We start from the raw sequence: 57,671 nt of genomic DNA on the forward strand, positions 1-57,671 counted from the left end.
CCTGCACCCTGTTTCGCATGACCCCGGAAGAAGCCCTGGCCGGCGCCACCCAACATGCCGCCACCGCGCTGGGCATGGGCGATACCCATGGCTCGCTGGAAGTGGGCAAGGTCGCCGACTTTGTCGCCTGGCAGATCGATCGTCCCGCCGACCTGGCCTACTGGCTGGGCGGCGAGCTTGAAAAACGCGTCGTGCGCCACGGCGTCGATGTCACTGTTTAAGGAGTCGCACTGTGGATAACGTTCTGAACTTCAAACAAGGCCGCGTGCCGCTGCTGATCAGCATGCCCCACGCCGGCCTGCGCCTGACGCCTGCCGTGCAGGCCGGGCTGATCCCCGAGGCGCAAAGCCTGCCGGACACCGATTGGCATATCCCCACGCTGTATGACTTTGCCGAAGAACTCGGCGCCAGCACCCTGGCGGCGGAGTACTCGCGGTTTGTCATCGACCTGAACCGGCCCTCCGACGACACGCCGCTGTACGCCGGCGCCACCACTGGTTTGTACCCGTCGATCCTGTTCGATGGTGTGCCATTGTTCCGCGAAGGCCTGGCGCCATCCAGGGAAGAGCGCGCCACCTACCTCGAGCAGATCTGGATGCCGTATCACCGCACCCTGCAAGACGAACTGGCGCGGCTCAAGGCTGAATTCGGCTACGCACTGTTGTTCGACGCACATTCGATCCGCTCGGTGATCCCGCACCTGTTCGACGGCAAACTGCCGGACTTCAACCTCGGCACCTTCAACAACGCCGCCTGCGATCCTGGGCTGGCCAGCCAACTGGAAGCCATCTGCGCCGCGCATCCGCAGTACACCCATGTGCTCAACGGACGCTTCAAGGGCGGGCATATCACCCGGCATTACGGCAACCCGGCGCAGAACATTCATGCCGTGCAGTTGGAGTTGTGCCAGAGCACGTACATGGAAGAGTTCGAGCCGTTCCGTTATCGCGAGGATCTGGCGGGGCCGACGCGGGGGGTGTTGAAGCAGTTGTTGGACGGTTTCCTGGTGTGGGGGCAGAAGCGTTACTGCTGAAGCAGGTGGTCAGTTGGGCATTCGCCCACGATCTCCTGCAACCGTCATTGAGATGACTAAGGTGCGAGTGGTCATCAAATATGCAGAGTTCAACAATATGCCTATGTATATTTTGACGGCGTTTCCAATCCTTTGAGGCAGTCAATGACTTACGGGTATCTAGAGAGCTTCATGTATGGTGAGGTGGCAGAGGGCGTAGGCGCATGGCTTGTCGACGCCGAATCAAACGTCGCGCCTACGGCGCTTTCGGATATTGTGAAGGGGTATGTTGATAACCGATCACGCTTCGCATCTTTTATGCTCAAAAGAGATATCGGACGCTACCTGAAAGCAAACCTCACCGCTACGGGCCTGAAAAACGCCGCTCCTTTTGACTATGAGCTTTGTTTTTCCGAGCAATATTTTGGCTGTAGTAATCAGCAGTTTTTGCAGCAGGTCTCTCAGTTACTTGATGTAAATCTCAAGCGCACTAAGTGGCGAAACGTAAAACGTTTTTTGAAATGGCGCTGAGATGCCATGTTGATGATCTTGCTGCTTCTAAGGTCAGACTTCGCCCGCTGCGCGAAGACGGCTTTTTATATGACACACACCTGCAAGCGGCGGGCGTGAACGCTGTGCCGTACCCTGCAAAGGCCTGATCCATCGGCTGCCTGCCTGCGGGCACAGAGCGAGGTGGAGGAGGGCGACCGGCTCTACAACGGCCTATTGGCTTACCTGGGTAGCGAACTGCTGACATAGGTCTAAGTGCTCAAGGACATGCTCATTGCACAATTCGGGTTTATAGTGCCAGACGGCAGAATAAAAGACGTCCCCCCAGGGATGAACCCGACCCCCTACGGAGCGCGCAATGCAGACTTGGTACCCGCAGATCAAACCCTACGCCCGGCACGATCTGGCCGTCGATGACACCCACACCCTGTATGTCGATGAAAGTGGCTCCCCCGAAGGCTTGCCCGTCGTATTCATCCATGGTGGCCCTGGTTCCGGTTGCGACGCCAACAGCCGCTGCTATTTCGATCCGAACCTGTACCACATCGTCACCTTTGACCAGCGGGGCTGCGGGCGTTCCTCTCCCCGCGCCAGCCTGGAAAACAACACCACCTGGGACCTGGTCGCCGACCTCGAGCGCATTCGCGAGCACCTGGGCATCGACAAATGGGTGTTGTTCGGCGGCTCCTGGGGTTCGACCCTGGCGCTGGCCTACGCGCAAACCCATCCCGAGCGCGTGCATGGCCTGATCGTGCGTGGGATTTTCCTGGCCCGGCCCCAGGACATCCGCTGGTTTTACCAGGAAGGCGCCAGCCGCCTGTTCCCGGATTACTGGCAGGATTACCTCGCACCGATCCCCCAGGACGAGCGCCACGACCTGCTCACCGCATACCACAAGCGCCTGACCGGCAACGACCAGATTGCCCAGATGCACGCCGCCAAGGCCTGGTCCACCTGGGAAGGGCGCATGTTGGGCCTGTGCCCGAACCCGCAGTTGATCGAGCGTTTCGCCGAGCCCCAGCGCGCGCTGTCGATTGCCCGCATCGAGTGCCACTACTTCACCAATAATTCCTTCCTGGAACCCGACCAACTGATTCGCGACATGCACAAGATCGCCCATCTGCCTGGCGTAATCATCCACGGCCGCTACGATATGATCTGTCCGCTGGATAACGCTTGGGAGCTGCATCAGGCCTGGCCGAACAGTGAACTGCAGGTGATCCGCGAGGCGGGCCATGCGGCGTCCGAGCCGGGCATCACCGATGCCTTGGTGCGCGCGACCGGCGAGATGGCGCGTCGTCTGCTGGACTTGCCGCCTGAAGAAGCATGAAGGGCCTGTTGCAACGGGTGCGCGGCGCCCGGGTCGAGGTCGCGGGCGAAATCGTGGGGGCGGTCGACCAGGGTTTGCTGGTGCTGGTGGCCGTCGAACCGGGGGATACTGTCGAGAGCGCCGACAAACTGCTGCACAAGCTGCTTAACTATCGGGTGTTCAGCGACGACGATGGCAAGATGAACTTGTCGCTCAAGGATATCGACGGCGGTTTGCTGCTGGTGTCGCAGTTCACCCTGGCGGCGGATACCAAAAGCGGGCTGCGGCCAAGTTTCTCTACCGCCGCGCCGCCGGCCCTGGGGGCGGCACTTTTTGCGCACTTGCTGTTACAAGCGCAACAATTGCATGACAAGGTGGCGTCAGGGCGTTTTGGTGCGGATATGCAGGTTCATTTGGTCAATGATGGCCCTGTGACCTTCCTCCTACAGACATGAATGTATTAAAAACGACGTTAATGCCTAAAAACGCAGGGTTTCGCTACAAATACTTCGTTGTCCCTGATGCGTTGTCTCGCGGGCTACTAGATAATCGCGCGCTACGGGGATCAGCGTTGATTGGTCCATTTTTGACTTAGGTAGAGACTTGTCCGACAGCCTCAGGGGAATCATTTTGCCCCAGGGGAGTCGGAACAATGCTCGCCAACCTGGCATATAGATAGCTGGCCGTTGGTTTTTTGATCTGTTTTCGGCGAGGGTTGCTCGTGATTGTTAGTCCCTGTAATGCACCAAAATTGTCTGCCAAACGGTTACGAAACGCACTGGTGACGGGCTCCGCCCTGTTTTGCCTGTTCGGCGCGGGTCAACTGTGGGCATTCAGTCTGGATGATGTGTCGGCCAAGGCAAAAGAGCTGGCCGGGCAGAAATACGAAGCTCCGCGCAGCAATCTGCCGAACGAATTCCGCGAAATGAAGTTCGCTGACTACCAGAAGATTCGTTTCCGCAACGAAAAAGCCGAGTGGGCCGATCAGAACACCCCGTTCAAGCTGTCCTTCTATCACCAGGGTATGCACTTCGATACACCGGTGAAGATCAACGAAGTCACCGCCGACAGCGTCCAGGAAATCAAATACGACCCGACGCGCTTCGATTTCGGCGACGTCAAATTTGATCCCAAGGCCACTGAGCAACTCGGTTATGCCGGTTTCCGCGTGCTGTTCCCGATCAACAAGGGCGACAAGCAAGACGAAATCATGACCATGCTCGGCGCCAGCTATTTCCGCGTCGTGGGCAAGGACCAAGTGTATGGCCTGTCCGCCCGTGGCATGGCGATCGATACCGCGCTGCCGTCCGGCGAAGAATTCCCGCGTTTCACCGAGTTCTGGATCGAGCGTCCGAAGCCGGGTGACAAGCATCTGGTGATCTTCGCCCTGCTGGATTCGCCGCGCGCCACCGGCGCCTATCGCCTGATCCTGCGCCCTGGCACCGACACCGTGGTCGACGTCAAGTCCCAGATGTTCCTGCGCGACAAGGTCAGCAAGCTGGGCGTTGCCCCGTTGACCTCGATGTTCCTGTTCGGCGCGAACCAGCCGTCCAAGGTCCTCAACTACCGTCGCGAGTTGCATGATTCCAGCGGCCTGTCGATCCACGCCGGCAATGGCGAGTGGATCTGGCGCCCGCTGAACAACCCTAAACACCTGTCGGTCAGCAACTTCACCGTGGAAAACCCACGTGGTTTCGGCCTGCTGCAACGCGGTCGCAACTTCAGCCACTACGAAGACCTGGACGACAACTACGACAAGCGCCCGAGCGCCTGGATCGAGCCTGAAGGCGACTGGGGCAAGGGTTCCGTCGACCTGGTAGAGATCCCGACCGCCGACGAAACCAACGACAACATCGTTGCCTTCTGGAGCCCGGAAAAACTGCCGGAAGTCGGCCAGCCGCTGGATGTTGCCTACCGTCTGCACTGGACCCTGGACGACGCCGCCTTCCATTCGCCGGACAGCGCCTGGGTCAAGCAGACCCTGCGTTCCACCGGCGACGTGAAACAGTCCAACCTGATCCGTCAGCCGGATGGCAGCGTCGCGTACCTGGTGGACTTCGAAGGCCCGGCCCTGAAGAAACTGCTGCCGGACGCCCCGGTGCGCAGCCAGGTGAGCGTGGGTGATAACGCCGAGCTGGTGGAAAACAGCGTGCGTTACAACGAGCACACCAAAGGCTGGCGCCTGACCCTGCGCATGAAGATCAAGGACCCAAGCAAGCCGACCGAAATGCGTGCGGCCCTGGTCCAGGACATCGTGCAGCCTGAGCCCGAGAAGGTCTCGACCCAAGTGCTCAAGGCTGACAAGGTTTTGGCCAAGCAGCACGAGAAACAAGCCAAGAAAGACGCCAAAGACAAGGAAGCCAAGCAGCCAGAAGCTGTCCCAGCCACACCGGAGCCGATCAAGACCGAGCAAGTCCTGACCGAAACCTGGAGCTATCAGTTGCCTGCCGATGAGTAATTCTCAAGTCCAGCCAGAGACTCTGTCCGAGTACCTGGCGCATCTGCCGATGACCGCAGAGCAGCGCGCCGAACTGGCGGGCTGCGCATCCTTCAGCGAACTGCACGAACGTTTGTCGTCCAAGGCGTTCGATGCGCCGGTCGACGCCGCCCAGGCGTCGGTTGGCCGCCGGTTGACCCTCAGCACGGCCGAAGAGCTGGAGGACGCCGAAATGCTGGCGCTCGACGCCAGCGGCCGGGTGTGCCTCAAGGCGACGCCGCCGATTCGTCGGACCAAGGTGGTACCGGAGCCGTGGCGCACCAATATCCTGGTGCGCGGCTGGCGCCGGCTGACCGGCCGCACCAACCCGCCGAAGCCGCCGAAAGACGAGCGCGTGTTGCCGGCGGCGCGCTGGCGCACGGTCGGTTCGATCCGTCGCTACATCCTGCTGGTGTTGATGCTCGGCCAGACCATCGTGGCCGGCTGGTACATGAAAGGCATCATGCCGTACCAGGGCTGGTCGCTGGTCGACTTCGACGAGATCCGCAACCAGACCTTGCTGCAGACCGCGACCCAAGTGCTGCCATACGCCCTGCAAACCAGCATCCTGATCATGTTCGGGATCTTGTTCTGCTGGGTGTCGGCCGGTTTCTGGACCGCGTTGATGGGCTTCCTCGAGCTGCTGACCGGCCACGATAAGTACCGGATCTCCGGTAAAAGTGCCGGCCACGAGCCGATTCCGAAGAATGCGCGCACCGCGCTGGTGATGCCGATCTGCAACGAAGACGTGCCCCGCGTATTCGCTGGCCTGCGCGCGACGTTCGAGTCGGTCGCGGCGACCGGTGACCTGGACCGCTTCGACTTCTTCGTGCTCAGCGACAGTAACGACGCCGACATCTGCATCGCCGAACAGCAAGCCTGGCTCGACGTGTGCCGCGAAGCCGGTGGCTTCGGCAAGATCTTCTATCGCCGCCGTCGCCGTCGCGTCAAACGCAAGAGCGGCAACCTCGACGACTTCTGCCGTCGTTGGGGCGGTGACTACAAGTACATGGTCGTTCTCGACGCCGACAGCGTGATGAGCGGCGAATGCCTGACCAGCCTGGTGCGCCTGATGGAAGCCACGCCGGATGCCGGGATCATCCAGACCGCGCCACGGGCGTCGGGCATGGACACCCTGTATGCGCGCATGCAGCAGTTCGCCACCCGCGTGTACGGCCCGCTGTTCACCGCCGGCCTGCACTTCTGGCAGCTGGGTGAGTCCCACTATTGGGGTCACAACGCAATCATCCGCATGAAGCCGTTTATCGAGCACTGCGCCCTCGCGCCGTTGCCGGGTAAAGGCGCGTTCGCCGGTGCGATCCTCTCCCACGACTTCGTCGAAGCCGCGCTGATGCGCCGTGCCGGCTGGGGCGTGTGGATTGCCTACGACCTGCCGGGCAGCTACGAAGAACTGCCGCCGAACCTGCTGGATGAACTCAAGCGCGACCGTCGCTGGTGCCACGGCAACCTGATGAACTTCCGCCTGTTCCTGGTCAAGGGCATGCACCCGGTCCACCGTGCGGTGTTCCTCACCGGCGTGATGTCCTACCTGTCGGCCCCGTTGTGGTTCTTCTTCCTGGTGCTGTCGACGGCGTTGCTGGCGGTGAACACCTTGATGGAGCCGCAGTACTTCATGGCACCGCGCCAGTTGTACCCGCTGTGGCCGCAATGGCATCCGGACAAGGCCGTGGCGCTGTTCTCCACTACTATCGTGCTGCTGTTCCTGCCCAAGTTGCTGAGCGTCATCCTGATCTGGGCCAAGGGCGCGAAAGAGTTCGGTGGCAAGTTCAAGGTGACAATGTCGATGCTGCTGGAGATGCTGTTCTCCATGCTGCTGGCGCCGGTGCGGATGATCTTCCACACCCGCTTCGTCCTCGCCGCGTTCCTCGGCTGGGCCGCGACCTGGAATTCGCCGCAGCGTGACGACGACTCCACCCCCTGGGGTGAAGCGGTCAAGCGCCACGGCCCGCAAACCTTGCTCGGCTTCCTCTGGGCGCTGCTGGTGGTGTGGTTGAACCCGAGCTTCCTGTGGTGGCTGGTCCCGATCGTCGGTTCGTTGATGCTGTCGATCCCGGTGTCGGTGATTTCCAGCCGGGTCAAGCTGGGCCTCAAGTCCCGTGACGAGAGCCTGTTCCTGATCCCTGAGGAATACAATCCGCCGCAGGCGCTGCTGTCGACCGAGAAGTACACCCACGAAAACCGCTGGCACGCCCTCAATGACGGGTTCGTGCGTTCGGTGGTCGACCCGCAGCAGAACGCCCTGGCTTGCGCCCTGGCGACCTCGCGTCACCGTGAGGCGGAGCCGATCGAGTACCTGCGTGGCGAGCGCGTGCGCTATGCGTTGAAAGTCGGCCCGGCCGGCCTCAACAACGCCGAACGCCTGGCCCTGCTCAGTGACCCGGTGGCCCTGGCCCGCCTGCACGAGCAGGTCTGGAGCGAAGGGCATGCCGAGTGGCTGGGCGCCTGGCGTCAGTCCTTCAAGTCCGACCCGCACGCGCCATTGCTGCCGTTGCAACCGTTGTCGTCCCAGGCTCAACCGGCCTGATTCAGACGCCCCCGAGGGTTCTCCTCGGGGGCGCTTGAAGCGCTGGTCCTACAGCGTTTCCCGTCTCTTCCTTTGTGCTCTAACTCCTTGTTATTTCGAAACAAAAGTCCCTGGTTCAAGGCGTATTGCCGTGCCTGTGTCTGAGTTAGCATCGCCCCCCGAAATTTGACTCGAGCACAGGGGGATTCATGATCAAAAGGTATTGTTCGGCATTGCTGATGGGCGCTGTCGCATTGATTCACGGTGCTCTGGTGCAGGCCGGCGCGCTGGACGACGCCGTTCGGCGTGGCGTGCTGAAGGTCGGCACCACGCCCACTTACGTGCCGTTCGAGATGACCGATAAACAGGGGCGTATCGTCGGTTTTGAAGTCGACTTGCTGCATGCGATGAGCCGCGCCCTGGGGGTCGAGCTTGAACTGGTGGCGGTGCCGTACACCGAGTTGCTGTCGGGGCTGATGGCGAGGAAGTTCGATCTGATCGGCAGCGGCATGACCGTCACGCAGGAGCGCAACCTCAAGCTGAATTTCAGCGACTCGTTTATCGTGGTCGGCCAAACGGTGTTGCTGCACCCGCGCCTGGCCGGCAAGGTCGCCAGCATTGAAGACCTGGACGAGGCCGGCTACCGCATCGCCACCACCGAAGGCACTACCGCGCAGGCGGCGGCGCAGCGGTTTCTGGGGGCGGCTCGGCTCAGCAGTTTCGCCACGCCGGAGGAAGGGGTGCGCCAGGTGGTGAGCGGGGTGGCCGATGCGTTTATTCATGATGCGCCTTACAACCTGATCGCCATGACCCGGCCGGAAAACCAGGCATTGCTGGCGCTGGAGCAACCCTTCACCTACGAGCCCCTGGCGTTCGGCCTGAAAAAAGGCGATTACGACAGCCTGAACTGGATCAACCATTTCCTCAACCAAGTGGCCCAGGACGGCACCTACGATCGGCTGTACGACAAGTGGTTCAAGGACACCGACTGGATGGCCGAGGTCGACTGAAAGTCATACCTACTTACACATCAATCAATTGCCCTCGCCCGACAATGAAGTGTCTACGTCTGCGCTTTGCCGCAGTGCTGTAGGGCTATTCCGACATACCTCGACAACTATTACCGGTGAAACCTTTGTACCGGGCAGCGAGTGGGTTAGGATCGCACCCCGAAATGGTGCAGCCCTTTTTGCGCGCCGACTTCATAAGAATCGTTCAGGGGACTTGATGATGAAAAAGTATCTTTCGATGCTGCTGCTCGGCGTCACCGCGCTGGTCGCGGCCAATGTGGCTCAGGCCGGGGCCATCGATGATGCGGTCAAGCGCGGCACGCTGAAAGTCGGCATGGACCCGACCTACATGCCGTTCGAAATGACCGACAAGCGTGGTGAAATCATCGGCTTCGAAGTCGACCTCCTCAAGGCCATGGCCAAGTCCATGGGCGTCAAGCTGGAGTTGGTGTCCACCGGCTACGACGGCATCATCCCGGCCTTCCTCACCGGCAAGTTCGATATGATCGGCAGCGGCATGACCCTGACCCAGGAACGCAACCTGCGCCTGAACTTCAGCGAACCGTTCATCGTGGTTGGCCAGACCCTGCTGATTCGCAAGGACCTGGAAGGCACCATCAAGTCCTACAAAGACCTGAACGACGAGAAGTACCGCCTGACCTCCAAGCTCGGCACCACCGGCGAGATGGTCGCCAAGAAGCTGATCTCCAAGGCCAAGTACCACGGCTACGACAACGAACAGGAAGGCGTGCTGGACGTGGTCAACGGCAAAGCCGATGCCTTTGTGTATGACGCGCCGTACAACGTCGTCGCCGAGAAGAAAGTCGGTAATGGCAAGCTGGTGTTCCTCGAAGAACCCTTCACCTTTGAACCGCTGGCCTTCGGTCTGAAGAAAGGCGATTACGACAGCATCAACTTCATCAACAACTTCCTGCACCAGATCAAGAACGACGGCACCTACGATCGCATCCATGACAAGTGGTTCAAGAGCTCCGAGTGGCTCAAGGACATGGAATAACGCCGGCTCCTGTGGCTCCTGCTTTCTGTAGGAGCGAGCTTGCTCGCGAAGGCCGTCAACGATAACGCGGGCTTACTGAATAAACGCGGTGTCTTTGAGTTTTTCGCGAGCAAGCTCGCTCCTACAAAATGCCTTGACTGAATGGCATTAGGGCAAGCCCGCCCGCCACAAAGGCGGGGGCTTACCCGACCCTTTTGGATGTTGAGTAATGAAACAGAAAAAAGCCCAATGGCCCTGGCACCTGCTGACCGTGGTCGTGCTCGTCGGCCTGGCGGGCGCCTTGTACTACGCCACGTCGCTGATGTCCTACGAATGGCGCTGGAACCGCGTACCGCAATATTTCGCCTATCAGGCCGAAACATCGCAGCGCGCGGCGGATATCTCCACCGTTGTCGAGCTGGTGCGCAAAGGCGATGTGGCCGAAGTCACCCTGCGCAACGACGCGGGCACGGAGCAAAAGCTCAGCGTGGCCGACAACAGCCTGAAAGTGGCGCGCGGCGATGACGTGGCGGAAGGCGATGTAGTGGGCGTGACCCGGCAGTGGGCGCTAGGCCCGTTGATGTGGGGCTTGTGGACCACCTTGTGGCTGTCCTTCGTGTCCGGCGTGCTGGGCTTGGCGATTGGCCTGGCGACGGGCCTGTGCCGGCTGTCCAGCAACCCAACCTTGCGCGATCTGTCGACGATCTACGTCGAACTGGTGCGCGGCACGCCGCTGTTGGTGCAGATATTCATCTTCTATTTCTTTATCGGCACGGTGCTCAACCTGTCCCGGGAGTTTGCCGGGATCGCCGCGCTGTCGCTGTTCACCGGGGCCTATGTGGCGGAAATCGTCCGCGCCGGTGTGCAGTCGATCACCCGTGGCCAGAACGAAGCCGCGCGCTCGCTGGGCTTGAGTGCCAGCCAGTCGATGCGCCATGTGGTGCTGCCGCAGGCGTTCAAGCGCGTGCTGCCGCCCCTGGCCGGGCAATTTATCAGCCTGGTGAAAGACACTTCGCTGGTGTCGGTGATCGCGATCACCGAGCTGCTCAAGAGCGGCCGCGAAGTCATCACCACTTCGTTTTCGCCGTTTGAAATCCTGTTCTGCGTGGCAGGCCTGTACCTGTTGATCAACCTGCCGCTGTCGAAAATGGCCAGTCGGCTTGAGCGGAGGCTTGCGCAAAGTGATTGAAGTCCGCGATCTGGTAAAAGTCTTCGACACCCGTGGCCATGTGGTGCGCGCGGTGGACCACGTCACCACCCAGGTCGCCAAGGGCGAAGTGCTGGTGGTGATCGGCCCGTCCGGCTCCGGCAAGTCGACCTTCCTGCGCTGCCTCAACGGCCTGGAAGAGTTCGATTCGGGGTCGGTGAGCATCGACGGCCTGCAACTGGCCGATCCGAAAACCGACGTGAACGCCTACCGCCGCGAAGTCGGCATGGTGTTCCAGCACTTCAACCTGTTCCCCCACATGACCGTGCTGGAGAACCTGTGCCTGGCGCAGAAAGTCGTGCGCAAGCGCGGCAAAAAAGAGCGTGAAGCCAAGGCCCTGGCGTTGCTGGAAAAGGTCGGCATCGCGCAAAAGGCCAACGAGTTTCCCTCGCGCCTGTCCGGCGGCCAGCAGCAGCGGGTGGCGATAGCCCGCGCGCTGGCGATGGAACCCAAGGTGATGCTGTTCGACGAGCCCACCTCGGCCCTCGACCCGGAAATGGTCGGCGAAGTGCTCGACGTCATGAAAACCCTGGCCCTGGAAGGCATGACCATGGTCTGCGTCACTCACGAAATGGGCTTCGCCCGTGAAGTGGCGGACCGGGTGTTGTTCTTCGATCACGGCAAGCTGCTCGAAGACGCGTCCCCGGCCGAGTTCTTCGACGCGCCGAAAGACCCGCGAGCCCAGGCCTTCCTGCGCCAGGTGCTGTGAGCCTCAGAGCCTGAACTTGCCGACCAGTGTCTGCAAATCCAGGCTCAACTGGCTTAACTGAGCGCTCGCCGCCGCCGTTTCTTCACTGGCGGCGGCGGTTTGCTCGGACACATCGCGCACCTTCAACACACTGCGATTGATCTCCTCGGCCACCGCGCTTTGTTCCTCGGCGGCGGCGGCAATCTGCGGGTTCATTTCCTGGATGACCGACACCGTGCGCGCAATGGCCGCCAGGGCGTCGCCGGCGTCGCGGGTCAGGCTGACGCTGTTGTCCGTGAGGCTGCGACTGCTGTCCATGATGTCCGCCACCTGCTGGGTGCCGGTATGCAGACGCAAGATCAGTCCTTCAATTTCCTCGGCCGATTCCTGCGTGCGCAGGGCCAGGCTGCGCACTTCATCGGCGACCACCGCGAAACCTTCCCCGGCACTGCCCGCGCGCGCCGCTTCGATGGCGGCGTTCAAGGCCAGCAGGTTGGTCTGCTGGGAGACTGACTTGATCACGTCGAGCACGCTGCCGATCTGTTGGCTCTCCTGCTGCAACGCCAGCATCGCCCGGCTGGACAGTGCCATTTCACTGGCCAGGTGGCCGATCTGCTCCACCGCCTGCGCAACCACTTTGTCGCCGAGGTGGGTCTGTTGGTCGGCTTCGTTCGCCGCGATCGACGCTTGCTCGGCATGCCGGGCGACTTCCTGGGCGGTGGCGAGCATTTCATTCATGGCCGTGGCCACCTGGTCGGTTTCGTCCTTTTGGTTGTTGACCCCGGCGCGGGTTTGCTCAGTGACAGTGGATAGCTGCGTAGCCGCGCTGGCGATTTGCCGGGCGCTGTCGCCGATGCCGCTGATCAGGCCACGCAGGTTGCGGATCATCTGCGCCATGCTCTGCTGCAACTGGCCCAGTTCGTCGCGGCGCTCCACGGTGGGGTTTTCGCTTAAGTCGCCCGCGGCAATGCGGTTGGCGACGGCCAAGGCCTCGCGCAACGGCACGGCGATTTGCCGGGCGATCCACCAGGCCGCCAAGGCCCCCAGCAGCAGGGCGGCAAGGGTGACGCTGATCAGCAGGGTTCGGGTGTGCTGCGCTTCCCGGTCGCGTTTGAACGCCTGGCCCTGGCTGACCAGATCGCTTTGCGCCAGCAACTGATTGAGTTGTTGTTCAAAGCGGTTTTGCACGGTCTCGGTGTCGAGTTGTGCCTGCTTGAGCGTGGTCAGCAGCGCACGGTATTGCGCGAGGTCGGTTTTGAGCAGGGTGGCGTCCACGGGCAGGCTGGTGACGGCGACTTGAGCGACGTCCAGGGCGTCGAGGGCCTTGCCCACCGCTTCGGCATAGGCCTGCAACGACTCGGCGGCCCAGGCGGGGCTGCGCGCGCGATCTTCGGCCTGCTCCATGGCCTGGCGCAGATCTTCGATGGCGTCGAGCGCCTGCTGGTCTTGCTGGTCAGGCAGTTCGCTGGACAGTTGCGCGAGGGTGTCGCTGGCTTGCAGGGCGGCTTTTTGCAGCGGCGGCCGGGCGTTTTCCCGCTGTTCGATCAACGGCGGCAATTCCACCAGCACCGCTTTGAAGGCGGCTACCAGGCGTTCGGCTTCCTCGAGACGCTGCAGGTCGGTCGGGTCTTTCATGTGTTTTGACAGGTAGTCGAGGTGCTGGTCGATTTTTTCGATCTGCCGCGTCATTTTGCCCAGGCTGGCCGTGTCGGTGAGCGTTCGGTACACGATGCGGTCGGCGCGCATGGCCTCCGCGTCGGCGGCCAGTTGGCCCAGCACCGTCAGGTTGCTGGAGCGGAACAGTGCGGCATTCAAGGCCTGCCAGCCTGTCATGGCGATGATGAAACTGAGGACCAGCACCTGGCCAAAACCCAGGGCGAGTTTGAGTCGGACGCTGGCGTTGACCAGCAAGCGGGTCAGCCGAGGAAACATGATGAACCTCCAAATCTGAAAAAGCGCTGCGCAACAAGGCAAACGCTAAAACGATTTGGGGTGAGGGCGGGCTGATAAGCGTGTAGGAAATTTCACAAGTTGCTGAAGTGCGGCGACCCTGATGGGTCACCGCCCAGCCCGGTCAGATGCGGAAACGTCCGACCAGGGTTTGCAGGTAGATGCCCAGGCGCGCCAGTTCGGCGCTGGAGGCGGCGGTCTCTTCACTGGCCGAGGACGTCTGTTCCGACACATCGCGCACGTTCAGCACGCTGCGGTTGATCTCTTCGGCCACGGCGCTTTGTTGCTCGGCGGCAGTGGCGATCTGCGAGTTCATCGCCTGGATCGTCGATACGGTACGGGTGATGTTCGCCAGGGCGCTGCCGGCGCGGCGCGTCAATTCGACGCTGCTGTCGGTCAGCCCACGGCTGTTGTCCATGATGGTCGCCACTTGCTGGGTGCCCGTTTGCAAGCCGACGATCAGCTCTTCGATCTCTTCCGTGGATTTTTGCGTGCGCTGGGCCAGGCTGCGCACTTCATCGGCCACCACCGCGAAGCCGCGCCCGGCTTCACCGGCACGCGCTGCTTCAATCGCGGCGTTCAGCGCCAGCAGGTTGGTTTGTTGGGCCACCGACTTGATCACGTCGAGTACGCTGCCGATCTTGTCGCTTTCGCGCTTGAGATGGCCCATGGCCTCGGTGGAGTTGCCGACTTCGGTGGCCAGGCGTTCGATCTGGGCGATGGCTTCACCGACCACCTTGTCGCCTTCGCGGGCCTGCTGGTCCGCTGCAACTGCGGCTTCGGACGCTTCCTCGGCGTTGCGCGCAACTTCCTGCACGGTCGCGGCCATTTCATTCATGGCCGTGGCGACTTGGTCGGTCTCGATTTTCTGATTGTTGACCCCGGCGCTGGTCTGCTCGGTGACCGACGACAATTGCTCGGCGGCGCTGGCGATCTGGGTGACGCCGTCGCTGATGCCGCCGATCAATTCGCGCAGGCCTACGGTCATGCTTTGCATGGCGCGTTGCAGTTGGCCCAGTTCGTCCTGGCGCGTGGACGTCAGGTCGTGGCTCAGGTCGCCGGAGGCAACGCGCTCGGCCACCTTGAGGGTCTGATTCAGCGGGATGACGATCTGGCGCGTGATCGCCCAGGCGGCCACCAGGCCAAAGATCAATGCCAGCACGGTGGCCAGCAGGAGCAGGTACTTGGCCTGGGCGGCATCGGTGTCGCGCACCGCGGTCTGGGAAATTGTCAGTTTATCGCTGCGGTTCAGCAGGACATCGCCTTGCGCGCTCATGGTTTTGAGTGCGACGGCGGTGGCCACCTGGGAGTCGCGGAACTGGCTGACGGCGGCGCGATAGGCTTGCAGCGAGACACTGGCCTGCTGCAGGTTGGCCTGGTATTGCTCCTGCAATGAACCTTGCAGTTCAGTGATCTTCTTCAGCGCGTTGTCGATGGCGTCGAGCGCGGGTTGCTCAGCCTCGACCTTGCCGCTGTAGGTGTAACCGCGGACCTGGAAGCGCGCTTGCTGGATCAGCTTGCTCAGGTCGACCACGCTATTGAACTGGGTGACGCTGTCGCTTTGCAGCAGGGACTTCTCGACTTCAGTCACCTTGAGCACCGCATTGTCGGCGGTATTGCCCAGCTTGCTGCGCGCATCTTCGCGGCTTGCGCCGGCTTGCGCCATATCGCTGAATGCGCGCTTGTATTGCTCCACGGCGGCCAATTGCTCATCGATCAGGGCGATGTCGGCAGGTTGTTCGATCAGCGTGCGGGCGGTCTTCATGCCGCTGTCCAGGCGGTTCAGCAGCTCGCTGACGGCCGCCGTGCCTTGTTCGCCACGGCGCATTTCATAGTCCAGGCGGGCGATACGCAGGTCTTTGGTCAAGACATTGAGGCTGGAGATATACCCCAGTTTGTCGCCGCGGCTGGCCACATCGCCCAGGCCGGTCCAGCCGGTGAAGGTGATCAACAAGGTGAGGAGCAACACCAGGCCAAAGCCTACGCCCAGTTTGTGGTTGACGCTGACATTCCCCAGCTTTTCGGCTAACCAACGATACATGCTGCGAACTCCCGTGGAACAAGGCTTGGACTTATTCGACGGTTATCGGCAGCGCAGCAAGAATCTGTAGGAGTTGGTTGGCTAGAACAGCCGGGCGAGCAGGGCGGTGACGGCGGTTTCCACGCGCAGGATGCGCGCGCCCAGTTGCACCGGTTGCAAGCCGGCCTTGCTCAGCAGGTCTACCTCATAGGGAATCCAGCCGCCTTCCGGGCCGATGGCCAGGGTTACCGGCTCGTCCAGACCGCGCGGGCACGGCGGGTAATCGCCGGGATGGCCGATCAGGCCGAGGGTGCCTGCGGTCATGGCGGGCAGGCGGTCTTCGACGAAGGGCTTGAAGCGTTTTTCGATGACGATTTCCGGCAGCACTGTGTCGCGCGCCTGTTCCAGGCCGAGGATCAATTGCTCGCGAATCGCCTCGGGCTCCAGGAAGGGGGTTTGCCAGAAGCTCTTTTCCACGCGGTAGCTGTTGACCAGCACCACCTTCGGCACGCCCATGGCGGCGACGGTCTGCAGCACCCGGCGCAGCATTTTCGGGCGTGGCAGGGCCAGCAGCAGGGTCAGCGGCAGTTTCGCCGGCGGCGGCAGGTCGAAGGCCACTTGCAGCTCGGCTTCGTGGGCTTCCAGGCGCAGCACTTGGGCATTGCCCATCAGCCCGCCGATACGCCCGACCCGCAGGTTGTCGCCCACCGTCGCGCGGTGGACGTCCTGCATATGCACCAGGCGCCGGTCACGCAGGACCACCCGGTCGGCCGCGATAAAGTCGGCCTCTTCAAGCAGCAACAGGTTCACGGCTGGGTCGCTGGCGGCTGGTCGTTGTCGTCGGCGGCTTGGTCGTCGGGGTGTTCGCCACGCTTGGTGATCAGGCTGCTGAACAGGATGCCGATCTCGAACAGCATCCACATCGGCACGGCCAGCAGGGTCTGGGAGAAGATGTCCGGCGGGGTCAGGATCATGCCGACCACGAAGCAGCCGATGACCACGTAGGGACGGATCTTCTTCAGGTACTGCACGTTGACCACGCCGATCCACACCAGCAACACCACGGCCACCGGAATTTCGAAGGCCACGCCGAAGGCGAAGAACAGCGTCATCACGAAGTCGAGGTAGCTGGTGATGTCGGTCATCATCTCCACGCCGGCCGGAGTGGCGGCGGCGAAGAACTTGAAGATCAGCGGGAACACCAGGAAGTAAGCGAACGCCATGCCGGTGTAGAACAGCAGGATACTCGACACCAGCAACGGCACCGCGATGCGCTTCTCATGCTTGTACAGGCCGGGGGCGATGAAGCCCCAGATCTGGTGCAGGATCACCGGGATCGCCAGGAACAGCGAGACCATCATCGTCAGCTTCAACGGCGTCAGGAACGGCGACGACACGTCGGTGGCGATCATCGTCGCGCCGGCCGGCAGGTAATGGCGCAGTGGCGTGGAGACGAAGGTGTAGATCTGCTGGGTAAAGGCGAACAGCCCGGCAAAGATCACGAAGATCGCCGCCACGCAACGCAGCAGGCGGGTACGCAGCTCGGTGAGGTGCGAGACCAGTGGCATGTGCTGGTCGTTTTCCGGTTTATCAGCGCTCATGGGGCTCGCGGCGGCAATGTAGGGTCATGGGGAGCGGGCGGCGCGGTTGGCGTCGGCGCTGGCTCGGTTGGAGCGGTCGGGGTAGCGGGCGCTGCTTCAACAACGGGCGTGGGCGCAATGCTGTGTTCGGCCACCGGTGTCACTGGCTTTGCCTGCTCCTGCACCGGCGTCAGAATATTGCGCGCCTCCTGCTCCAACGACAGGATGTGTTCGTTGTGCAGTTGGCGGCGGATTTCGTCGGCGCCGATTTCCCGTTCAACTTCCTGTTTGATGGCGTTGAAACTGCGTTTCAGACGCCCGATCCACAAACCGGCCGTGCGCGCGGCGCCGGGCAGGCGTTCCGGCCCGAGTACCAGCAAGGCCACGAGGCCGACGAGCAGCAGTTCAGAGAAGCTGATACCAAACATTAGTCAGTGCTCACGAGTCTTTGCGGATCGGCTCTTCGACTTTTTCAGCCTGCACGTCGAAGGTGCGACGCTCGGTGATCGGCTGGGTCGCCTGCGGGTGGACCGGTTGGGCCGGCGGCACCGGGTTGGCGGCGGGTTCGGCGGGTTTTTCGTCGTCGTTCATGGCCTTGCGAAAGCCCTTGATCGACTCGCCCACGTCGGTGCCGAGGTTTTTCAGTTTCTTGGTGCCAAATACCAGAACGACCACCACCAAGATGACGATCCAATGTTTCCAGTCAAAAATGCCCATGCTGCAATTCCTCTGTAAAAGTTATTCAGGCGGACGGGCGCGAGGCCTTTTCGGCATGCCCGGACAAGCCGAAGCGACGGTCCAGTTCATCCAGCACGGCCTGCGGATGCTGCCCCAGTTGGGCGAGCATGACCAGGCTGTGGAACCATAGGTCGGCGGTTTCGTAGATCACATCGCTGCAGTCGCCGCTGATCTCGGCATCCTTGGCGGCGATGATGGTCTCGACGGATTCTTCGCCGAGTTTTTCCAGGATCTTGTTCAGGCCCTTGTGGTACAGGCTGGCGACGTAGGAGCTTTCGGCATCCGCGCCTTTGCGCTCTTCCAGCACCTGGGCCACACGGTTCAGGGTATCGCTCATGGTCAGTGTCCTGCCGAATAAATGGCGTGCGGGTCTTTGAGTACCGGCTCCACAACCTTCCACTCGCCGTTCTCGAACACGCGATAGAAGCAACTGTGGCGGCCGGTGTGGCAGGCGATGCCGCCGATCTGCTCGACCTTGAGGATCACCACGTCGGCGTCGCAGTCCAGGCGTATCTCGTGCAGGGTTTGCACGTGCCCGGACTCTTCGCCCTTGCGCCACAGTTTGCCACGCGAACGTGACCAGTAAATGGCGCGCTGCTCAGCGGCGGTGAGGCTCAGGGCCTCGCGGTTCATCCAGGCCATCATCAGCACGCGCCCGGTCTTGTAGTCCTGGGCAATGGCCGGCACCAGGCCGTCACTGTCCCACTTGATCTCATCCAGCCAGTCTTTCATCTTCGACTCCGGCAATTTGCGACAGTGTATAACCGGATTGGCTACCGACGCACGATCAGATAAACACCCACGGCGACCATGATGCCGGCCGGCCAGTGGCCCAGTTGATTCAGCGGCCCGCCGATAGCCAGCATCACCCCGCCGACCAGATGCGCGGCGCCCAGCAGACGCAGGAACCAGTCGTCCTTGCGCGTGTGCCACGGCGGCGTCGGGTCTTTGGCGTGGGGCTGGGACATGCGTTCCAGCAGGTCGCGGGTCATGTTGGCCAGGTGCGGCAGTTGCTCCACCTGGCTCTGCAGGTTGCCCAGCAGGGTTTTCGGGCTGACCCGCTCGCGCATCCAGCGTTCGAGGAACGGCTGGGCGGTGTTCCACAGGTCGAGATCGGGGTACAGCTGGCGGCCCAGGCCTTCAATGTTCAGCAGGGTTTTCTGCAGCAGCACCAACTGCGGCTGCACTTCCATATTGAAGCGCCGCGCGGTCTGGAACAGGCGCATCAGCACCTGGCCGAAGGAAATGTCTTTCAGCGGTTTTTCGAAGATCGGCTCGCACACGGTGCGGATCGCCGCTTCGAATTCGTTGAGCTTGGTTTCCGCCGGCACCCAACCCGAATCGATGTGCAACTGCGCCACGCGGCGGTAATCGCGCTTGAAGAAGGCGAACAGGTTGCGCGCCAGGTAGTCCTGGTCTTCCGGGGTCAGGCTGCCGACGATGCCGCAGTCGATCGCAATGTACTGCGGGCTCCACGGGTTGAGGGTGCTGACGAAGATATTGCCGGGGTGCATATCGGCATGGAAGAAACTGTCGCGGAACACCTGGGTGAAGAAGATCTCCACGCCGCGCTCGGCGAGCATCTTCATGTTGGTGCGCTGGTCGGCCAGGGTCGCGAGGTCGGTGACCTGCACGCCGTAGATGCGCTCCATCACCAACACTTTAGGGCGGCACCAGTCCCAGTACACTTGCGGCACATATAGCAGCGGTGAGCCTTCAAAGTTGCGCTTGAGCTGGCTGGCGTTGGCCGCTTCGCGCAGCAGGTCGAGTTCGTCGTAGATGGTTTTTTCGTAGTCGGCGACCACGTCCACCGGGTGCAACAGGCGCGCGTCGGCGGAGAAGCGTTCGGCGGCGCGGGCGAGAATGAACAGCCACGCCAGGTCTTGGCCGATGATCGGCTTGAGGCCCGGGCGAATCACCTTCACCACCACTTCTTCGCCGGTCTTGAGCTGCGCCGCATGCACTTGCGCCACCGAGGCCGAGGCCAGGGGCTCGACGTCGAAACGGCTGAACACGTCGCTGATCTTCCGGCCCAACTGCTCTTCGATCAGCTTCATCGACTGCTGCGAATCGAACGGCGGCACGCGGTCCTGCAGCAGCATCAGTTCGTCGGCGATGTCTTCGGGCAGCAGGTCGCGACGGGTCGAGAGGATCTGCCCGAACTTGATAAAGATCGGCCCCAGATCCTGCAAGGCCAGGCGCAGGCGCGCGCCACGGCTCAGGTCCAGCGGCTTGCGCGGGAACCAGCGCCACGGCAACACATAGCGCACGGCAAGCAGGAACCACGGCAACGGCAGGGCGAACAGCAGGTCATCAAGGCGGTAGCGGATTACGACGCGCTGGATACGGAACAAACGGCGGACGGCGAGCAGCTTCATGCGTTATCGCTTGGATCAAGGGAACGGCTCAGGCGCTCGAAGCGGGCCTCAAGGCGTTCCAGGTCGATTTTGGCCTTGTCGAGTTCACGAAAGCGCGCTTGCGCTTCCCGTTGTCCGACCAGGGTGCGCGATTCTTCGCTCAGGTATTCGGCGAGGTTCTGGTTGAGGCTGGCGAACCCCTGCTGGTACCAGCGCGTGCGACTGCGCAGGTGGCCGCTGATCAACTGGGTGGGCACGGGGCCGATCCAGCGCGACAGTTCGTATTCCCAGTCCAGTTCCAGGTCCTGCAGCACGGCGGCCAGGTCCATCAGCACCGCGCTGTCGCCTTCCAGCGCCACTTCGGGGCCGTGGAGGATGGCGGTCTTGTTGCGGCTCAGCGCCAGGTGCAACAGGCTCGAGGCCGGCGCACGCAGGGTGCAGTCGGCCTCGGCGGCCCAATGGGTCGCGAGCAACAGGCCTTCGTCGCTGGGCAGGATAAACAGCTGCAAGGCGGGGCTCGTGCAGTCGACGGCGATGATCTTGCCGTTCAAGTGCGCCAGCCGCGCCAGGGCGGTGCTGTCCAGGCGCAGCACGCGGTTGACGCCGTGTTCGACGCTGGCGAGCAGGCCTTGGAACAGCATCAGGGCTTGATGCCGCGGTGCAGGGCGACGATGCCCGAGGTCATGTTGTGGTAGGTCACGCGGTCGAAACCGGCGTCCACCATCATCGACTTCAGGGTTTCCTGGTCGGGGTGCATGCGGATCGATTCGGCCAGGTAGCGATAGCTCTCGGCATCGTTGGTGATCAGCTTGCCCATCAACGGCATGAAGGCGAACGAGTAGGTGTCGTAGACCTTGGACATCAATGCGTTGGTCGGCTTGGAGAACTCCAGCACCAACAGCCGGCCACCGGGCTTGAGTACGCGCAGCATCGAGCGGATCGCGTCTTCCTTGTGGGTCACGTTGCGCAGGCCGAAGGCGATGGTCACGCAGTCGAAATGGTTGTCGGGGAACGGCAGCTTTTCCGCATCGGCCTGGACGAATTCGATATTGCCGGCCACGCCTTTGTCGAGCAGGCGATCGCGGCCGACCTTGAGCATCGAGCCGTTGATATCCGCCAGCACCACCTGGCCGGTCGGGCCGACCAGCTTGGAGAACTTGGCCGCCAGGTCGCCCGTGCCGCCGGCGATGTCCAGCACGCGGTTGCCGGTACGCACGCCCGACAATTCGATGGTGAAGCGCTTCCACAGGCGGTGCATGCCGCCGGACAGCACGTCGTTCATCAGGTCGTACTTGGCCGCAACGGAGTGGAACACTTCAGCGACTTTCTGCGCTTTCTGGCTTTCCGGGACGTTCTTGAAGCCGAAGTGAGTGGTGGGTTCGGCATCGCTGCCTTTGCGCTGATCAGTCATATCGCTGTCACCAAAAGAGAATGCGGGACATGATAATCCCCAAGGCCTGCTTTGTCTTGGCAAGGCTGAAGGTAAGATAGGTGCTCACCGAGACCTTTTGCCGCATGGCAGGTGTTCAAGTCGTTATAAAGAGGAGTCGTTGCAATGGCCCGTATCACTGTTGAACGTGCACACACCCTGGGTAAAGAAGGCGCACGGGCGAAGGCCGAGAAGCTGGCACAGAAACTCCAGGATCAATATGGCCTGGAGCCTTCGTGGTCTGGCGATACGTTGAACCTCAAGCGTTCGGGGGTTAAAGGCACGGTGCAGGTCGCCGCTGATCTGTTGCGTATCGATGTGGAACTGGGCCTGCTGATGTCGGCCATGAGTGGCACCATCAAGACTGAAATCGAGAAAGCCCTGGATAAAGCCTTGGCCTGATCCGACTGTTGTTAGGGTGCCGATTCTAATTTTTCTGCCTACTTTGTGCCCAAGCCCTCAACTTCTGCGGGCCGTTCCTCCACCCTTTTTGCGTGAGGTGTTCCATGGCCAAAGTTACCCTGAAGAAAAAAATCGACGCCCCGAGCCACGCCCTGGACGAGGTTAAAACCTATGCCCGCAAGATCTGGCTGGCAGGCCTGGGTGCCTATGCCAGGGTCGGAAACGAGGGTGGCGCGTACTTCAAAGAGCTCCTGAATTCAACACATAAGTGCAACGCTCACCCCTGCATAAACTTCGTACGGCGTCTTCCAGCCCAGGCGTTTTCGCGGGCGTAAATTGATCTTCGTTACCACGCGACTGACCGCCTCGACGGTCAGCTTGCTGAAGTCGCCGCCCTTGGGAAAATACTGCCGGAGCAGGCCGTTGGTATTTTCATTAGTGCCTCGCTGCCAGGATGAATAGGGTTCTGCAAAAAAGACTTGGCACTGGCTCCGATGCGCAATGCGTTCATGCCCGGCAAACTCCTTCCCGTTATCCAGCGTCAGCGTGTGAACAGCATGCCCCTTGAGCAACAGATTGATCGCCCGCGTTACCTGCCGGCGCGTCCTGCGCTTGACCGGATAGGCGCTCAGGTAGCCGCTTTTACGATCAACCAGCGTGACCAGATTGCCGCCTACGCCATGCACCGTGTCACCCTCCCAATCACCTAGACGCTCGCGGGCTTCGACCTCAGCAGGGCGCTCGGTTATCGATACGCGATTACGCAACTGTCCGCGCCGGTCGTGGCTTCCGTAGCGTTTTCGGTACAGCTTCCTGCGGTGCCGCAAATACTTGTATAACTCGCCACCTGCGTGTTTGTCGGTGGCGATAAACCGATAAATCCACTCGTGACTGACCGCGCGCTCCGGCTGCTCTTGCTTCAGGCGCTGAGCAATCTGCTCCGGGCTCATACCGTGTTTTAGCCAGAGCGGCAGATAATGGCTGAACCACGTTAATGGCTTGCAGTGCTTGCGCGCCTGCGCTCGACGGGCATCACTTTCATGGGTCGCAGCAACCGCTTTGTAGGTCTTCTGGGAGCTGTTGCGGCGAACCTCACGACTGATCGTCGAGGGATGTACGCCAACCTGTTTCGCGATGCTTGCCTGGCTTTTTCCGGCGCTCAGACCGGCCTCAATCTGGTAACGTTGGCCCTGAGTCAGCTGCCGGTAATGCGTAGTCATCTGCGCTTGAATCCTTCGGTGTGAGAGCCTGGATTCTACCGGTGGCTGACTCTCTGCCTATCGTTTCAAACGTTGCACTTATTCTATGAATTCAGGGCTGGTAAAGACCGGGCAACATGTTGAAAGTAAAGGTAAAAAAGTTGCGGTTGAACAACTTGATGCTGCCAACAGTCAGATTGACCAAGTAAAGAGTAATCTCTCCAGCGTCAAAGGCCGGGTTGAAGTTCAACTGGATAAAGTTGAAAAAGCTTTTGACACTCGTGTTGCAAGTGCCTTGAATCGAATCGGCATTGCGTCTAAACATGACGTGGAGACACTCTCTGCTAAGCTCGAAGAGCTGACGGCATTGCTCGAACGTGTCGCGCGTAAACACTAAGGAGACATCGGGATGGCTGTTAAAAAGACTACTCAGAAAGAAGGCAGCTCGTGGGTCGGGAAAGTTGAAGAATATTCCCGCAAGATCTGGCTGGCTGGTTTAGGCGTTTACTCGAAGATCGACAGTGACGGCAGCAAACTCTTCGAGACGTTGGTTAAAGACGGCGAGAAGGCCGAGAAGTTGACCAAAAGCACCGTGGGTAAAAAAGTCGATGCGGCCAAGGCCAGCGCCGGTTCCGCCAAGTCGAGCATTTCCGAGACTTGGAACAAGTTGGAAGAAACTTTCGACAAGCGCCTTAACAGTGCGATTTCGCGACTGGGCGTACCCAGCCGTGCTGAAGTGAAAGCACTGCACAGCAAGGTCGAGACCCTGACCAAGCAAATCGAAAAACTCACCGGTGCCAAAGTCGCCCCGGTGAAGGCTGCTGCGTCCAAGCCTGCCGCTAAAACCGCTGCCGCCAAACCGGCTGCGAAAACGGCCGCCAAGCCACTGGTCAAAGCCGCCGCCAAGCCGGCCGCCAAACCTGCGGCCAAAGCGCCAGCCAAAGCCGTGGCTAAACCTGCGGCCAAGCCAGCGGCGAAAGTTGCAGCGGCCAAACCTGCGGCCAAGCCAGCCGCTAAACCAGTGGCCGCTAAAGCCGCTGCCAAACCCGCCGCTAAAGCGGTCGCCGCCAAACCTGCAGCGGCCAAACCTGCCGCCGCCAAACCTGCCGCCGCGAAGAAGCCGGTCGCCGCGAAAAAGCCCGCAGCAGCGAAGCCGGCCGTGGCCGCCAAGCCTGCGCCTGCGGCACTCGCCGCTTCCAGCGCCAACTCGGCAGCCGCACCGACCGCTGCGCCTGCACCGACTGCCGCATCGGTAACCCCGACGCCATCCAGTCAGTCCTGATCTTTTCGGGGCACCTGAAAAAGCGCCCGGCCTGTGAAGGTCGGGCGTTTTTATGATCGGTCAGTCCATTCGAGTTTAACCCGGATCGTCCATATAGCGCAGCGCCAGGCGCTCCGTGGTTTCCCGCGCCGCTGGCAACAGGTGCGGCGCGACCAGCATCATGATCTGGTAGACCACCACCTGCACCTCGCCTTCACGGTCGAGAATGCGTTGGTAGTCCAGGGAAAACAGCAGGGTCATGGTGATCTGCTCCACCAACTGGCCCAGCGCCTGGGTGCTGCTGACCAACTGCCCCGCCGCCTGCAGCCGTGCGAGTAATGACGCCAGGGTGCGCTTGAGCGCCGTGAGCAGGTGGCGAATGCCCCTTGCCAGTTTCGGCAGGCGTCCCGCCAGGTTCGACAGGTCCTGGAACAGGAACCGGTAATGGGCCATGCGCTCGACGATCAGGTGCAGGAACAGCCAGTAATCCTGGGCCTCCAGTTGCGCGCCTGGCGGTGGGTCGAGCAGGGGCGCCAGCTCACTCTGGAAACGCTCGAACAGCCCGAGCACCAGCGGTTCCTTGCCATGGAAGTGGTAGTAGAGATTGCCGGGGCTGATCCCCATTTCATTGGCCACCTCCATGGTCGACACGTTCGGTTCGCCCTTGTGGTTGAACAACAGCAGGGCACATTCAAGGATACGGTCGCGGGTTTTCATCCGGTCTTCTTAAATAGGATCGTTGAGCTCAGCGGACCCGCACGTATGTGCCTGGCGCTGCTTCCATCGGTGGGTAATTCTGGTTGCCCAGGGCGGTGAGGGTTTCGCGTTGTACGCCCGAGCGCGCTTGAATCCACGCCAGCCACTCTGGCCACCAGCTGCCTTCGACGTGGCTGGCGTCGTAGTACTAGGCGCGTGGGTCGCTGCTCAGCTTGAGGTTCTCGACGTAGTTGGCCTTGGGGTTGCCCGGCGGGTTGAGGATGCTCTGGATATGCCCGCTGTTGGACAGCACGAAGCGCCGCTCGCCGCCCAGCAACTGCGTGGAGCGGTACACCGCGTCCCATGGCGTGATGTGGTCGTTGATCCCGGCCACGCTGAAGCTGTCCACCGTGACCTTCTGCAAGTCGACGGGCGTGCCGCACACTTCCAGGCCACCGGGATGGCTCAGCGGGTTGTGTTTGAAGAAGTCCAGCAGGTCGCCATGCAGGGCGGCGGGCAGGCGCGTGTTGTCGTTGTTCCAGTACAGGATGTCGAAGGCCGGCGGTTCCTTGCCCAGCAGGTAGTTGTTGATCCAGTAGTTCCAGATCAGGTCGTTGGGGCGCATCCAGGCAAATACCTTGGCCATGTCGCGACCGTCCAGCACGCCTTGCTGGTAGGAGCGGCGCTTGGCGGCTTCCAGGGTTTGCTCGTCGGCGAACAGGGTGGCGGGGCTGTCGATCTGGCTGTCGAGCAGGCTCACCAGATAGCTGGCGCTGGCGACGCGGCGCAACTGGCGCTTGGCTTGCAGGTGGCCTTGCAGCGCGGCGATGGTCAGGCCGCCGGCACAGGCGCCCATCAGGTTGACCTCGCGGGCGCCGGTGATTGCGCGGCAGACGTTGAGTGCTTCCTCCAGCGCGGCCACGTAGGTGGACAGGCCCCATTCGCGGTGGCGCACATCCGGGTTGCGCCAGCTGACGATGAAGGTCTGCAGGCTGTTTTTCAGGGCGTACTGCACGAAGCTGTTGGCCGGGCTCAGGTCGAAGATGTAGTACTTGTTGATTTGCGGCGGCACGATCAACAGGGGCTTGGCGTACTGCTTTTCGCTCATGGGCTTGTACTGGATCAGCTCCAGCAGTTCATTGCGAAACACCACCGAGCCTGGCGTGGTGGCGACGGTCTTGCCCACTTCAAAGGCGTGCTTGCTGACCTGGCGCGGCAGGCCGTTGTTGTGCAGCATGTCTTCGAACAGGTTGCTCACGCCGCGCACCACGCTGTTACCGCCGGAGTTGAGCAGTTCCTTGATGGCCAACGGGTTGAGCAAGGTGTTGGAGGGCGATACCGCATCGTTGATCAGGGTGAACGCGAAGTGCGCGCGGGCGCGGTCATCGGCGCTCAGGGTGCTGTCATCGATCCAGCTGCGGGTTTGCTTCTGCCAGCTCAGGTACGCCTGCAGGCTGCGTCGGTACAGCGGGTTGAGGGCCCAGGTCGGGTCGATGAAGCGGCTGTCGTGGGGGTTGGGTTCATGCACGGTTTCGCCCAGCAGCACGCGCCCCAGTTGACCGCCCAGGGCCAGGGCATGACGAGCGGTATGCACCGGGTTGCGCAAGCCGTGGGCGGCGACGCTGCGCAGGGTCGACAGCAAGTCCCGGCCGCGCAGGCCGGTGATCGCATTTTGCGCATTGATGAACACGGCTGGGGTGGGCGCCGGGTTCGTCACGGGTCGTTCTCGCATGAGCCAACACTCCTTCGTCAAGTCATCAACAGGCACGCCAATTCAGAACCATAGTCGGTTCTCGGCAAGTTGCGCGGCGGTGTGGTCCTTACACCGCCGGACGGGGATGAATCACCGCGCGCAGGCGCTCCTCCTCGAGAAATTTCATGATGATCGGCGCCACGGCTTCGGCGCGGGTGATCAGGAACAGGTGGCCATCATCGATGATGTGCAGCTGTGCGTTGGGAATGCGCCAGGCGAGCATCCGCATGTTGATCAGTGGGATCAGCGGGTCGTCGTCCCCGGCCAGCACCAGGGTCGGCTGACGGATCTTGTGCAGCCAGTGGATGCTGGTCCAGCCCAGCCCGGCGAACAGTTGCCAGTAGTAACCCAGCTTGCCGGCCGAGCGCACTTTGCTCGCGTGTTCGGCGGCCAGGTTCGAATCGCGGCGGAACGAACCGCCATAAATCATCGGTGCAATACGCACCACGTGAGACGGCTGGATATAGCGCCGCGGGCTCGCCATCAGCCACAGCACTTTCGGCTTGCCCGGCACCATCACCGCCCCGGCGGCGGTCGCGGCGAGAATCAGCTTCTTGCAGCGCTCCGGGTAGTCGTAGGCAAACTGCTGCGCCAACGCGCCGCCCCAGGACACGCCCACCGCATTCACCTGGCCGTAGTCCAGGTAATCGAGCATGCGCGCGGTGAGCTTGGCCAGGCCGGGAAAGCGATACGGCCGCTTGGGTGTCGACGAGCCGCCCACGCCCGGCACATCGAAGGCGATCACTTCCAGGTCCGGGTCCAGGGCCTGGACGAACGGAAACACCAGCTCGAGGTTGGCGCCGATGCCGTTGAAGATCAGCAGTGGCGTCAAGTGCGACTTGCCTGGGCGTACCGCCGTGCGGATGGTCTGGCCATCCAGGTCGATGGTGCGGAAGATGAACGGTTGCGGCATGCTCAAGCCCTGTGAAGTATTGCAGTCCGAGTGAGGTCAGTGTGGGACGGGGCTTGCTCCCGATGACGTTCGGTCAGTCAATGGATCTGGTGACTGATACACCGCTATCGGAAGCAAGCTCCCTCCCACATTTGATCTCATTTCAATCCCGAAAAAGTGTGCTCTAGCGTTCATGCACATAGGTACCCGGTGCCGCTTCGGCTGCGGCGTAGGTTTTATTGCCTAATGTCGTCGGTGCCTTCTTCAACTTGCCCGCCCGCTCCGCCTGCCACGCCTGCCAATGCAACCACCACGAGTCGGTGTGCTTGGTCGCATTTTCCTGCCATTCCAGCGGCTTGCCCGCCAGGCCGTCGCTGGTCTGGTAGCGGGCCTTGGGGTTGCCCGGCGGGTTGAGGATGCTCTGGATATGCCCGCTGCTCGACAGCACAAACTCCACCTTGCCGCCAAACAGCTGCGCCGACTTGTAGCAGGACTGCCACGGCGTGATGTGGTCGTTGGTGCCGGCCAATGAGTAGATATCGGCTGTGACCTGCTTGAGGTCGATCGGCGTGCCGCACACTTCCAGGGCATTGGCGCGCACCAGCGGGTTGTTCTTGAACAGTTCGATCAGGTCGCCGTGGAATGCCGCCGGCAAGCGCGTGGTGTCGTTGTTCCAGAACAGGATGTCGAACACCGGCGGCTCGTTGCCCAGCAGGTAGTTGTTGACCCAGTAGTTCCAGATCAGGTCGTTGGGGCGCATCCAGGCAAACACCTTGGCCATGTCGCGGCCTTCCAGCACGCCGGCCTGGTAGGAGTGGCGCTTGGCCGCTTCCAGCGTCTGCTCGTCGACGAACAGCGCCACCTGGGTGTCCAGGGTGGTGTCCAGCACGCTCACCAGCAGGGTCAGGGCGTTGACCTTCTTCTCCCCCAGCGCCGCGTAGTGGCCGAGCAGGGCGGTGCAGGTGATGCCGCCGGAGCAGGCGCCGAGCATGTTGATGTCTTGACTGCCGGTAATCGCGGTGACCACATCGACCGCTTCCTTGAGCGCCTCGATATAGGTCGACAGGCCCCACTCGCGCTGGGCCTTGGTCGGGTTGCGCCAGCTGACGATAAACGTCTGCTGGCCGTTGCGCAGGCAGAAGCGCGCCAGGCTCTTATCCGGGCTCAGGTCGAAGACATAGAATTTGTTGATCTGCGGCGGCACCACCAGCAGCGGGCGTTCGTGGACCTGTTCGGTGATCGGCTTGTACTGGATCAGCTCCAGCACGTCATTGCGAAACACCACCGAACCTTCGCTGGTGCCCAGGGACTTGCCGACCTCAAACGCGCCCATGTTGACCTGGCTCGGCATGCCGCCGTTGTGAACCATGTCCTTGGCCAGGTGGGACAGGCCGTCGAGCAGGCTTTTGCCGCCGGTTTCAAAGAAGCGCTTGACCGCCGCCGGGTTGGCCGCCGTGTTGGAGGGGGCCATGGCTTCGGTCATCAGGTTGATCACGAAGTGACCGCGGCTGATGTCCTGTTCTGACAGGTTGCTGTCACCGATCCAGTCGTGCAGTTCCTTGCGCCACGCCAGGTAGGTTTGCAGGTAACGCTTGTAGAGTGGGTTCTGGCTCCAGGCCGGGTCGTGAAAGCGACGATCATCGCTTTCGGGCACCAGCGCGGACTTGCCGAACATCACATTTTTCAATTCGACGCCAAAGTGGGCAACATGCTTGACGCTGTGCAACGGTTGTCTGATGGCTTGGCTCAGCACCATCTTCGCTGAGGCCAATAAGTCCTTTTTACGTAACGCGATGATCGGGTTCAGCCCCAAGGTGTTTTCCGAGGCCTGGCGTTTCAAGTCATCGTTATTCTTGTTACTCATCTACGACGCTCCATTGTCCGAAAGACGAGTACCGGGTACCGCTGCGCACCACGTTTCGATACACAACACAAGCCAGGTACTGCGACTCGGGTGACCGTTGATACCGCATCGTCAAATGCAGGGAACTTGCCAGTTCCATTGGTTACCCGAGTTTAATTTTTTTCGCAAGCGGGCCAATCGTTGGCCACAGGAGTGGGCATTCAAGCAGATGGAATTAGAAAATGCCCTCTAAAGCGCAAGAAGCCTGGACTAGAGCATCAGCCGCACGACTGACTGATCCGGGTCGCGGGTTTTTCCGGCTGCTTTGAGTTCGGCGAGGTAATCGGCCCACAGCGCGTCCTGACGCACGGCCAGTTGGTAGAGGTAGTCCCAGGTGAACAATCCGCTGTCGTGTCCGTCGTCGAAGATCAATTTCAGTGCGTATTGACCGGCCGGTTCGATCTTGCTCAAGCGCACGTTGAGCTTGCCGAATTGCAGGATCGGTTTGCCGTGGCCCTGGACTTCGGCGGAAGGCGAATGTACCCGCAGGAATTCGGCGGGCAACTGGTAGGCCTCGTCGGGCCCGTAGGTGAGGCCGAGGGTGTTGGAGGTTTTGTGCAGGTTTACAGCAGTAGGAAATTTCGACATTGATGAGATCCTGAATAAACCGGCTTCAAAATGTGGGAGGGGCTTGCCCCCGATGGCGGTCGGTCAGACAGATGTATGCTGACTGACACACCGCCATCGGGGGCAAGCCCCCTCCCACATTGAAGCAAAGCAGTGCTGTGTGAGGCTTACAGGATATAGCGAGACAGATCTTCGTTCTGCGCCAATTCGCCCAAGTGGCTGTTGACGTAGGCGGCGTCGATCTGGATCGCTTCGCCATTCTGCGCACCGGCCAGGTCGCCGGCGCTGAACGACACTTCCTCGAGCAGGCGCTCCAGCAAGGTATGCAGGCGACGGGCGCCGATGTTCTCGGTCTTCTCGTTGACCTGCCAGGCGATTTCCGCCAGACGCTTGATGCCGTCCGGCAGGAACTCGATGGCGAGGCCTTCGGTTTTCAGCAGCTCGCGGTATTGCTCGGTGAGCGAGGCATGCGGCTCGCTGAGGATGCGTTCGAAGTCACCCGGGGTCAGCGCCTTGAGCTCCACGCGAATCGGCAGGCGGCCTTGCAGCTCCGGCACCAGGTCGCTTGGCTTGCTCAGGTGGAACGCACCGGAGGCGATAAACAGGATGTGGTCGGTCTTGACCATGCCCAGCTTGGTGTTGACGGTGCAGCCTTCGATCAGCGGCAGCAGGTCGCGCTGTACGCCCTCGCGGGACACGTCGACGCCACCGGAGTTACCGCGCTTGGCCACCTTGTCGATCTCATCGATAAACACGATGCCATGCTGCTCGACCGCTTCCAGGGCCTTGGCCTTGAGTTCTTCCTCGTTCACCAGGCGCCCGGCTTCTTCGTCGCGCACCAGTTTCAGCGCTTCCTTGACCTTGAGCTTGCGGCTTTTCTTCTTGCCCTTGCCCATGTTGGCGAACAGGTTCTGCAACTGGCTGGTCATTTCTTCCATGCCGGGCGGCGCGGAGATGTCGACGCCGGACATTTCGGCGACTTCGATCTCGATTTCCTTGTCGTCCAGCTGGCCTTCACGCAGGCGTTTGCGGAACAGCTGGCGGGTGTTGGAGTCCGAGGCTGGCGCGGCTTCTTCGTTGAAACCCATGCGCGCCGGTGGCAGCAGGGCGTCGAGGATACGTTCTTCGGCAGCGTCTTCGGCGCGGTGGCTGACCTTGGTCATTTCCTGTTCGCGCAGCAGCTTCAAGGCAGCGTCGGCCAGGTCGCGAATGATCGACTCGACGTCGCGGCCCACGTAGCCGACTTCGGTGAACTTGGTCGCTTCGACCTTGATGAACGGGGCATTGGCCAACTTGGCCAGGCGCCGGGCGATTTCGGTTTTACCGACGCCGGTCGGGCCGATCATCAGGATGTTCTTGGGCGTTACTTCAACGCGCAGTTCTTCAGGCAGTTGCATCCGGCGCCAGCGGTTACGCAGCGCGATGGCAACGGCGCGCTTGGCATCGTCCTGGCCGATGATATGGCGATTGAGTTCATGGACGATTTCGCGGGGAGTCATGGACATAATGTTTGGCGGTCCTCAAGCGGGAATAAGCCTACGGCTTACTCGGCGAGGTCCTGCTCCTCAATGGTGAAGTTGTGGTTGGTGAACACGCAGATATCGCCAGCGATACCCAGGGCGGTTTCGACGATTTCGCGGGCCGACAGGTCGGTTTTCTTCAACAGTGCGCTGGCTGCCGCTTGGGCATAGCCACCGCCGGAGCCCATGGCGATCAGGCCGTGTTCAGGCTCAACCACATCGCCGTTACCGGTGATGATCAGCGACGCGTCTTTGTTGGCAACGGCCAGCATGGCTTCGAGGCGGCTGAGGGAGCGGTCGGTGCGCCATTCTTTGGCGAGTTCGACGGCGGCGCGAACCAGGTGGCCCTGGTGTTTTTCCAGCTGGCCTTCGAAACGTTCGAACAGGGTGAAGGCGTCTGCGGTGGCGCCGGCAAAGCCTGCGAGCACCTGGCCGTGGTACAGGCGACGCACTTTCTTCGCGTTGCCTTTCATCACGGTATTGCCAAGGGAAACCTGGCCGTCGCCGCCCATGACGACTTTGCCGTGGCGACGTACTGAAACGATGGTGGTCAAGGGGAGAGTCTCCACGCAGCGGGGCGAAAATGCCCTGGTGGGAACTGATATGGGGGTAGCGGGGATGATTTCAACCTTGGGAGGTTGGTACGGACGAATGGTGTCTATTGGTCTGACACCCTCTCGAGAACCGCCAAAAACCAATGTGGGAGGGGCTTGCCCCGATCGCGGTGTACCAGTCGCCGAAAATATTGACTGATCTATCGCTATCGGGGGCAAGCCCCTCCCACATTTTGATTGGTGTTGGCTGTAGGTCAGCGGCTCTGGCGCTGTTGTAACAACAGGTTGCTAAAGCCCGCGCCGGCCAATTGTTTCTGCGCCACGGTCAGTTGCTCGCGGTTGCTGAACGGGCCCACCAACACGCGATACCACGTCGCCTCCTTCACCGTGCCGGACTCCACCGTGACCGCCTGGCCCAGCAGGATGATCTGCGCACGCACGCGATCGGCGTCCGCCTGTTTCGGGAACGAGCCCGCCTGCAGGAAGAACTTGGTCACCGGCGCGGCCTTGGTGGTCGCAACCGGCGGCGGTGGCGGCGGGGTGATCCCGGCCAGCGCGGCCTGGGCCCGTGCCGTGTCGATTTTGGCCGCTTCCGCCGGAGTGACCGGCGTGGTCGGTACTTGCGGCGTCGGCAGGGTTTTCTCCGGCACGGCGTCGGGCGGCACGATCACTTCCGATTCCGGCAGCAGGGTGTAGAAGTCGTACTTGGGCTTCACCGGCGCGGTCGGGCTTGGCGCGGTCTTGTTGGCCTCGGCCATTTTCGTGGCTTTTTGCTGCTCCTGTTTGACCCGTTTGACGTCATCGCCCTGGCCGGGGTCCAGCTTCATCAGGAATACGATAAACGCGCCGACCGTGAGGCCGATGGCCATCCACAACCAGCCCGGAATGGGCTTCTTCGCCGGTGCCTGGTAGCGGCTGGCGCCGCGCTTGGGTGCAGGTTTTTTCTTGGCAGCCAACTTACATACGCTCCAGAGTTTCCAGGCCCAACAGTTCCAGGCCTTGCTTGAGGGTCCGTCCAGCCAGTGCGGCGAGGCGCAGGCGACTCTGCTTGTGGGCTTCGTCGTCGGCGGTGAGGATCGGGCAGTTCTCGTAGAAGCTGGAGAACAGCCCGGCGACTTCGTACAGGTAGGTGCAGAGGATGTGCGGCGTGCCTTTCTCACCGACGCTGTTCAGCACTTCGCCGAACTGCGCCAGCTTGGCGCCCAGTTCCTGTTCCTGGGGCGCTTGCAATACGATCTGCCCTTGCACTTCGCTGAAGTCCTTGCCCAGCTTGCGGAACACCCCGGCCACGCGGGTGTAGGCGTACAGCAGGTACGGCGCGGTGTTGCCTTCGAAGTTGAGCATCAGCTCGAAGTTGAAGCTGTAGTCGCTGGTGCGGTGCTTGGACAGGTCGGCGTATTTCACCGCGCCAATGCCCACCACGCGGGCAATGTTGCGCAGGTCGGCGTCCGCCAGCTCTGGGTTCTTTTCCTTCACCAGGTTGTAGGCACGTTCCTGGGCTTCGTTCAGCAGGTCGATCAGCTTCACGGTGCCGCCGTCGCGGGTCTTGAACGGGCGGCCGTCGGCGCCGTTCATGGTGCCGAAGCCCATGTGTTCCATGTGCATCGGGTGCGTGACGAAACCGGCGCGGCGCGCCACTTCGAACACCTGCTGGAAGTGCAGGGCCTGGCGCTGGTCGACGAAATACAACGCGCGATCCGCCTTGAGCACGCCGCTGCGGTAGCGCACGGCGGCCAGGTCGGTGGTGGCGTAGAGGTAGCCGCCATCGGCCTTGACGATGATCACCGGCAGCGGCTCGCCCTCGGCGGTCTTGAATTCTTCGAGGAACACGCACTGCGCGCCGTTGCTTTCTACCAGCAGGCCTTTGGCCTTGAGGTCGTTGACCACGTTGATCAGGTCGTCGTTGTAGGCGCTTTCGCCCATGACGTCGGCCATGGTCAACTTGACGTTGAGCAGTTCGTAGATGTGCTGGCAGTGGGCCAGCGAGATATCGCGGAAACGCGACCACAGCTCCAGGCATTCCTTGTCGCCGGCTTGCAGCTTGACCACCAGGCCACGGGCGCGGTCGGCGAACGCTTCAGATTCGTCGAAACGCTTCTTCGCGGCGCGGTAGAAGTTTTCCAGGTCCGACAGCTCGTTGCTGGTGATCGGGTTTTCCTGCAGGTAGGCCATCAGCATGCCGAACTGGGTGCCCCAGTCACCGACGTGGTTCTGACGGATCACGGTGTCGCCGAGAAACTCCAGCACCCGCGCCACGCCGTCGCCGATGATGGTCGAGCGCAGGTGGCCGACGTGCATCTCTTTGGCCAGGTTGGGCGCCGACAGGTCGATGGCCACGCGCTCGGCAGGGCCGGCCTTGCGCACGCCGATTTTGGCATCGGCCAGCGCCGCGTCCAGGCGCGAAGCCAGGGCCTCGGTGTTCTGGAAGACATTGATAAAGCCCGGGCCGGCGATTTCGGCCTTGCTCACCTGCGGGTCGGCCGGCAGCGCGGCGATGATTTTCTCCGCCAGGTCGCGCGGCTTCATGCCGGCCGGCTTGGCCAGCATCATCGCGATGTTGCTGGCGAAGTCACCGTGGGTCTTGTCGCGGGTGTTTTCCACCTGGATCGCCGGCGTCAGGCCTTCAGGCAACACACCTTCGTTGACGAGTTGGGTGAGGGCTTGTTGGATCAGCTGGCGAATGGTGTCTTTCATGGTGTTCTCTTTCGACCGCAAGCGGTGGCGCGCGATGCGCAGGTGGAAAAACTGGGCATTATCCGTGGCGAGGGCGAGCTTGCCAACCGTTCCAGACCTGCGGGGCTTTTTAAGGGCATCCTGCCCACTTGTAGGAGCGAGCTTGTTCGCGAAAATCGTCAACGATAACGCGGATATTCGGGTTTACGCGGCGCTCTCGGGGTTTTCGCGAGCAAGCTCGCTCCTACAGGGCTAGTACAAATCGACCGGGTCCACATCCAACGACCATCGCACCTGGCGACCGCTGGGCATTTGCTCCAGCGCAAGTAACCAGCTACTTAACAGCCGATGCAGCGGTGCGCGGGACGTTGCCTGCAAGAGTAGCTGAGCGCGGTAGCGTCCGGCGCGGCGTTCCATGGGCGCGGGCACCGGGCCGAGCAATTCGATGCCGCTCAGGCCCAACTCGCCGAGCAGGCGCTCGGCGGCGCTGCAGGCTTCATCGAGAAAACCTTCCGCCTGCCCCGGCTTGTGCGCCTCGGCGCGCAGCAGCGCGAGGTGGGCAAAAGGCGGCAGGCCGGCGGCGCGGCGTTCGCTCAAGGCCTGCTCGGCAAACGCGAAATAACCTTGTTCGGTCAGTTGGATCAGCAGCGGATGGTCGGCCAGGTGGGTCTGGATGATCACCTTGCCCGGCTCCTCGGCGCGCCCGGCACGGCCGGCGACCTGCACGATCAACTGCGCCATGCGCTCGCTGGCGCGGAAGTCGCCGGAGAACAAGCCGCCGTCGGCATCCAGGATCGACACCAGGGTCACCCGTGGGAAGTGATGCCCCTTGGCCAGCATCTGCGTGCCTACCAGGATGCACGGCTGGCCCTTCTGGATGGTGGCGAACAGCTGGTTCATCGCGTCCTTGCGCGAGGTGCTGTCGCGATCGACCCGCAGTACCGGGTAGTCCGGGAACAGAATGCCCAGGCGTTCTTCGGCGCGTTCGGTGCCCGCGCCGACCGGTCGCAGGTCGACTTTGCCGCATTGCGGGCAATGGCGCGGTACTCGTTCCACATGGCCGCAGTGATGGCAGCGCAACTCGCCATGGCGCTGGTGTACGGTCATGCGCGCATCGCAGCGTTCGCATTCGGACATCCAGCCGCAGTCATGGCACAGCAAGGTCGGCGCGAAGCCGCGACGGTTGAGAAACACCAGGACTTGCTGGCCGGCGGCGAGGGTCTGGCCGATGGCTTGTTGCATCGGCCCGGAAATACCGCTGTCCAATGGCCGGCTTTTTACATCCAGGCGTAGGAAGCGCGGTTGCTTGGCGCCGCCTGCGCGCTCATTCAGGCGCAGCAGGCCATAGCGGCCGGTGTAGGCGTTATGCAGGCTTTCCAGGGACGGCGTGGCCGAACCCAGCACGATCGGAATGTCTTCCTGACGCGCCCGCACCAGGGCCAGGTCGCGGGCGTGGTAGCGCAGGCCTTCCTGCTGTTTGTACGAACCGTCGTGTTCTTCGTCGATGATGATCAGCCCGGGGTTTTTCATCGGGGTGAACAGCGCCGAGCGGGTGCCGATAATAATGTCGGCCTCGCCGTCCCGCGCCGCCAGCCATGACTCCAGGCGCTCACGGTCATTGACCGCCGAATGCACCAGGGCGATGCGTGCGTTGAAACGCTGCTCGAAACGCGCCAGGGTCTGCGGGCCGAGGTTGATCTCGGGGATCAGCACCAGCGCCTGTTTGCCCGCTTGCAGGGTTTCGCGGATCAACTGCAGATAGACTTCGGTCTTGCCGCTGCCGGTCACGCCGGCCAGCAGGAACGCGTGAAAGCAGTCAAAACCTGCGCGAATGGCTTCATAGGCCGCACGTTGCTCGGGGTTCAGCGGCAATTCCGGTTGGGCCAGCCAGTGTTCATGGCGCGGGTCCGGGGCGTGCTTGCGGATCTCGACCTGCACCAGGCCTTTGGCGAGCAGCAGGTCGAGGCTGTCTTTGCTCAGCATCAGCTTGCTCAAGAGCTGGTGGGCCACGCCATGGGGATGCTGCGCCAGTGTCGCCAGGGCGTCACGCTGACGCGGGGCGCGGGCGATGCGCGGGTCGTCGAGGCGCGCGCCGGGCACCGTCGACCAGAAGCGTTCCTGGCGCGCTTCGGCCAGTTCGCCCTGGCGCAGCAGCACCGGCAGCGCCCAGCTCAAGGTGTCGCCCAGGCTGTGCTGGTAATACTGGGCGGTCCACAGGCACAGCTTGAACAACGCTGGCGGCAGCGGCGGCGTGGTGTCGAGGATGGCCACGGCCGGCTTGAGCTTTTCCGCCGGCACTTCACTGTGATCGGCCACCTCCACCAGGATGCCGATCATTTCCCTGCGCCCGAACGGCACCCGCACCCGCATGCCTGGCTGCAACTGCGCCCGCAGCACGCCGGCCGGGGCCCGGTAGTCGAACAGGCGGCGCAGGGGCGAGGGCAGGGCTAGGCGCAAAATGGCGTCGGGCACGCAGGGGTTCTCTATAAAGGAGGGTGATGACGAAGGGCGGGAGCCTAGCAGACGAGGGATGCGTTGGGTATGCCGCGGTTTTCGGATGAAAGGGGCTTTGGTGTGCTGAATCGATGCAGAGCGGCGCTTGCGCGTTTAAAAAGGTCTGGTAGAATCCGCGGCCTAATTACGTGCGGTATTCGACAATGGTGTCGAGTGGCGGCACGCTAGCCTGAGGAAGTCACCATGAAAGCCGGTATCCATCCAGCGTACGAAACCATCGAAGTCACCTGCAGCTGCGGCAACAAGTTCGAAACCCGTTCGAACCTGTGCAAGCCACTGGGCACTGACGTATGCAACGAGTGCCACCCGTTCTACACCGGTAAGCAGAAAACTCTGGACACTGGCGGCCGTGTACAGCGCTTCGCAGATCGCTTTGGTGCTTTCGGCAAGAAGCCTGCTACTCCAGCAGAGTAAGGCTCAAAGGCCCTATGGGCTTTTGCCAGCTGTTGAAAAAGGCGTCCCTTGCGGGCGCCTTTTTTGTGCCCGCGATTTGGCTGGCGGGGGCCCAGGCCCGCCTCGGTCATCAGGCTTTGCTCGGCTAAGCAGGCACTCCAGCGCAGTTGCAGTGGTTGAAATCGACACTCGAGGAAAAATTGTAGACATTTTTCAAGTCGATTGTGAACAGTTGAGCCCTTGTGTCCCGTGGCTCTTGGCCGAAAGTCGTAGTGTACGGCGCTTGACACCGGTGACTGCCCAGTCTTGTAGGGGCTTTACGACACGAGTATCCTCGGCGGTCCGTCGACCAACAGTAAAAGCGGAATGCCGATATGTCTGATTTGAAAACTGCCGCTCTCGAATATCATGCCCTTCCTCGTCCAGGAAAGCTGAGTGTAGAGCTCACCAAAGCCACTGCCACCGCTCGCGACCTGTCGCTGGCCTACAGCCCTGGCGTTGCCGAGCCCGTCCGTGAAATCGCCCGTGACCCTGAGTTGGCGTACAAATACACCGGCAAAGGCAACCTGGTTGCAGTGATTTCCGATGGCACCGCGATTCTTGGCCTGGGTAACCTCGGCCCATTGGCTTCCAAGCCAGTCATGGAAGGTAAAGGCGTGCTGTTCAAGCGCTTTGCCGGCATCGATGTGTTCGACATCGAAGTCGATTCCGAGAGCCCGCAGGCTTTCATCGACACCGTCAAGCGCATTTCCATCACCTTCGGTGGCATCAACCTGGAAGACATCAAGGCACCTGAGTGCTTCGAGATCGAAAAGGCTCTGATCGAACAGTGCGACATTCCGGTATTCCACGATGACCAGCACGGCACCGCGATCGTTACCGCGGCCGGCATGATCAACGCCCTGGAAATCGCTGGCAAAACCCTGGCTGACGCCAAGATCGTCTGCCTGGGCGCTGGCGCTGCGGCCATCTCGTGCATGAAGCTGATCGTCAGCATGGGCGCCAAGCTGGAAAACATCTACATGGTCGACAGCAAGGGCGTGATCCAGTCCGAGCGTACCGACCTGAACCAGTACAAGGCGATGTTTGCGCATCCGTCCTCCAAGCGCACCCTGGCTGAGGCCCTCGACGGTGCCGACGTATTCGTCGGCCTGTCCGGCCCGAACCTGCTGAGCGCTGAAGGCCTGAAGGCCATGGCAGCCAACCCGATCGTGTTCGCCTGCTCCAACCCGGACCCAGAGATCGCGCCGGAACTGGCACACGCCACCCGCGACGACGTGATCATGGCGACCGGCCGTTCGGACTACCCGAACCAGGTCAACAACGTGCTGGGCTTCCCGTTCATCTTCCGCGGTGCCCTGGACGTTCGCGCCAAGCGCATCAACGAAGAAATGAAAGTGGCGGCCGCCAACGCCCTGCGTGAACTGGCCAAGCTGCCGGTGCCTCAGGACGTGTGCGATGCCTACGGTGGCGCCAAGCTGGAATTCGGTCGTGAGTACATCATTCCGAAACCAATGGACAAGCGCCTGATCACCGTGATCTCCGACGCCGTGGCCAAAGCTGCGATCGAGACCGGTGTGGCCACCCTGCCGTATCCGAAAAACTACCCGCTGCAAAGCGTGGATGATGTGTTCAACGGCTAAGCCGTTGTAGCGCACCAACCAAAAGCCCCGGCTCTTGCGAGTCGGGGCTTTTTGCTGTCTGGCGATTGACGCAAGCCTTGTGCAGATCCACATGTGGGAGGGGGCTTGCCCCCGATGGCGGACTGTCAGTCAATGAACCTGGTGACTGACACACCGCCATCGGGAGCAAGCTCCCTCCCACAGGGTTGACCGCATGGGCTTAGAACAGATCGATCGGTGCCGCCTCATCCGCCGGCAGCGGGCTGCCCGGCGCCACGCCATTGCCCAGCTCGTTGATCGACGGCGGCGTGTCCTCGCTCTTGAACAGCTCGAAGTACGCATTCGGCGTGCTCGGCGATGCTGCGCGGCCGCTGATCGGGTCGATCCGCAGGCTGAGGATGCCTTCCGGTTCCGGCTGGGTATGCAGCGGCTTGTCCTTCAAGGCGGCGCCCATGTAGCTCATCCAGATCGGCAGCGCGACGGTACCGCCGAACTCGTGGCGGCCGAGGCTTTCCGGCTGGTCGTAGCCGGTCCATACGGTGGTCACGTAGTCGGCGTTGTAGCCGGAGAACCAGGCGTCCTTGGATTCGTTGGTGGTACCGGTCTTGCCCGCGATGTCCGCGCGGCCCAGGGCCAGTGCTCGGCGGCCGGTGCCTTTCTTGATCACGTCTTCCAGGATGCTGTTGAGGATGTAGGTGGTGCGGCCATCCACCACGCGTTCGGCCACTGCCGGCGCTTGCGGTTCAGGCGCGGCGCCCGGGTTCGCCGCCGGCGTGACGCCTGGGGTCGGTTCGATGGTGATACCGCCGTTGCTCGGTGCGGCCAGCCCATCGCTGGCGGCCACGCCATTGACCACATCACCCGGCACCCGTGGCGGGTTGGCGGTGAACAGGGTGTCGCCATTGCGGCTTTCGATCTTGTCGATCAGGTACGGCGTGATCTTGTAGCCGCCGTTGGCAAACGTGCTCCAGCCGGTGGCGATTTCCATCGGCGTGAGGGTCGCCGTCCCCAGGGCCAGGGACAGGTTCGGCGGCAGGTCCGCCTTGTTGAAACCAAAGCGGGTGATGTAGTCGATGGTCTTGCCCACGCCCATCGCCTGCAGCAAGCGGATCGACACCAGGTTGCGCGACTTGTACAGCGCCTCGCGGATGCGGATCGGGCCGAGGAAGGTGTTGGTGTCGTTCTTCGGACGCCAGACCTTGTCCAGGTACTCGTCGACAAACACGATCGGTGCATCGTTGACCAGGCTGGCGGCGGTGTAGCCGTTGTCCAGGGCGGCACTGTAGACGAACGGCTTGAAGCTCGAACCCGGCTGGCGCTTGGCCTGGGTGGCACGGTTGTAGTTGCTCTGCTCGAACGCGAAGCCGCCGACCAGGGCACGGATCGCGCCGTTCTGCGGATCGAGGGAGACCAGGGCGCCTTGGGCGACCGGCACCTGGCTGAATTTCAGGCTGTCGTCCTTCTGACGTTGCACGCGGATCAAATCACCCACCTGCGCCACGTCCGACGGCTGCTTGGGCATCGGCCCCATGCTGTTGGTGTTCAGGAATGGGCGCGCCCATTTCATGCTGTCCCACGCCACATGCGCTTCGCCGGTGCGGGTCAGTACCTGCACGCCGTCCTTCTTCACCTGGGTGACGATGGCCGGTTCCAGGCCGCTGATCGTGCGCTGTTTGCCGAGTTCGGTGGTCCAGGCGCTCAGGGTCTTGCCCGGCAGGCGCGATTCGGGGCCGCGGTAGCCATGGCGCTGGTCGTAGGTGATCAGGCCTTCATGCACCGCGTTGTTGGCGATTTCCTGCAAGTCGCTCGGAACGGTCGTGGTCACACGGAAGCCTTCGGTGTAGGCCTCGCTGCCATAACGGCCGACCATCTCGGCCCGTGCCATCTCCGCGATATAAGGGGCGTTCACTTCCGGGGTCGGTACGTGGTAACTGGCGTTCAGCGGCTCGGCCACCGCGCTTTCATAGGCGCTCTGGCTGATTTTGCCCAGCTTGTACATGCGCCCCAGAATCCAGTCGCGCCGCTCTTTGCTGCGTGCCGGGTTGGCCAGCGGGTTGAAGCGCGAGGGCGCCTTGGGCAGGCCGGCAATCATGGCCATCTGCGCCAGGCTGGCGTCGCGAATCGACTTGCCGTAGTAGACCTGGGACGCGGCTTCGATGCCGTAGGCGCGGTTGCCCAGGTAGATTTTATTGACGTACAGCTCAAGGATTTCGTCCTTGGTCAGCTGCCGCTCGATCTGCAGTGCCAGCAGGATCTCGGTGGCTTTGCGTGAAAAGCTGCGTTCGCTGGTGAGGAAGAAGTTCTTCGCCACCTGCATGGTGATCGTGCTGCCGCCGGATTGAATGTGTCCGCTTTTTACCAATTGCGTGGCGGCCCGCACCAGGCTGCTGGGGTCGACGCCATAGTGATTGGCGAAATTATCGTCCTCGGCCGACAGCAGGGCGTTGATGAAGTTGGGTGGAATATCCGCGAAACGAATCGGGGTACGGCGCATTTCGCCGAACTCTGCGATCAGTTTTTCATCGCTGCTATAGACCCGCAAAGGAATCTGCAACTGGATGCTTCTCAGGGCCTCTACGGAGGGCAATCCCGGACTAAGGTAGAGGTAGGCGCCGCTGAGGACGAGCAGCAGCCCGCAAACGATGGCGACAATGGAGTACCCGAAAAACTTCAGCAGACGAATCAAGGCTTTTGGATTTCCAGAGAAAAGAATGGGTTAGGCGCCGGGGCATGCATGGCAAACGATGAATCGACCCTGGCTGCAGATAAAAAGCGGGAAAAAACGCTGGGCATTAAAGCATTTTCGGCTTGGGGCGTCATTCGCGCCTCGCAAACAAGGCGACCGAATGCACGCTGCCACGCGCCAATCAGGCGGTATGACAGGGAAAGTTTTAGGGAGTTTTATGGAAAAGGGATTTTTCAGGCGAAAAGTCGATACCGTCCTGGGTGTCGACATCCAGGACACCGGCATCCGGTTGATCGAACTCGGTCACTCGCCCGCCGGTTACAGCGTGCAAAGCTACGCCACACAGGCGCTACCGCCCCAGGCGGTAGTCGACAGCAGCGTGCTCGACCTCGACGGCGTGGGACAGACGTTGTCCCAGGCATTGGCCCGCTCGCGCACCTCGGCCCGCCAAGCGGCCGTGGCCGTGGCGGGAGCTTCGGTGATTACCCGGGTGATCGAGTTGGACGCGGGGCTCAGTGAGGAAGAAATGACCTGGATGATCCAGATGGAGGCCGACCAGTACATCCCTTATCCGCTGGATGAGATGGCCCTGGATTTCCAGGTTCGCGGGCCATCGGCCCAGAACCTGGCACGGGTTGATGTATTGCTCGCGGCGTGCCATAAGGCCCAGGTAGAGGCTCGGGTCGCGGTTTTGACCCTGGCTGGGCTGGTGCCGAAGGTGGTGGATGTGGAAGCATTTGCATTCGCACGCGCTTGCAGTCAGGATTTCGCCAGCTTCACGCCGGGCCATCGAGTCGATGGCGCACAATGGGCCGCGGATGCCCGCGGGATGGGAATTGCTTGCGGGTTGGCCCTGAGGAGTTTCGCTTGAAGACACTAATCAACCTTTTGCCCTGGCGCCAGGCGCTGGCGGAACGGCGGCGCAAATTCTTTCTGGGGCTGCTGCTGGCGTTTGTCTGCGTGGCGTTCGCAACCGTGTGGTTGGCCGATCAGGTGATCGACCGGGCGATCGATCGACAAGTGACGCGCAATAGCCACCTGGACAAGGACGCTGCCGTCCTCGACTCGCGCATCAAGACCATCGATGACCTGCAGGAACAAAGCCAGCAATTGGCGGAGCGCATGAAGGTCGTGCAGGACTTGAACGAAGCCCGCTCGGCCGGTGCCCAGCTCTTGGATCAGTTGGCCCGCGCGATGCCAGACGGCGTGCATTTGCACGAGGTCGTGGCGAAGGGCGATACGGTCAGCATCCGTGGCAGCGCCGATTCCAGCCAGGACATCGCCCAACTGATGCGCCGCCTGCAAGCCTCCGAAGGCGCCCATGCCACTCGGCTGCAACATGTGCGGATGGAAGATGGCCAGGGCGGCAACGAATTTCAATTGATGGTGCGCCAGGGAGAGTCCGTCGAGGCCCAACCGTGAGCCTGCCCAGGCTCGACTTTTCCGCTCTCACCCACAACGCTGCGAAATGGCCCTTGCCCGCCAAGGTCGTGCTCGGCTGCGCGCTCGCTGGCCTGGTGCTGTGGGTGGGCGATGGGACGTACCTGAGCCCCTCGCGGCAATGGTTGCAGACGGTTGAGGCGCAGGGCGTCGTCTTGCAGCGACAGGTGGCCCAGAAGGCTGGCCTTGCCGCCAGCCTGGAGGCGCGCAGCCAGCGGTTTCAGGCGATGCAGGCGCGTTTTGCCGGGCTGATGCAGCAGTTGCCCAGTGCATCCGAGGTGCCCGCATTGCTCGAAGATATCGCTCGCCTGGGGGCGGCCAATGGGGTGCTCGTCGACGCTATCGTGGTGTTGGATGAACAGCCCCGGCCGCTCTATATCGAGCAGCCGTTACGCCTGGGCGTCACCGGGGCTTATCACGACCTGGCGATGTTTGTGAGCGCTTTGGGCGGCTTGCCGCGCATCGTCACGGTGCATGATGTGGCGCTTCGAGCTGATGCGGCAGGGTTGCGCCTGGAGTTGGTGGCCAAGACCTATCGCAATCCGTCGTCGGGCGGTCAGTCGGCCCCGGCCGTCGAGCCGGGGCCGCGCTTTGTCTATGACGCGCTGGCCTTGCGTGATCCGTTCCAGCCGCGCGCCTTGCAGGTCGGTCACGTACCCGGCCGGCCCGCGCTCGCACCGGACCTCGGGCGTGCCCGCGGCGCCCTGGAAGGTATCGCCGTCGACCAGTTCGAAATGGTCGGCACGCTGTCCCGAGGCGCGCAGACCTTCGCCCTGCTGCGTGCCGCCGCCAGCGTCCACAGGCTGGCGGTCGGCGATTACCTGGGGCCGGACCACGGTCGGGTCACGGCTATTGATGAGGGCCATGTGGAATTGCTCGAATTGTTTCCCGATGAACAGGGCGCGTGGCTGGAACGCCCGCGGACCCTCGTGCTGAACGTCAACTCATAACGGAATCAAACAATGAAAAGGACTTTCTCGTCCTTCGGTGTGGCGCTATGGATAGCGTTCACGGCACCGATGGCTGCTGCTGTGCCCAATCGTGTAGATCTGATCCAACTGCCGCCTCCCGGCGGTGCGGCATCAGGTACCTATACCGGCGACAAGCTGAACCTCAACTTCCAGAACATCGAGCTGCGCGCCGTGTTGCAGCAGATTGCCGATGTGGCGGGCCTGAATCTGGTCGCCAGCGACGATGTGCAAGGTTCGATCACCCTGCGGCTCAAGGACGTGCCTTGGGATCAGGCGCTGGACCTGGTGTTGCAAAGCAAGGGGCTGGACCAGCGGGTGAAGGCCGGGGTGCTATTGGTGGCGCCCGCCGACGAGTTGGCCGCGCGCGAGCTGCTGACGCTGGAGTCGCGCAAGCAGATGGCTGAACTGGCGCCGTTGCGGCGCGAACTGTTGCAGGTCAATTACGCCAAGGCTGCGGACCTGGCCAAGTTGTTCCAGTCGGTGACCGGCCTGGAAGGCGCCACCGACGAACGCGGCTCGGTGGCGGTGGATGACCGCACCAATAACATCATTGCCTACCAGACCGGCGAACGCCTGGAAGAGCTGCGACGCATCGTGGCGCAGCTGGATATTCCGGTGCGCCAGGTGATGATCGAGGCGCGGATTGTCGAGGCCAATGTCGACTACGACAAAAGCCTGGGCGTGCGCTGGGGAGGGCGGATCAATCGCGGCAACTGGGGCGCCGGCGGTGTCGAGAAACCTCCGGAGCCAGGCACCGAGCCTGTGGAAAACCCGTCCGGCTCGCCCTTTGTCGACTTGGGGGCGCTCACCAACACTTCTGGCCTGGGTGTCGCGTTTATCACCGACAACCTGCTGCTGGACCTGGAACTGACCGCGATGGAAAAAACCGGCAACGGCGAGATTGTCTCGCAGCCCAAGGTGGTCACGTCCGACAAGGAGACCGCGCGCATCCTCAAGGGCACCGAGATTCCCTACCAGGAATCCAGCTCCAGCGGCGCCACCTCGGTGTCGTTCAAGGAGGCTTCGCTGTCCCTGGAAGTCACCCCGCAAATCACCCCCGACGACCGCGTGATCATGGAGGTCAAAGTCACCAAGGATGAGCCGGATTACCTGAACAAGCTCAACGACGTACCGCCGATCAAGAAAAACGAGGTCAACGCCAAGGTGCTGGTCAGGGACGGCGAGACCATCGTCATCGGCGGAGTTTTCTCCAATACCCAAAGCAAAGTGCTAGATAAAGTGCCATTTTTGGGCGATGTGCCGTATCTTGGCCGCCTTTTCCGGCGCGATGTGCTGGCAGAAAAAAAATCCGAGCTGCTGGTATTCCTGACTCCGCGTATTATGAATAACCAGGCGATTGCTGTGAGTCGTTGATTCTGTGCGAAATTTGATTCTTGTAGGACCGATGGGGGCTGGAAAAAGCACCATCGGCCGTTTGCTGGCCAAAGAGCTGCGCCTGCCATTCAAAGACTCCGATAAGGAAATTGAAGTGCGCTCGGGTGCCAATATCCCGTGGATCTTCGATAAGGAAGGCGAACTGGGCTTTCGTGACCGTGAGCAGGCGATGATTGCCGAGCTGTGCGCTTGCGATGGCGTGGTCCTGGCGACCGGCGGCGGTGCCGTGATGCGCGAGGAGAACCGCCGGGCATTGCATGCCGGTGGTCGGGTGGTCTATCTGCATGCGTCGGTCGAGCAGCAGGTGGGGCGCACCGCGCGTGATCGCAATCGCCCACTGCTGCGCACCGCCGACCCGGCGAAGACCCTGCGGGATCTGCTGGCGCTGCGCGATCCGCTGTATCGGGAAATCGCCGATCTGGTGGTGGAAACCGATGAGCGGCCACCTCGGATGGTGGTGCTCGACATTCTCGAGCGCCTGCAACGGCTGCCACCCCGTTAAAGCCAGGCCCGAAATGCGCTATTCTCGGCGGCGCGTCATCACCCTGTGGGGTGTGGCGTAGAGCCATCAGGCGACGTCGGATCACGACGTTGCCGGTCGTCAATACATCTTCAACGCGGGGACACATGCAGACACTTAAGGTCGATCTAGGCGAGCGCAGCTACCCGATCCATATTGGCGAAGGTCTGCTCGACCAGCCCGAGTTGCTCGCACCGCATATTGCCGGGCGGCAAGTGGCGATCATCTCCAACGAAACGGTCGCGCCGCTGTATCTTGAGCGTCTGAGCCGCAGCCTGGCGGCGTACTCGGTGATCTCCGTGGTGCTGCCCGACGGCGAAGCCCACAAGAACTGGGAAACCCTGCAACTGATCTTCGATGGCCTGCTGACCGCACGCCATGACCGGCGCACCACCGTGGTCGCCCTCGGTGGCGGCGTGATTGGTGACATGGCCGGTTTTGCGGCCGCCTGTTACCAGCGCGGCGTGGATTTCATCCAGGTGCCGACCACCTTGCTGTCCCAGGTCGATTCGTCGGTGGGTGGCAAGACTGGCATCAACCATCCGCTGGGCAAAAACATGGTGGGCGCGTTCTACCAGCCCCAGGCTGTGCTGATCGACACCGCGACCCTCAACACCTTGCCCCCGCGCGAGCTGTCGGCGGGCCTGGCGGAAGTCATCAAGTACGGGCTGATCTGCGACGAGCCGTTCCTGACCTGGCTGGAAGAACATGTCGACGCCCTGCGCGCGCTGGACCAGGTGGCGCTGACCGAAGCGATCTCCCGTTCCTGTGCGGCCAAGGCGCTGGTGGTGAATGCCGACGAACGGGAGTCCGGTGTACGGGCCACCTTGAACCTGGGCCACACCTTCGGCCATGCGATCGAAACGCACATGGGCTATGGTGTGTGGTTGCATGGGGAAGCCGTAGCGGCTGGCACAGTGATGGCATTGGAGATGTCGCAACGCCTGGGCTGGATCAGCGCCCAGGAGCGGGATCGGGGCATCCGCCTGTTCCAGCGCGCCGGGTTGCCGGTGATCCCGCCCGAGGAAATGAGCGAGGCGGATTTCCTCGAACATATGGCGATAGACAAGAAAGTGATCGACGGTCGACTGCGACTGGTGCTGCTGCGCCGCATGGGCGAAGCGGTGGTGACCGACGATTATCCGAAAGAGATTCTACAGGCCACGCTGGGAGCGGATTACCGCGCCCTGGCCCAGCTTAAAGGTTAATAAGAGCCCGATGACTAGTTTGCATGCCGACGAGGCGTTCCTCGGCCATTACCAGTTAAGCCACGACCCCTTCGCTCCACGGGTGCCTGGTTTCAAATTCTTCCCTGCGCAGCGCAAGTCGGTGCTCGGGCAGTTGCATCACCTCGCGCGCTACAGCCAGCTGTTGCTGGTCGTCACCGGCCCGCTGGGCAGCGGCAAGACCCTGCTGCGCCAGGCGCTGGTCGCCAGCACTAACAAGCAATCGGTGCAAAGCGTAGTGGTGTCGGCGCGTGGCGCCGGCGATGCGGCGGGCGTGCTGCGTCAGGTGGCCCAGGCCCTGGACGTTGCCAGCGCCGAGCCGAATGCGATTCTCAAGCAAGTGGTGCAACTGGGCCTGACCGGCCAGGAAGTCTACCTGCTGGTGGACGACGCCGAGCAGCTTGACGAGTCGGCCCTCGAAGCGCTGCTGGCGCTGGCAGCGGGTACGCCGGAAGGTCGTCCGCATGTGTTCCTGTTCGGTGAATCGTCCCTGATCGCCGCTCTGGAGCAGATCAGCGGCGAGCAGGAGCTGTTCCACGTCATCGAATTGCAGCCGTATGAAGAGGAAGAAACCCGTGAATACCTGGCACAACGCCTCGAAGGCGCCGGGCAGGGCATCGAACTTTTCTCCGCTCAGCAGATCTCTGATATTCACGAAAGCTCCGACGGCTGGCCTGGCACCATCAACCAGGTTGCCCGCGATGCGATGATTGAAGCCATGATTGCCAGCCGCTCTGCGGTCAAGCGTCCAAAGATGGGGTTCACTATGCCTAAAAAGCACGTATTGGCTATTTCCGCCGTTGTCGTGGTCGCTGTCGCCGCCGCCTGGTTGATCCCGGGTCGCAGCAAGGCACCGACGCCTGCCGGCGCGCCAACCGAACAGGCGCAGTTACCACTGGGTAAACCCACGCCGAATGTCGAGTTCGCCAACTCCGGCCAACCGACCAACCTGCCGATGGTCGGTCAGCCTGTCATGCGCGGCCCGCTCGCCGAAGCGGCCGGCGGTATCTCCGAAGGCGACGACGGCGTGCCAGTGGAAGGCTCCAGCAGCACACCGCCGACCGTGACCACCACCGCGCCGCCAGTGGGCGTGCCTGCCGGTCAACCGGCGGCAAAACCAACGCCTGTGCCTGTACCTGCGCCTACGGTCGCGACCGCCAAACCGGCGCCCGTCGCCAAGCCGGTCGCGCCAGCGCCTGTCGCCAAGCCAGCTCCGGCCGCCAAACCGGCGGAAAAACCGGTGACTGTCGCCAAGGCCGGCGCCACCGGCAGCAGCTGGTACACCAGCCAGCCCAGCGGTAACTTCGTGGTGCAGATCCTCGGCACCAGCTCTGAAGCCAATGCTCAAGCCTTCGTCAAAGAGCAGGGCGGCGAGTACCGTTATTTCAAGAAGGTGCTCAACGGCAAGCCGCTTTACGTGATCACTTACGGCAGCTTCTCCAGCCGTGCCGCCGCCGATACCGCTATCAAAGCCTTGCCAGCGAAGGTTCAGGCTGGTAAACCTTGGCCTCGCACTGTTGCCAGCGTTCAACAAGAACTGGCAGCAACTCGCTGAAGATTCGGCGGCCTTACCCAGGCCGCCCTCCCGGCACCTCAAAAAAAACCGCAAGTGCGTGCAGCCCTCAAGGCCGCGCGCATTGTGGTGTCTGCGTCACAGTGGCTTTTGAGTCGTAGCGGTCAAAATTAAAAAAGTTTTGACTAGCACAGCATATCGCTTTAAACCTTTCATAAATGCGACATAGATTTGCGACATCTCGTCGCTAAATTTGTGAGCGTCTGTGTCGGTGTGTACAATGACCTCCCTTTTGCCCCTGCAAAGCCGGCGAACGTTCGGCGTGGAAGGTAACTGGTTGAATTGAAAAGAAATTTGCCTCGATATAAGAGGCAGCCTGGTGAGAAAGTGTCTATGAAAGCAGGTCTGTACCAACCCGATGAATTCAAGGATAACTGCGGTTTCGGCCTGATTGCCCATATGCAGGGCGAACCCAGTCATACCCTTTTGCAAACGGCCATCGAGGCCCTGACCTGCATGACCCACCGCGGTGGGATCAACGCCGACGGCAAGACCGGTGACGGTTGTGGCTTGCTCATTCAAAAGCCCGACCTGTTCCTGCGCGCCATCGCCAAACAGCATTTCGCGGTCGAGCTGCCCAAGCAGTACGCCGTGGGCATGGTGTTTTTCAACCAGGACCCGGTCAAAGCCGAAGCCGCTCGCGAGAACATGAACCGCGAAATCCTCGCGGCTGGCCTGCAACTCGTCGGCTGGCGCAAAGTGCCGATCGACACCAGCGTGCTCGGCCGCCTGGCCCTGGAGCGCCTGCCGCAGATCGAACAAGTGTTCATCGCGGGCGACGGCCTGAGCGACCAGGACATGGCGATCAAGCTGTTCACCTCGCGTCGTCGCTCGTCCGTGTCGAATGCCGCCGACACCGACCACTACATCTGCAGCTTTTCGCACAAGACCATCATTTATAAAGGCCTGATGATGCCGGCGGACTTGACCGCCTTCTATCCGGACCTGAGCGATGAGCGCCTGCAAACCGCGATCTGCGTGTTCCACCAGCGCTTCTCCACCAACACCCTGCCGAAATGGCCGCTGGCCCAGCCATTCCGCTTCCTCGCCCACAACGGCGAGATCAACACCATCACTGGCAACCGCAACTGGGCCGTGGCCCGTCGCACCAAGTTCGCCAACGATTTGATGGACCTGGAAGAGCTCGGCCCGCTGGTCAACCGCGTCGGCTCCGACTCCTCCAGCATGGACAACATGCTCGAACTGATGGTCACCGGCGGCATCGACCTGTTCCGTGGCGTGCGGATGATCATTCCGCCTGCGTGGCAGAACGTCGAGACCATGGACCCCGATCTGCGGGCGTTCTATGAGTACAACTCGATGCACATGGAACCGTGGGACGGCCCGGCCGGCGTGGTCATGACCGACGGCCGCTACGCGGTGTGCCTGCTCGACCGTAACGGTCTGCGCCCGGCGCGTTGGGTGACCACCACCAACGGTTTCATCACCCTCGCGTCGGAAATCGGCGTGTGGAACTACCAGCCGGAAGATGTGATCGCCAAAGGCCGCGTCGGCCCTGGCCAGATCCTCGCCGTGGACACCGAAACCGGGCAGATCCTCGACACCGATGCGATCGACAACCGGTTGAAGTCCCGTCACCCGTACAAGCAATGGCTGCGCAAGAATGCCCTGCGCATCCAGGCGACCATGGAAGACAACGACCACGGTTCGGCGTTCTACGACATCGACCAGCTCAAGCAGTACATGAAGATGTACCAGGTCACGTTCGAAGAGCGCGACCAGGTGCTGCGTCCGCTCGGCGAGCAAGGCTACGAGGCGGTCGGCTCGATGGGCGACGACACGCCGATGGCCGTGCTGTCCCAGCGCGTTCGCACGCCATACGACTATTTCCGCCAGCAGTTCGCCCAGGTGACCAACCCACCGATCGACCCGCTGCGTGAAGCCATCGTGATGTCCCTGGAAGTGTGTCTCGGCGCCGAGCGCAACATCTTCCAGGAATCGCCTGAGCACGCCTCCCGCGTGATCCTCAGCTCGCCGGTCATTTCCCCGGCCAAGTGGCGTTCGCTGATGACCCTGGAGCGTCCGGGCTTCGACCGCCAGATCATCGACCTGAACTACGACGAGAGCCTCGGCCTTGAAGCCGCGGTGCGCAATGTCGCTGACCAGGCCGAAGAAGCCGTGCGCGCCGGGCGTACCCAGATCGTGCTGACCGACCGTCACATCGCACCGGGCAAGCTGCCGATCCACGCCTCCCTGGCCACCGGCGCGGTCCATCACCGCCTGACCGAAAAAGGCCTGCGCTGCGACTCCAACATCCTCGTGGAAACCGCCACCGCCCGCGACCCGCATCACTTCGCGGTGCTGATCGGTTTCGGCGCCTCGGCGGTGTACCCGTTCCTCGCCTACGAAGTGCTCGGTGACCTGATCCGTACCGGTGAAGTGCTGGGCGACCTCTACGAGGTGTTCAAGAACTACCGTAAAGGCATCACCAAGGGCCTGCTGAAGATCCTGTCGAAGATGGGCATCTCCACCGTCACTTCCTACCGTGGCGCGCAGTTGTTCGAGGCCATTGGCCTGTCGGAAGAAGTCTGCGAGCTGAGCTTCCGTGGTGTGCCGAGCCGCATCAAGGGTGCGCGTTTCGTCGACATCGAAGCCGAGCAGAAAGCCCTGGCGGCCGAAGCCTGGAGTGCGCGCAAGCCGATCCAGCAAGGCGGCCTGCTCAAGTTCGTACACGGTGGCGAGTATCACGCCTACAACCCGGACGTGGTCAGCACCCTGCAAGCTGCCGTGCAGCAGGGCGACTACGCCAAGTTCAAGGAATACACCGCGCTGGTGGATAACCGTCCGGTGTCGATGATCCGCGACCTGTTCAAGGTGAAAACCCTGGATACGCCGCTGGCCCTCAGCGAAATCGAACCGCTCGAGTCGGTCCTCAAGCGCTTCGACTCCGCCGGTATTTCCCTGGGCGCCTTGTCGCCCGAGGCGCACGAAGCCCTGGCCGAAGCCATGAACCGCCTGGGTGCGCGTTCCAACTCCGGCGAAGGCGGCGAAGACCCGGCGCGCTATGGCACCATCAAGAGCTCGAAAATCAAGCAAGTGGCGACTGGCCGTTTCGGCGTAACTCCGGAATACCTGGTCAACGCCGAAGTGCTGCAGATCAAAGTCGCCCAGGGCGCCAAGCCCGGTGAAGGCGGCCAGTTGCCAGGCGGCAAGGTCAATGGTCTGATCGCCAAGCTGCGTTATGCGGTGCCGGGCGTGACCCTGATTTCGCCGCCGCCGCACCACGACATCTACTCGATCGAAGACTTGTCGCAGCTGATTTTCGACCTCAAACAAGTCAACCCGCAGGCCCTGGTCTCGGTGAAACTGGTCGCCGAAGCCGGCGTGGGCACCATCGCCGCCGGTGTGGCCAAGGCCTATGCCGACCTGATCACCATCTCCGGCTACGACGGCGGCACCGGCGCTTCGCCGCTGACCTCGATCAAGTACGCCGGCGCACCGTGGGAGCTGGGCCTGGCCGAGACGCACCAGACCCTGCGCGGCAACGACCTGCGCGGCAAAGTCCGGGTGCAAACCGACGGCGGCCTGAAAACCGGCCTCGACGTGATCAAGGCCGCAATCCTCGGCGCCGAAAGCTTCGGCTTCGGCACCGCGCCGATGATCGCCCTGGGCTGCAAATACCTGCGCATCTGCCACCTGAACAACTGCGCCACCGGCGTCGCCACTCAGAACGAGAAGCTGCGCAAGGATCACTACATCGGCACCGTCGACATGGTGGTGAATTTCTTCACCTACGTCGCCGAAGAAACCCGTGAGTGGCTGGCCAAGCTGGGCGTGCGCTCCCTCGAAGAGCTGATCGGCCGCACCGATCTGCTGGACATCCTCGAAGGCCAGACCGCCAAGCAACAACACCTGGACCTGACGCCGCTGTTGGGCAGCGATCACATCCCGGCAGACAAGCCGCAATTCTGCCAGGTGGACCGCAACCCACCGTTCGACAAAGGTCTGTTGGCCGAGAAGATGGTCGAGATGGCCGCTTCGTCGATCAACGACGCCAGCGGCGGCGAATTCAGCCTGGACATTTGCAACTGCGACCGCTCCATCGGCGCACGCATCTCCGGCGAAATCGCGCGCAAGCACGGCAACCAGGGCATGGCCAGGGCGCCGATCACCTTCCGCTTCACGGGCACCGCGGGCCAGAGCTTCGGCGTGTGGAACGCCGGCGGCCTGCACATGTACCTGGAAGGTGACGCCAACGACTACGTGGGCAAGGGCATGACCGGCGGCAAGCTGGTGATCGTTCCGCCTAAAGGCAGCGTCTACAAGACCCAGGACAGTGCCATCATCGGCAACACCTGCTTGTACGGCGCCACCGGCGGCAAGCTGTTCGCCGCGGGTACCGCCGGTGAGCGTTTCGCTGTGCGTAACTCCGGTGCCCACACCGTGGTGGAAGGCACTGGCGATCACTGCTGCGAGTACATGACCGGGGGCTTTGTCGCGGTACTGGGCAAGACCGGTTACAACTTCGGTTCGGGCATGACCGGCGGTTTCGCCTACGTGCTCGACCAGGACAACACCTTCGTCGACCGGGTCAACCACGAGTTGGTCGAGATCCAGCGGATCAGCGGCGAAGCGATGGAATCCCACCGTAACCACTTGCAGCACGTGCTGGACGAGTACGTCGAGGAAACCGGCAGCGAATGGGGTCGTAACCTCGCCGAGAACCTTGATGATTTCCTGCGTCGTTTCTGGCTGGTCAAGCCCAAGGCTGCCAACCTGAAATCGTTGCTTTCCAGCATCCGTGCCAACCCGCAGTGATATGCGCCTGAAGAGTTTGATGAGGTTTTAACATGGCTGAACGTCTGAATAACGACTTCCAGTTCATCGATGTCGGGCGCAAAGATCCGAAGAAGAAACTGTTGCGTCAACGCAAGAAAGAGTTCGTGGAAATCTACGAACCCTTCAAACCCCAGCAGTCGGCCGACCAGGCCCACCGCTGCCTGGGGTGCGGTAACCCGTATTGCGAATGGAAGTGTCCGGTACACAACTTCATTCCCAACTGGCTGAAACTGGTGGCCGAGGGCAACATCCTCGCCGCCGCCGAGCTGTCGCACCAGACCAACACCCTGCCGGAAGTCTGCGGCCGGGTGTGCCCGCAGGACCGTCTGTGCGAGGGTGCCTGCACCCTCAACGACGGTTTCGGCGCGGTGACCATCGGTTCGGTGGAGAAGTACATCACCGACACCGCCTTCGCCATGGGCTGGCGCCCGGACATGTCCAAGGTCAAGCCGAACGGCAAGCGCGTCGCGATCATCGGCGCGGGCCCGGCGGGCCTGGGCTGTGCCGACGTGCTGGTGCGTGGCGGCGTGACCCCGGTGGTGTTCGACAAGAACCCGGAAATCGGCGGCCTGCTGACCTTCGGCATCCCCGAGTTCAAGCTGGAAAAAACCGTGCTGAGCAATCGTCGTGAAGTGTTCACCGGCATGGGCATCGAGTTCCGCCTGAACACCGAAGTCGGCAAAGACGTGACCATGGAACAACTGCTCGCCGAATACGATGCAGTGTTCATGGGCATGGGCACCTACACCTACATGAAGGGCGGCTTTGCCGGCGAGGACCTGCCGGGCGTGTACGACGCGCTCGACTTCCTGATCGCCAACGTCAACCGCAACCTGGGCTTTGAAAAGTCGCCGGAAGACTTCATCGACATGAAAGGCAAGAAGGTCGTGGTGCTGGGCGGTGGCGACACCGCGATGGACTGCAACCGCACCTCGATCCGCCAGGGCGCCAAGTCGGTGACCTGTGCGTATCGTCGTGACGAAGCGAACATGCCGGGCTCGCGCAAAGAGGTGAAGAACGCCAAGGAAGAAGGCGTGAAATTCCTCTATAACCGCCAGCCGATCGCGATTGTCGGTGAAGACCGCGTCGAAGGCGTGAAAGTGGTCGAGACCCGTCTCGGCGAACCGGACGCCCGTGGCCGTCGCAGCCCCGAGCCGATCCCGGGTTCCGAAGAGATCATCCCGGCCGACGCCGTGGTCATCGCCTTCGGCTTCCGCCCAAGCCCGGCGCCGTGGTTCGAGCAGTTCCAGATCCAGACCGACAGCCAGGGCCGCGTCGTCGCCCCGGAACAAGGCCAGTACAAGCACCAGACCAGCAACCCGAAGATCTTCGCCGGTGGCGACATGGTGCGCGGCTCTGACCTAGTAGTGACGGCGATCTTCGAAGGCCGCAACGCCGCCGAAGGTATCCTGGACTACCTGCAGGTCTGACCCATTTCATCTTTGAAATGTGGCCAAAATGTGGGAGGGGGCTTGCCCCCGATAGCGGTAGTCCAGTTAAAGATACTGAGACTGACACACTGCAATCGGGGGCAAGCCCCCTCCCACATTTGGTTTTGATATGCCCAAGAGATTGTCGTAAATCAACCCGATAGATAAAAGGCACGGCTCATCCCGTGCCTTTTGCGTCGCGCTCTGAGAAAATGCCCGTACTTTTTTTGCGGATGCCGACATGACTGCCCTCAAGAACGACCGTTTCCTTCGTGCCCTGCTCAAGCAGCCCGTAGACGTCACCCCTGTGTGGATGATGCGTCAAGCCGGTCGCTACCTGCCGGAATACCGCGCCAGCCGCGCCCAGGCCGGCGACTTCATGAGCCTGTGCATGAACCCGGAGTTCGCCTGCGAAGTCACCCTGCAGCCGTTGGACCGCTACCCGGAGCTGGATGCGGCCATCCTCTTCTCCGATATCCTCACCATTCCTGACGCCATGGGCCAAGGCCTGTACTTCGAGACCGGCGAAGGCCCGCGTTTCAAGAAAGTCATCAGCACCCTGGCCGACATCGAAGCGCTGCCGATCCCGGACCCGCACAAAGACCTCGGTTACGTGATGGACGCCGTCAGCACCATCCGCCGCGAGCTCAATGGCCGCGTGCCGCTGATCGGTTTCTCCGGCAGCCCCTGGACCCTGGCCACCTACATGGTCGAAGGCGGCTCGTCGAAAGACTTCCGCAAGACCAAGGCCATGCTCTACGACAACCCGCAGGCCATGCACCTGCTGCTGGACAAGCTGGCGCAGTCGGTCACCTCGTACCTCAACGGCCAGATCATGGCCGGCGCGCAAGCGGTGCAGATCTTCGACACCTGGGGCGGCAACCTGTCGGCGGCGGCGTACCAGGAGTTCTCCCTGGCCTACATGCGCAAGATCGTCAGCGGCCTGATCCGCGAACACGAAGGCCGTAAAGTGCCGGTGATCCTGTTCACCAAGGGCGGCGGCCTGTGGCTGGAAAGCATCGCCGATGCCGGCGCGGATGCCCTGGGCCTGGACTGGACCTGCGACATCGGCGACGCCCGCCGTCGCGTCGGCAACCAGGTTGCGCTGCAAGGCAACATGGACCCGACCGTGCTGTACGCCAAGCCAGAAGCCATCTGCACTGAAGTCGGGCGCATCCTGGCCAGCTACGGCAAGGGCAGCGGGCATGTGTTCAACCTGGGTCACGGCATTACGCCGGAAGTGAACCCGGAACATGCCGGCGCGTTCTTGCGCGCGGTGCATGAGTTGTCGGCGCAGTATCACGAGTAACAGCGTCCCCGCCTGAATCGAGCCCCCGTCTGCCCGGCAGGCGGGGGCTCGTTGCGCTTCAGCTCTTGTTAAGTCCTGCCTTGGTAGTCTGTGGTCTTTAGGACTTCTCCTACGGCTGCCGTTGTCCGCCCAAGAAAAAATCCTGCCCAACTTTTCCACTCGCCAGTGATTGGCGTCCGTTGTCAGGTGATCGCTGGATGAATACCGCTGACTATTCAACGTGCCAGAAACTGCTGCATTGGGTTTCGGCCGTCATCATCGTGTGGGCGCTATTGTCAGGTTCTGTCGTGGCGATATTCGCCGTGCCGGCCTCGGTCAAAGCGTGGGTGTTTTTTTTCAATGTGTCATTGACCACCCTGTACATCCCGGTGTTTGTCGTGCGGGTTTATTGCTCCTTTACCCACGGCCTGGATTTTTCCGTCAGGCGTTCACCACGGGAATACCTGGCGCTATGGGTGCATAAGGCCATGTATGTGGTGTTGGCAATGGTGCTGGCAACAGGGGTACTGATGATGGATCGCCCGATCAACCTCTTTAACCTGGTCTCCTTCGCACCGTTTCACAG

General features: G+C 61.9%; 47 protein-coding genes and 7 pseudogenes (2 of these 54 only partly in view). 30 read left to right on the forward strand and 24 right to left on the reverse strand.

Annotation, left to right across the window (positions count from 1 at the left end):
* From hutI to RGV59_RS07750, 12 genes and pseudogenes are all read left to right on the forward strand, one after another.
* A protein-coding gene (gene hutI, locus RGV59_RS07695; protein WP_126585342.1) for an imidazolonepropionase crosses the window boundary here: on the forward strand, nt 1-221 show its 3' end. Its footprint begins 985 nt before the window's first position; the window shows 221 of its 1,206 coding nt (coding positions 986-1,206); the start codon falls outside the window, past its left edge; it ends in the stop codon at nt 219-221.
* Between the two features lie 11 nt (nt 222-232).
* A complete protein-coding gene (gene hutG / locus RGV59_RS07700; RefSeq protein WP_046490859.1) occupies nt 233-1,033 on the forward strand; it encodes an N-formylglutamate deformylase in 801 nt (266 codons plus the stop codon).
* 52 nt (nt 1,034-1,085) lie between these two features.
* Complete coding sequence (locus RGV59_RS07705) at nt 1,086-1,169, forward strand: hypothetical protein (protein ID WP_226926018.1); 84 nt, start codon at nt 1,086-1,088, stop codon at nt 1,167-1,169.
* A gap of 8 nt (nt 1,170-1,177) precedes the next feature.
* On the forward strand, nt 1,178-1,543 hold the full coding sequence (locus RGV59_RS07710) for a hypothetical protein (RefSeq protein ID WP_046384987.1): 366 nt from the start codon (nt 1,178-1,180) through the stop codon (nt 1,541-1,543).
* Nucleotides 1,544-1,880: 337 nt separating this feature from the next.
* A complete protein-coding gene (gene pip, locus RGV59_RS07715; protein WP_017849899.1) occupies nt 1,881-2,852 on the forward strand; it encodes a prolyl aminopeptidase in 972 nt (323 codons plus the stop codon).
* Nucleotides 2,849-3,286 carry a D-aminoacyl-tRNA deacylase gene (gene dtd / locus RGV59_RS07720; protein WP_046490853.1) on the forward strand — a complete coding sequence of 146 codons (438 nt, stop codon included), beginning with the start codon at nt 2,849-2,851 and terminating at the stop codon, nt 3,284-3,286. Before pip ends, dtd begins: the two co-directional genes overlap by 4 nt.
* Nucleotides 3,287-3,609: 323 nt before the next feature.
* The gene (locus RGV59_RS07725; RefSeq protein WP_260473864.1) at nt 3,610-5,289 is read left to right on the forward strand and encodes a glucan biosynthesis protein G; all 1,680 of its coding nucleotides are present in this window, start codon (nt 3,610-3,612) and stop codon (nt 5,287-5,289) included.
* Nucleotides 5,282-7,890: pseudogene (mdoH, locus tag RGV59_RS07730) on the forward strand (glucans biosynthesis glucosyltransferase MdoH). Before RGV59_RS07725 ends, mdoH begins: the two are co-directional and overlap by 8 nt.
* 150 nt (nt 7,891-8,040) lie before the next feature.
* The gene (locus RGV59_RS07735) at nt 8,041-8,841 is read left to right on the forward strand and encodes a transporter substrate-binding domain-containing protein (protein ID WP_046384983.1); all 801 of its coding nucleotides are present in this window, start codon (nt 8,041-8,043) and stop codon (nt 8,839-8,841) included.
* Between the two features lie 220 nt (nt 8,842-9,061).
* Nucleotides 9,062-9,859, forward strand: coding sequence for a transporter substrate-binding domain-containing protein (locus tag RGV59_RS07740; RefSeq protein WP_017849894.1), 798 nt, complete (start codon nt 9,062-9,064; stop codon nt 9,857-9,859).
* Nucleotides 9,860-10,067: 208 nt separating this feature from the next.
* Nucleotides 10,068-11,027: an amino acid ABC transporter permease gene (locus RGV59_RS07745; protein ID WP_017849893.1), complete on the forward strand. Its 960-nt coding sequence runs from the start codon at nt 10,068-10,070 to the stop codon at nt 11,025-11,027.
* Complete coding sequence (locus RGV59_RS07750) at nt 11,020-11,754, forward strand: amino acid ABC transporter ATP-binding protein (protein ID WP_017849892.1); 735 nt, start codon at nt 11,020-11,022, stop codon at nt 11,752-11,754. The genes RGV59_RS07745 and RGV59_RS07750 overlap by 8 nt, the downstream gene beginning before the upstream one ends.
* A gap of 3 nt (nt 11,755-11,757) precedes the next feature.
* On the opposite strand, the gene RGV59_RS07755 is transcribed toward RGV59_RS07750, so the two are convergent.
* From RGV59_RS07755 to ubiE, 12 genes and pseudogenes are all read right to left on the reverse strand, one after another.
* Nucleotides 11,758-13,665: a methyl-accepting chemotaxis protein gene (locus RGV59_RS07755; RefSeq protein WP_126585345.1), complete on the reverse strand. Its 1,908-nt coding sequence runs from the start codon at nt 13,663-13,665 to the stop codon at nt 11,758-11,760.
* Nucleotides 13,666-13,807: 142 nt separating this feature from the next.
* Entirely contained in the window at nt 13,808-14,680 is an 873-nt protein-coding gene (locus tag RGV59_RS31660) for a methyl-accepting chemotaxis protein (protein ID WP_371928175.1), read from the reverse strand.
* Nucleotides 14,666-15,724: pseudogene (locus RGV59_RS31665) on the reverse strand (methyl-accepting chemotaxis protein); the annotation flags it as partial. The gene RGV59_RS31660 and the pseudogene RGV59_RS31665, both read right to left, overlap by 15 nt.
* 81 nt (nt 15,725-15,805) lie before the next feature.
* Nucleotides 15,806-16,513, reverse strand: a complete 708-nt coding sequence (locus tag RGV59_RS07765) for a 16S rRNA (uracil(1498)-N(3))-methyltransferase (protein ID WP_057003627.1) — start codon at nt 16,511-16,513, stop codon at nt 15,806-15,808.
* Nucleotides 16,510-17,304, reverse strand: a complete 795-nt coding sequence (gene tatC, locus RGV59_RS07770; protein ID WP_017849888.1) for a twin-arginine translocase subunit TatC — start codon at nt 17,302-17,304, stop codon at nt 16,510-16,512. Before tatC ends, RGV59_RS07765 begins: the two co-directional genes overlap by 4 nt.
* Nucleotides 17,301-17,711: a Sec-independent protein translocase protein TatB gene (tatB, locus tag RGV59_RS07775; protein WP_017849887.1), complete on the reverse strand. Its 411-nt coding sequence runs from the start codon at nt 17,709-17,711 to the stop codon at nt 17,301-17,303. Before tatB ends, tatC begins: the two co-directional genes overlap by 4 nt.
* A 10-nt stretch (nt 17,712-17,721) precedes the next feature.
* Nucleotides 17,722-18,000 (reverse strand): twin-arginine translocase TatA/TatE family subunit, encoded by a 279-nt coding sequence (locus RGV59_RS07780; RefSeq protein WP_017849886.1) that lies wholly within the window; start codon nt 17,998-18,000, stop codon nt 17,722-17,724.
* Between the two features lie 25 nt (nt 18,001-18,025).
* On the reverse strand, nt 18,026-18,358 hold the full coding sequence (locus RGV59_RS07785; RefSeq protein WP_017849885.1) for a phosphoribosyl-ATP diphosphatase: 333 nt from the start codon (nt 18,356-18,358) through the stop codon (nt 18,026-18,028).
* A gap of 2 nt (nt 18,359-18,360) precedes the next feature.
* Nucleotides 18,361-18,753 (reverse strand): phosphoribosyl-AMP cyclohydrolase, encoded by a 393-nt coding sequence (hisI, locus tag RGV59_RS07790; RefSeq protein WP_017849884.1) that lies wholly within the window; start codon nt 18,751-18,753, stop codon nt 18,361-18,363.
* Nucleotides 18,754-18,794: 41 nt separating this feature from the next.
* Nucleotides 18,795-20,399, reverse strand: a complete 1,605-nt coding sequence (gene ubiB, locus RGV59_RS07795) for a ubiquinone biosynthesis regulatory protein kinase UbiB (RefSeq protein WP_017849883.1) — start codon at nt 20,397-20,399, stop codon at nt 18,795-18,797.
* Complete coding sequence (locus RGV59_RS07800; RefSeq protein ID WP_017849882.1) at nt 20,396-21,019, reverse strand: ubiquinone biosynthesis accessory factor UbiJ; 624 nt, start codon at nt 21,017-21,019, stop codon at nt 20,396-20,398. The genes ubiB and RGV59_RS07800 overlap by 4 nt, the downstream gene beginning before the upstream one ends.
* The gene (gene ubiE / locus RGV59_RS07805; RefSeq protein ID WP_017849881.1) at nt 21,019-21,789 is read right to left on the reverse strand and encodes a bifunctional demethylmenaquinone methyltransferase/2-methoxy-6-polyprenyl-1,4-benzoquinol methylase UbiE; all 771 of its coding nucleotides are present in this window, start codon (nt 21,787-21,789) and stop codon (nt 21,019-21,021) included. Before ubiE ends, RGV59_RS07800 begins: the two co-directional genes overlap by 1 nt.
* A gap of 144 nt (nt 21,790-21,933) precedes the next feature.
* On the opposite strand from ubiE, the gene RGV59_RS07810 reads away from it, so the two are divergent.
* Together RGV59_RS07810 and RGV59_RS07815 are read left to right on the forward strand one after the other, a co-directional pair.
* Nucleotides 21,934-22,209, forward strand: a complete 276-nt coding sequence (locus RGV59_RS07810) for a polyhydroxyalkanoic acid system family protein (RefSeq protein WP_017849879.1) — start codon at nt 21,934-21,936, stop codon at nt 22,207-22,209.
* Between the two features lie 104 nt (nt 22,210-22,313).
* A pseudogene (locus tag RGV59_RS07815) lies at nt 22,314-22,469 on the forward strand (phasin family protein); the annotation flags it as partial.
* Here RGV59_RS07815 and RGV59_RS07820 read toward each other — a convergent pair.
* Entirely contained in the window at nt 22,467-23,429 is a 963-nt protein-coding gene (locus tag RGV59_RS07820; RefSeq protein ID WP_017846754.1) for an IS30-like element ISPsme1 family transposase, read from the reverse strand. The pseudogene RGV59_RS07815 and the gene RGV59_RS07820 sit on opposite strands and share 3 nt — an antisense overlap.
* Before the next feature lie 97 nt (nt 23,430-23,526).
* Here RGV59_RS07820 and RGV59_RS07825 point away from each other — a divergent pair.
* Together RGV59_RS07825 and RGV59_RS07830 are read left to right on the forward strand one after the other, a co-directional pair.
* A pseudogene (locus RGV59_RS07825) lies at nt 23,527-23,805 on the forward strand (phasin family protein); the annotation flags it as partial.
* Nucleotides 23,806-23,817: 12 nt separating this feature from the next.
* Complete coding sequence (locus RGV59_RS07830; protein ID WP_126585346.1) at nt 23,818-24,690, forward strand: phasin family protein; 873 nt, start codon at nt 23,818-23,820, stop codon at nt 24,688-24,690.
* Nucleotides 24,691-24,765: 75 nt separating this feature from the next.
* Here the strand turns inward: RGV59_RS07830 and RGV59_RS07835 are convergent, their stop codons facing one another.
* The 10 genes and pseudogenes from RGV59_RS07835 to RGV59_RS07880 form a co-directional block, all read right to left on the reverse strand.
* Nucleotides 24,766-25,386, reverse strand: coding sequence for a TetR/AcrR family transcriptional regulator (locus RGV59_RS07835; RefSeq protein ID WP_017849876.1), 621 nt, complete (start codon nt 25,384-25,386; stop codon nt 24,766-24,768).
* 28 nt (nt 25,387-25,414) lie between these two features.
* A pseudogene (gene phaC, locus RGV59_RS07840) lies at nt 25,415-27,097 on the reverse strand (class II poly(R)-hydroxyalkanoic acid synthase).
* 88 nt (nt 27,098-27,185) lie between these two features.
* Nucleotides 27,186-28,031 carry a poly(3-hydroxyalkanoate) depolymerase gene (gene phaZ / locus RGV59_RS07845; RefSeq protein WP_017849874.1) on the reverse strand — a complete coding sequence of 282 codons (846 nt, stop codon included), beginning with the start codon at nt 28,029-28,031 and terminating at the stop codon, nt 27,186-27,188.
* A 163-nt stretch (nt 28,032-28,194) separates the two neighbouring features.
* Nucleotides 28,195-29,874: a class II poly(R)-hydroxyalkanoic acid synthase gene (gene phaC / locus RGV59_RS07850; RefSeq protein WP_017849873.1), complete on the reverse strand. Its 1,680-nt coding sequence runs from the start codon at nt 29,872-29,874 to the stop codon at nt 28,195-28,197.
* 249 nt (nt 29,875-30,123) lie between these two features.
* Nucleotides 30,124-30,501: a gamma-butyrobetaine hydroxylase-like domain-containing protein gene (locus RGV59_RS07855; protein WP_046490835.1), complete on the reverse strand. Its 378-nt coding sequence runs from the start codon at nt 30,499-30,501 to the stop codon at nt 30,124-30,126.
* A gap of 146 nt (nt 30,502-30,647) precedes the next feature.
* Entirely contained in the window at nt 30,648-31,985 is a 1,338-nt protein-coding gene (gene hslU, locus RGV59_RS07860; RefSeq protein WP_017849871.1) for an ATP-dependent protease ATPase subunit HslU, read from the reverse strand.
* 38 nt (nt 31,986-32,023) lie between these two features.
* Entirely contained in the window at nt 32,024-32,554 is a 531-nt protein-coding gene (hslV, locus tag RGV59_RS07865; RefSeq protein WP_010563201.1) for an ATP-dependent protease subunit HslV, read from the reverse strand.
* Between the two features lie 254 nt (nt 32,555-32,808).
* Nucleotides 32,809-33,510, reverse strand: a complete 702-nt coding sequence (locus RGV59_RS07870) for an SPOR domain-containing protein (RefSeq protein WP_017849870.1) — start codon at nt 33,508-33,510, stop codon at nt 32,809-32,811.
* Nucleotide 33,511: 1 nt separating this feature from the next.
* Nucleotides 33,512-35,248, reverse strand: a complete 1,737-nt coding sequence (gene argS / locus RGV59_RS07875; RefSeq protein ID WP_017849869.1) for an arginine--tRNA ligase — start codon at nt 35,246-35,248, stop codon at nt 33,512-33,514.
* A gap of 231 nt (nt 35,249-35,479) precedes the next feature.
* Entirely contained in the window at nt 35,480-37,699 is a 2,220-nt protein-coding gene (locus tag RGV59_RS07880; protein ID WP_017849867.1) for a primosomal protein N', read from the reverse strand.
* Between the two features lie 225 nt (nt 37,700-37,924).
* Here RGV59_RS07880 and rpmE point away from each other — a divergent pair, with 225 nt between their 5' ends.
* The 3 genes and pseudogenes from rpmE (at nt 37,925) to RGV59_RS07895 (ending at nt 39,777) form a co-directional block, all read left to right on the forward strand.
* Entirely contained in the window at nt 37,925-38,155 is a 231-nt protein-coding gene (rpmE, locus tag RGV59_RS07885) for a 50S ribosomal protein L31 (protein WP_017849866.1), read from the forward strand.
* 14 nt (nt 38,156-38,169) lie between these two features.
* A pseudogene (locus tag RGV59_RS07890) lies at nt 38,170-38,253 on the forward strand (thermonuclease family protein); the annotation flags it as partial.
* Nucleotides 38,254-38,508: 255 nt separating this feature from the next.
* Nucleotides 38,509-39,777: a malic enzyme-like NAD(P)-binding protein gene (locus tag RGV59_RS07895; RefSeq protein WP_017849864.1), complete on the forward strand. Its 1,269-nt coding sequence runs from the start codon at nt 38,509-38,511 to the stop codon at nt 39,775-39,777.
* Between the two features lie 199 nt (nt 39,778-39,976).
* Here the strand turns inward: RGV59_RS07895 and RGV59_RS07900 are convergent, their stop codons facing one another.
* Nucleotides 39,977-42,439, reverse strand: coding sequence for a penicillin-binding protein 1A (locus RGV59_RS07900; RefSeq protein ID WP_376741839.1), 2,463 nt, complete (start codon nt 42,437-42,439; stop codon nt 39,977-39,979).
* Between the two features lie 220 nt (nt 42,440-42,659).
* On the opposite strand from RGV59_RS07900, the gene pilM reads away from it, so the two are divergent.
* The 11 genes and pseudogenes from pilM to RGV59_RS07955 all read left to right on the forward strand — a co-directional run.
* Nucleotides 42,660-43,313, forward strand: a complete 654-nt coding sequence (gene pilM / locus RGV59_RS07905; RefSeq protein ID WP_104904587.1) for a type IV pilus biogenesis protein PilM — start codon at nt 42,660-42,662, stop codon at nt 43,311-43,313.
* Entirely contained in the window at nt 43,310-43,864 is a 555-nt protein-coding gene (locus tag RGV59_RS07910) for a PilN domain-containing protein (RefSeq protein WP_126585348.1), read from the forward strand. Before pilM ends, RGV59_RS07910 begins: the two co-directional genes overlap by 4 nt.
* Nucleotides 43,861-44,832: a pilus assembly protein PilP gene (locus RGV59_RS07915; protein WP_126585349.1), complete on the forward strand. Its 972-nt coding sequence runs from the start codon at nt 43,861-43,863 to the stop codon at nt 44,830-44,832. The genes RGV59_RS07910 and RGV59_RS07915 overlap by 4 nt, the downstream gene beginning before the upstream one ends.
* Before the next feature lie 141 nt (nt 44,833-44,973).
* Nucleotides 44,974-46,227: pseudogene (locus RGV59_RS07920) on the forward strand (type IV pilus secretin PilQ); the annotation flags it as partial.
* Nucleotides 46,228-46,231: 4 nt separating this feature from the next.
* Complete coding sequence (aroK, locus tag RGV59_RS07925) at nt 46,232-46,750, forward strand: shikimate kinase AroK (protein ID WP_026140392.1); 519 nt, start codon at nt 46,232-46,234, stop codon at nt 46,748-46,750.
* Between the two features lie 125 nt (nt 46,751-46,875).
* Complete coding sequence (aroB, locus tag RGV59_RS07930) at nt 46,876-47,976, forward strand: 3-dehydroquinate synthase (protein ID WP_017849857.1); 1,101 nt, start codon at nt 46,876-46,878, stop codon at nt 47,974-47,976.
* Nucleotides 47,977-47,986: 10 nt separating this feature from the next.
* Nucleotides 47,987-49,549, forward strand: coding sequence for an SPOR domain-containing protein (locus RGV59_RS07935; protein ID WP_046490816.1), 1,563 nt, complete (start codon nt 47,987-47,989; stop codon nt 49,547-49,549).
* A 351-nt stretch (nt 49,550-49,900) separates the two neighbouring features.
* Nucleotides 49,901-54,346 (forward strand): glutamate synthase large subunit, encoded by a 4,446-nt coding sequence (gltB, locus tag RGV59_RS07940; protein ID WP_017849855.1) that lies wholly within the window; start codon nt 49,901-49,903, stop codon nt 54,344-54,346.
* A gap of 32 nt (nt 54,347-54,378) precedes the next feature.
* Entirely contained in the window at nt 54,379-55,797 is a 1,419-nt protein-coding gene (locus tag RGV59_RS07945) for an FAD-dependent oxidoreductase (protein WP_017849854.1), read from the forward strand.
* A gap of 241 nt (nt 55,798-56,038) precedes the next feature.
* The gene (hemE, locus tag RGV59_RS07950; protein ID WP_017849853.1) at nt 56,039-57,106 is read left to right on the forward strand and encodes a uroporphyrinogen decarboxylase; all 1,068 of its coding nucleotides are present in this window, start codon (nt 56,039-56,041) and stop codon (nt 57,104-57,106) included.
* A gap of 197 nt (nt 57,107-57,303) precedes the next feature.
* Nucleotides 57,304-57,671, forward strand: partial view of a cytochrome b/b6 domain-containing protein gene (locus RGV59_RS07955; RefSeq protein ID WP_017849852.1) — the 5' portion only. The gene runs 142 nt beyond the window's last position; 368 of the gene's 510 nt are visible here — the first part of the coding sequence; it begins with the start codon at nt 57,304-57,306; the stop codon falls past the right edge of the window.

This window comes from Pseudomonas sp. FG1, from assembly GCF_034313875.1.
Classification (GTDB): domain Bacteria; phylum Pseudomonadota; class Gammaproteobacteria; order Pseudomonadales; family Pseudomonadaceae; genus Aquipseudomonas; species Aquipseudomonas veronii.

What these genes read in the sequence shown, in the direction of transcription:
- RGV59_RS07705 (WP_226926018.1), top strand. Translation starts at nt 1,086, where the DNA reads ATGACTAAGGTGCGAGTGGTCATCAAATATGCAGAGTTCAACAATATG.
- RGV59_RS07710 (WP_046384987.1), top strand. Translation starts at nt 1,178, where the DNA reads ATGACTTACGGGTATCTAGAGAGCTTCATGTATGGTGAGGTGGCAGAG.
- pip (WP_017849899.1), top strand. Translation starts at nt 1,881, where the DNA reads ATGCAGACTTGGTACCCGCAGATCAAACCCTACGCCCGGCACGATCTG.
- dtd (WP_046490853.1), top strand. Translation starts at nt 2,849, where the DNA reads ATGAAGGGCCTGTTGCAACGGGTGCGCGGCGCCCGGGTCGAGGTCGCG.
- RGV59_RS07735 (WP_046384983.1), top strand. Translation starts at nt 8,041, where the DNA reads ATGATCAAAAGGTATTGTTCGGCATTGCTGATGGGCGCTGTCGCATTG.
- RGV59_RS07740 (WP_017849894.1), top strand. Translation starts at nt 9,062, where the DNA reads ATGAAAAAGTATCTTTCGATGCTGCTGCTCGGCGTCACCGCGCTGGTC.
- RGV59_RS07745 (WP_017849893.1), top strand. Translation starts at nt 10,068, where the DNA reads ATGAAACAGAAAAAAGCCCAATGGCCCTGGCACCTGCTGACCGTGGTC.
- RGV59_RS07755 (WP_126585345.1), bottom strand. Translation starts at nt 13,665, where the DNA reads ATGTTTCCTCGGCTGACCCGCTTGCTGGTCAACGCCAGCGTCCGACTC.
- RGV59_RS31660 (WP_371928175.1), bottom strand. Translation starts at nt 14,680, where the DNA reads ATGCAAAGCATGACCGTAGGCCTGCGCGAATTGATCGGCGGCATCAGC.
- tatC (WP_017849888.1), bottom strand. Translation starts at nt 17,304, where the DNA reads ATGAGCGCTGATAAACCGGAAAACGACCAGCACATGCCACTGGTCTCG.
- tatB (WP_017849887.1), bottom strand. Translation starts at nt 17,711, where the DNA reads ATGTTTGGTATCAGCTTCTCTGAACTGCTGCTCGTCGGCCTCGTGGCC.
- RGV59_RS07780 (WP_017849886.1), bottom strand. Translation starts at nt 18,000, where the DNA reads ATGGGCATTTTTGACTGGAAACATTGGATCGTCATCTTGGTGGTGGTC.
- RGV59_RS07785 (WP_017849885.1), bottom strand. Translation starts at nt 18,358, where the DNA reads ATGAGCGATACCCTGAACCGTGTGGCCCAGGTGCTGGAAGAGCGCAAA.
- hisI (WP_017849884.1), bottom strand. Translation starts at nt 18,753, where the DNA reads ATGAAAGACTGGCTGGATGAGATCAAGTGGGACAGTGACGGCCTGGTG.
- ubiB (WP_017849883.1), bottom strand. Translation starts at nt 20,399, where the DNA reads ATGAAGCTGCTCGCCGTCCGCCGTTTGTTCCGTATCCAGCGCGTCGTA.
- RGV59_RS07800 (WP_017849882.1), bottom strand. Translation starts at nt 21,019, where the DNA reads ATGCTGTTCCAAGGCCTGCTCGCCAGCGTCGAACACGGCGTCAACCGC.
- ubiE (WP_017849881.1), bottom strand. Translation starts at nt 21,789, where the DNA reads ATGACTGATCAGCGCAAAGGCAGCGATGCCGAACCCACCACTCACTTC.
- RGV59_RS07810 (WP_017849879.1), top strand. Translation starts at nt 21,934, where the DNA reads ATGGCCCGTATCACTGTTGAACGTGCACACACCCTGGGTAAAGAAGGC.
- RGV59_RS07820 (WP_017846754.1), bottom strand. Translation starts at nt 23,429, where the DNA reads ATGACTACGCATTACCGGCAGCTGACTCAGGGCCAACGTTACCAGATT.
- RGV59_RS07830 (WP_126585346.1), top strand. Translation starts at nt 23,818, where the DNA reads ATGGCTGTTAAAAAGACTACTCAGAAAGAAGGCAGCTCGTGGGTCGGG.
- RGV59_RS07835 (WP_017849876.1), bottom strand. Translation starts at nt 25,386, where the DNA reads ATGAAAACCCGCGACCGTATCCTTGAATGTGCCCTGCTGTTGTTCAAC.
- phaZ (WP_017849874.1), bottom strand. Translation starts at nt 28,031, where the DNA reads ATGCCGCAACCGTTCATCTTCCGCACCATCGACCTGGATGGCCAGACC.
- phaC (WP_017849873.1), bottom strand. Translation starts at nt 29,874, where the DNA reads ATGAGTAACAAGAATAACGATGACTTGAAACGCCAGGCCTCGGAAAAC.
- RGV59_RS07855 (WP_046490835.1), bottom strand. Translation starts at nt 30,501, where the DNA reads ATGTCGAAATTTCCTACTGCTGTAAACCTGCACAAAACCTCCAACACC.
- hslU (WP_017849871.1), bottom strand. Translation starts at nt 31,985, where the DNA reads ATGTCCATGACTCCCCGCGAAATCGTCCATGAACTCAATCGCCATATC.
- argS (WP_017849869.1), bottom strand. Translation starts at nt 35,248, where the DNA reads ATGAAAGACACCATTCGCCAGCTGATCCAACAAGCCCTCACCCAACTC.
- rpmE (WP_017849866.1), top strand. Translation starts at nt 37,925, where the DNA reads ATGAAAGCCGGTATCCATCCAGCGTACGAAACCATCGAAGTCACCTGC.
- RGV59_RS07895 (WP_017849864.1), top strand. Translation starts at nt 38,509, where the DNA reads ATGTCTGATTTGAAAACTGCCGCTCTCGAATATCATGCCCTTCCTCGT.
- pilM (WP_104904587.1), top strand. Translation starts at nt 42,660, where the DNA reads ATGGAAAAGGGATTTTTCAGGCGAAAAGTCGATACCGTCCTGGGTGTC.
- aroB (WP_017849857.1), top strand. Translation starts at nt 46,876, where the DNA reads ATGCAGACACTTAAGGTCGATCTAGGCGAGCGCAGCTACCCGATCCAT.
- RGV59_RS07935 (WP_046490816.1), top strand. Translation starts at nt 47,987, where the DNA reads ATGACTAGTTTGCATGCCGACGAGGCGTTCCTCGGCCATTACCAGTTA.
- gltB (WP_017849855.1), top strand. Translation starts at nt 49,901, where the DNA reads ATGAAAGCAGGTCTGTACCAACCCGATGAATTCAAGGATAACTGCGGT.
- RGV59_RS07945 (WP_017849854.1), top strand. Translation starts at nt 54,379, where the DNA reads ATGGCTGAACGTCTGAATAACGACTTCCAGTTCATCGATGTCGGGCGC.
- hemE (WP_017849853.1), top strand. Translation starts at nt 56,039, where the DNA reads ATGACTGCCCTCAAGAACGACCGTTTCCTTCGTGCCCTGCTCAAGCAG.